This is a genomic window from Psychroserpens algicola, assembly GCF_014526325.1.
In the GTDB taxonomy this organism is placed as follows: Bacteria; Bacteroidota; Bacteroidia; order Flavobacteriales; family Flavobacteriaceae; genus Psychroserpens; species Psychroserpens algicola.
The window spans coordinates 115,344-173,014 of record NZ_JACNMJ010000004.1 but is presented as its reverse complement, the minus strand read 5'-3'; the positions used below and the strand labels follow the sequence as shown (position 1 = coordinate 173,014).

Genomic DNA, 57,671 nt, shown 5'->3' with positions numbered 1-57,671 from the left:
CACACAAGCTTCAAATCCAGAAAGCACCAAAAGAAAGACATCAATAGCCGAACTGTTGATCACCATTGCGGAGTCAGGCATGACAAAATATTATGGGTTCATCATGTCGCATTTAGATAATGATGATGCTTACATTAAAAAGCATGCTATAAAAGCTGCTGGGATTACAGCCAACGAATTATTTATTGATCGTTTGTTTGATTTGCTTTTGGATAAAACATACCGAAAAGCTAGTATAAAATCTCTAAAAAATTATGGTGTTAAGATCATTGATTACATCATCAACTTAGAAAAAACAGATACTTTTAATAATAACATTGCGTCCCAACTTCCTAAAATTATTAGTGCATTTAACACTCAAAAAGCAGTTAATGTCTTACTAAAATTATTAAACAGTAAAGATATCATCATTAGACTAGCTGCATCTAAAGCCTTAACTAAACTAAAAAATGATGAGTCAAAATTACATTTTAACAAACGCTTGCTTCGTAAAAAAATTATTAAAGAGAGCGCCTATTATAAACGAACATTAGATGCCATCGCTTCGCTTCAACATGCAATTAATCTTGAAATGACTCAGACAAATGCTTCTGTAAACTCAAACGAGATTTTAGGAGCTAGACAACAAATTATTCAAGTTCTGGAAGATCAATCGGAAACTAGTTTGCATTGTATTTTTAACTTATTGAGTTTGGTTTATGAAGAATCTGATATCGAAATTACTTACTCTGCCTTATTGAGTGATATTAAAGAAGCGCGAATCAATGCTTTAGAATTTTTAGACAATCTATTACAAAGTCAGCTTAAGCAGTCTGTATTACCTCTTATAGAGCATTATGTGCTTTCTAATAATGAGTCAGATGCTTCAGTACTAGAGTTACAGATAATGAATGAAAAAGTCTGCTTGGCAATGCTTATCAGAAATAGAGGTAAAAAAATAAAACTAGTGGTTATAGAACTAATTAAAGCTTCAAATAATCCTACGTATAAACCGTTATTAAATAAACTTAAAAAGCATCAAAATAAAGATGTTAAATTCTTCGCTATTGATGCCCTTGAAAGTTTAAAGTTATCTGCTATTACTTAATTATCAGATTCCTCGTTGTCATTTTTATACTCTTCTTCTCTTACCTCTTCTTTCATGGTATTATTATCTTTATTTATAATATCATCAATCTTGCTAGCCAAATACATATGATTACCAGCAGAATTCTTGTTTAAAACATTGGTCATCAAGCACACGATATAGTTAACATCATTAGGATGCTCAACAATAATTACAGAGTTCATATAATTAAATACATTGCCTGCATAATCTTTACAATTTGGGTTTTTAACGCGATCACATTTGTAATAGCTCCCAGATTTAAAATATACTGCTGCACTGTCTAATCTACTAGATTTCGCATACCTGATTCTACGATCTGTAGCATACATGATACGTTTCATCTCTAAACTAGATTCCCTATCTACAACTTTACCTTGTTCTAGCTGCACCAAAAATTTCATCAAGCCTTTTGGAGTCCCAATACTACCTCCTTTTCTTCCTACATATTTATCTGCCGATCTGGTAAACATACCGCCCAATCTCCAGTCGTCTTCTGTAATACCTAATTTACGAAGTGGCTCATTTACGACAGTATGTGCCAAATTAGTTAGTGAATCCCTTGGTGTATCTTTAAAATACTGCTCAGCTTTATCTGCAGTAAGATTGACATAATCAGATCCAAAGGCAGCCATTAACATTGCTTCCCTATACATAATACTTGCAGCACCATTGTTACTAACAGAAACCATATGATCAAGCCATTCGTATAATGAAAACTCATCGGTTGCAACTACTTTCCGTTTGATTAATTTGTCTTTTTCAATATCATAAACAGGAATCGTATGATGATCTCCTAAACCCCAATACCTCGATGTTACTTTTATATCCCTTAAATACATCTTTCGTTGTTCCCATGAATCTGGACACACCTTAGCCATTTGATTCATCACAGCCAGTAATACAGCAAGTTTTCCAACACTTCCAGGCTGATACCCTGTGTTTTCTCTAAAAGCAGCATAGCGTAATTTTTCAGGATTTGTCATATCCATAATACTTGCAGAATAACCTGTTCCTGGAAATAATCGTCCCATATCTTTAGTGAAATCTGCATCTAGAGTTAAGAGTTCATCAATACTATCTGATCTAGAGATAAGATTCAATTTGATATCGTCCAGAGTTTTGTAAGCTCCTGATGGAATTCTCTTATAAGGCACGGAATCTATCTGAAATTTTCGCAATTGATACAAGCGCTTAATCCCTGTAGTGTCGTAACCATCAATAGGATAAAATGCCATAAATCCGAAAGCCAACAGAACGATTATAACAATGTTATTTATCTTTTTCATAATTATAATTTAGTTTTTAATAATACCATTTGTTCCGAATCGCTTTGCGAAGATATTGAGGCCAAATACTCTGAACTTTTTGCTTGTTTGTTTTCAACAAATGGACGTATCTGAAATAACCACAACTTGTCATCCTTAAAACCGAATTCTACATCATAAGCTTGTTGGTACGAATCTGAATGGGATTTCATATGTTTTCTGATAGCTGCTGCTAATGCTCTTATATCATCTATGTTTTGTGAATTCAGTATAGGAGACTCAAACGTTGTGGCATGAGATTTAGTACCACCAGACACTGGAAGTCTAATATAGTCTGGCTGTCTTGCAGGTGATAATAACATATTTGAGGAAGACGTTATTAATCGTGTTTCTGCCGATTGACCATCTACTGCTCCACCAGCTCCTCTACTGAAGGCTACAGTTAAATCCTCTTCATTTCCAGAATTTATCCCCTTAGTAATCATAACTCCGGAATAATCTACATCTACACTAGGAATAATTAGTATTGAAGGAAATACATTTTCTGGATTAGACAAAAATTTCTGTCTCCACTTAAAACTACGTTCAGTATAAGCTGATGCCCAAACACGTTTTATACCCTCAATAATCTTATCCTCTTCTTTGATATTAAATAAGGTTAAGTTTAAACCAGCACCAGTAAATTCTTTTAAATCTTCCATATTAGTATCACTTCTCAAAAACACTGGAACATGCCCTATGGGTGAGCCAAAAACTGAATCGAATTGTGTTTTTAAATCTTGAACAAACCTATTATCAAGTTTAATTTTCAACATTGACTTATGTAGTTTATCTAAAGCTTCCAACTGAAAATTTTCTATGTTTTCTTCAGATATACCTGAATCTTTCATCGACTTTGCTTCTGCAAATGTCTGATTTAAGTAATCCCAGTAAGACTGATTTTGATTAGGCATTTGCTGATTCATATGAGACCTGAATATACCAAATGGGATAATCAACCCTTCAACAACTTGTTCTGGAAACATCCTTTTCAACTCTCCTAAATTAGCAGCTTTAGGTCCACATAATTTTCCTGAATCATTAGCATTAACATCTCGCATATTCACAACTTTATCTATGTCTAATCTAATTTGAGACGTTGGAACTTCAACAATATTCTTGCTACGCTCCTGTTTACTAAACAATTCTCTTTCTGCAGGCAACATCTCATTCTCTAACTTCAATATGACGTTACCTTTATTAGATACTGCATAAAACACATTTTTACCGCTAAAAGCTTTTAAATCTTTTAAGTTTTCATAAGACAAAGCAGCATTAGGAATTCCTAAGTTTCTTGCTAACAATTGTACGTGTGAGACCAAATTCCCTTCAGAAACAGTCATGATACCTGCTACTGGTTTTAAATCGGCTGGAGGTTTTTCAAAAATATAGATGTTGTTGGTATTGACCTCTATACCATCAGGATTTCCATCAACAACGATTAGCGTTCCAAATGCATAACCAGGGTTTAAGCCTCTAATCGCAGTTTGCTTTTCAATCGTCATGACTTTATTTTCAATATTTGAAAGCTTTGCTACAAATGCACCTAACTGACTAACAGTATTTCCGAGATTTAAAGCAACACTACTTCTAACCCTATCATCAATAAAGCCATAGGATAAAGGTTCAAATTTTGTATATCTATCAACTGTTTCTTGGTAGTTTGCTTTTGCCATAGATGCACTCCATTCTACGACGCTTCGAGCAGTTCCCAGAATCGTATTTAAATCTGTAATTGAAATTTCTGAAGTAGTAATTTTATCATTAATGACGTGCTCAACAGCATTATACTCCCAATGCTCTATTAAACCTGAACCCATAGAAACACATACCAATGTATTTATTTTATAGAGTGTTTCAGCTAAATTTGAAGTCTCCCAGTTTTGAGACTCAATAAGTAACTTTTGCTCTAATCGATTAGACAAATCCAGTAATTTTAGGCGCGTTTTACTGCCTTTAATTTTATGTATATCTAATCTAATATGATATAATACATTCGTTATATCAGAAACTAACTGTTGTGGAGATGATTCTAATTTTGATGAAGCTATTAATGTGGCAAAACTTTCATCAATGTCTTTTGTTAATGACATCTTATCTAAATTACCTTCTAATACACTGAAATTTAATGGTGCATAAAAGGTTTCCATAGTCTCAATCAATTCTAAAAACGCTTTTTTGTTAGCTTCGGAAATGTTATCCTTTTCAGTATTCATAAATGATTTTACCAATTGAATATCCGATTTTTGTGGCTGTCCATGGATTTTTATTCTGGCATCCATAAATCCAGGAATAGCTTCTGATAGCGTTTTTGACTGACTTCTCATTAGCTGTGCTAAGTTGTCATCTCCATTATGAGGAATATCCTTTAAGGCTTGACGGATTAGATAATAGTTTGAATGGAGTAGATCATCATTTTTTAATATGTCTTCAAAAAATGCTTTTCCCCACGCTTCTTCGTCTTCACTTTGAATTGCTCCTCTATAATACTGCGCTTTCCTTAACACCCAACCATCATCAACACTTGCTAAATATGCATTGATTTGATATTGTTTTAACCTACTGTAATCATTAGACGCATCTAAAAACTCATAGGGTTTATTACTTGCTAATATTTCGCCAAAAAATAAATGATTAGTTTTTCTAAGTTTTAAGGCAGACTCTTTAAAACTAGCATGCTGTATGCCTTCAATATTGTCAGGACATGGGTCTTTAGCATCTCTTACTGTTCCATCTTCACAAAACCATTTGATTCGGTAATATGGTCCTCTCTGATCGTTTTTATAACTTTCAATAAGAGATTGTACTGCAGTAGAAGATTGCTCTTGAGAAGATATTTCATACGAAACAAAAAACAGTAAAATAAGTAGTAGTAGGCTTAATTTTTTCACGAGACACGGAATTCTTAGTTCAATAGTAAAGATAGATTAAATTGAACTAAAAAGAGGCTCTAAAAAATAATTTGTTAACGTTTTTAAGTAAAGAATATCTACTTATTTATCATAAAACTGGCATAACAATTTGAAATATTAATCGGGAAACTGATTTTTATCTAAACCTGGTACAATGCGTAAGGCATTTTTATAGTATACTTTTTTAAGCACTTCATCTGGCAAATCTAAACCATACATAGGCCAGAAGGCATGGTATTTTTTGTGATACGGAAAATACTCATCCGCACTTTCTAAGACTCTAAAATAGGTAGGAAATTCTTCTGGTTTCCAACTGTCTTTTCCGAAGAGAATGCGATCCTGATATTTGATAAAAAACGCTTTAGCAAAACGTGGCTGCCTACCAAGTTCAGCAATAATTGCTCCTATTCCAACATTCATGTTTGGCATCTCGTCTAATAAAGCACCTAATTTTCCGAGATTATTCGCATACCAGCCCATATGAGCATTTATAAAAGTCGTATTGGGATGGGCTTTAAACATATTGTGTTGCTCTTGTATAATTTGTTCCCAAGGCGCAGGATTATCAGCATCGCGTTTACGTCTCGGATGTGTTTTTAATTCTAGCCATCGCTCATTATCGGCATCAAAGTCATCCCAAAATGACTTCGGATCTGCAGCGTGAATCAATACAGGAATACCTAATTCACCACATGTTTTCCAAATAGGATTTAAACGTGCATCATCAATTGCCAAACGTTTTCCGTCAACATCCTTATTCCGTAAACCTAAACTCTTGTAGACTTTAAGTCCGCGAGCCCCATTTTTCACATCTACTTTTAATTGTGCTACCTTCTGCTCTATCCAACCTTCAGCTCCAGCGCCTTCAAAATTAATATTACAAAACACTACAAAACGATTTGGGAAATTTTTGTCAATATTAGCCACCGATTTTATAAGATCATCTCCAGTTCTTCCACTTAAATTGACCATGATTCCCATATTTAAAGTATCCATAGCTGCTATAACTGGAGTTAAATCTTGAGTTGGCATCTGGTATTGATGACCATGTACATCGATAAAAGGAAACTTAGCACGTTTAATAATTTTTCCGGGAACAACCAGAGTTGATGTTGGATTATATTCTTCAAAAGTTAAGTCTTGCGCTACTAATGAAAAAGTCATACAAGTGAGCAATACTAAGAGAATAGGTGATTTAAGTTTCATGGTTTAATTTTTTACTGTTTAAAATTACACATCATCAGCAATTTGATGACATATTTAATAGCGGTTTAACATTTTAGTCAAAATATGCGTCCGTAATAATTCAAATCAACGATTTCACCTTTTGTAGTTCGGTAATCGTTACGAATGGTACCTTCTAATTCAAACTTATTTTTTAAAGCCACATTGATACTTCCAAGATTTTTACTTCCGACCCGACATAATAGTTTTTTAAACTGATAGATTTCGATAAGCGCCTCAATCACCATACTAACAGCCTTAGATGTTATACCTCTTCCTGAATAATTGGTATCAATAAAATAACCCAACTCAGCTTTTGGGACATTCCAATCGATATTTTTAACGTCGACTAGACCTACAAATGTATTGGTTTTTGTATCTGTAATTACATACGGAAAATAGCTTTTAGCTTTAATACGCTCTTGAATTTCTTCACAATACTTTAATGTATCGTCAAGGGTTAGTGTCTTTGCAACGGTTCCTGCAAAAAAATCTTCGAGTCGTACTCTATTCAAATTGATTAAATCATGGAAAGCTTCACCTTCATGAGCTTGCAGCAAGTTGATATTAAAATGATCAAAAGTTATCATGAGCTACACATCTAATAAACGTCTGTGATAATTTATTTGTCCGAGATGATACGCCAAATGCATCGTCAAATGCACCAGAAAGTATTCGGTTGTCATCGTGTCTTCAAAAACGCGACGTTTATATTCTTTTTGCAAATCGGCAGCTGTCAAATTTTTCAATGTAGATTCAACCACTGCAATAGTGTCATCTACCTGCTTAATTAATTCAGCTCTAGGCACATGTTTTTGAGAAAACTCTAAATCTCGCTGTCTTATATAATCGGTATTTCCAATAGTTGCTCCTATAAAATGATTGAGGTTACCTACGAGATGCAGACATAAATTTCCTGCAGAATTGGTTATGGTTCCGGTAGTAATCCAAAGGTGGTCTTCATTTTGATAGGCATTAACTTCTTGTTTTAACTTGTTTAAATCTCTTGTGAATAAAGTGATTAATGTCGTTGTGAGCATATTAATTTTTAGGTTTGGGCGTGATTAGTATTTGGCAAATTAAGTCGTTATAAAGTTAATCAATAATTATCAAGTTAGCATGTCAACTATACTTTGAGCGTCAAAAAACGCATATTAATATTTAAAATTTGAGCAGCGCTCCTGTTTTGCTTTAAAATTTGTATCTTTAATAGCATTAATTTTAATTCAATTAACATGAAAAAATTACTCTTATTAATAGCTATTGCAATGTTTTGTAGTTATGGGTTTTCTCAGACACAAGAACAGATGAAAGCGTGGCAAGACCATATGACTCCTGGAAAACATCACAAATGGCTGGCTACATTTGATGGTGAATGGACAGGTGATGTAAAAATGTGGATGGATGCGTCACAACCACCACAAGCATCAAAAATGAGCACTACAAATACGATGATTATGAATGGGCTGTATCAAAAATCTACACATGAAGGAATAATGATGGGCAGACCTTTTAAAGGTCAGGGACTAATTGGTTATGACAACTCAAAAAAAATGTTCATCAGTACTTGGATAGATAATATGGGAAGTGGCATTATGATTATGGATGGCAATGTAGATAAAGATGGAAAAATTCTAACAACTATTGGAATCATGGATGATCCAATGACAGGCGAGGCCTTAAAAGTAAGACAGGTACTAACTTACATGACAGATGATAAACATCTATTTGAAATGTATATGAATGCCAATGGAGAGGAATTTAAAACGATGGAAATTACCTATACTCGAAAAAAATAAACAATTAGAACCCAGTTAAAAACTTCTGTCTTACAGGAGTTTTTTTTATGCCCTTTTAAGAATACTTTATAACATGTAACCTTATCTATTTCAGGAATCGAATTACCTTTGCCGAATGCAAAATAAACCAACCTTTAAAATTGAATTTGTAGTACTCATGGCATCATTGATGTCTATAGTTGCGCTTTCAATTGATGCATTATTACCAGCTTTACCAGAAATTGGGCAGGATTTAAACGTGCTTAAAGTAAGTGATAACCAAAAACTGATCACTATGATCTTTCTGGGTCTAGGTTTTGGTCAATTGATTTTTGGTCCTTTATCTGATAGCTTCGGAAGAAAACCTATGGTTTACTTCGGATTTACCATTTTTGTCATTGCCAGTATTGTTTGTGTGACTACCGATAACTTTAATGTAATGATTGCAGGACGGATTTTTCAAGGCATCGGACTCTCCTCTCCAAGAACCATAGCGATAGCCATGACACGTGATACCTATAGCGGTGATTTTATGGCGAAGATTCTATCGATTATTGTTATGTTTTTTATTCTGGTACCTATTGTTGCGCCTACTTTTGGGCAATTACTTTTAGATTTTTTTGATTGGAAAGCCATCTTTAATGTCAATTTAATTATAGGACTTTTAATCGTGCTCTGGTTTTGGAAACGGCAACCCGAAACCTTAGAAGCTAAAAACCGTATAAAATTTTCACCTTCCATTTTTATTACAGGAACCGTTGAGTTTTTAAAACACAAAGAAGCGGTTGCCTTTACTCTGGTTTCAGGGTTTATTACTGGATCATTTATGGTCTATTTAAGTACCTCGCAGCAAATCTTTCAGGAGCAATATCAACTAGGTGAACTATTTCCTTATATTTTTGCAAGTACAGCATTTTCGGTAGGGTTTGCAACGTTTACGAATAGCCGACTAGTGATTAGGTTTGGTTCATTTAACATCGCCTATTTTGCAACTATTGCCTATGTTGTAGTTTCTGTGCTGTATGTTGTATTATTTCATACAGGAAACAATCCTAGTGTGCATGTTTTAGTAACATTCTTCTTGTTACAGTTTTTTGCTGTTGGATTTCTCTTCGGAAATTTAAGATCACTAGCCATGGAGCCCTTAGGACATATTGCAGGCATTGGAGCAGCTATTAATGGTTTTGTTTCTACAGTTATGGCTGTACCTATTGCTAACTACATTGGAAGTTTTGTAAAAATTTCGGTATTACCTTTATTTATTGGATTCTCTATTTTTGGAGTGTTGTCTATGGTAGTCTTTTTATGGATGAAACGCAGAAGAAAATTACTAAACGCTTAACACCTATGAACCATTAGTAATTATGATTTGTTCATGAGCAATTTCAATAGTATCTACGGCAATTTCATTTCCGTCAGATTTTAAATCGGTAGACGTAATTTTAGTAGGCCAAGCATTATGAAGCAGCCATTGCATGGTTACCTGACCAGTTTCATCAAGTAATTTGATAATAACCGTACGTCTTTTAATAGTATTCATAGAGACTTGCGCATGCCAATCCCAAAACGTATTATCATTAACAAAAACGCCTCGCTTCATTGTGACATTACCATACTTTGCGAGTCCTGGCATCTTTTCAGTTGAAAATAATTTACTGTTGCTGTTTCTATATTCTATGATTTGAGATTCTACATCCAACCCTGAGACTTCTTGAAATGCCACATTATTGAGTCCATCGCCTAAATCGACTTCAAATCTAAACTTTGGCATAGGCCATACAGCACCTTGAGCACTTCCATCATTAGCCATACTATTTGACTTTATAATTTTTATAAATATCTAAATAAATCAATTACCAGACAATAGGTAAATTTACCTGCTTTTTATTGTAAAACCACTACAAATCAACAAGATTAAGCGTCTTTTGCTTTTTTAATTATTGCCTTTAAACGCTCTTTTCTAGTTTCCTTTTCAGCTTTGATTTTATTCTTTTTTTGAGCTATTAACTTAGAGTGTTTGGCTTTGTTCTTTCCGTTTTTTTGACCTTTTGGTTTTGGCATATTTTCTTTTGAGTCTATAATGCATTATCCATAATATCCTGAACACATTCCGGATTTAAAAGCGTACTAATATCACCTAAATTACTGGTGTCTTTTTCAGCAATTTTACGTAAAATACGTCGCATGATTTTACCACTTCTTGTTTTAGGTAAGCCTTCAGTAAACTGAATCTTATCAAGTTTAGCTATTGGTCCGATTCGATCCGCAATAAGTTGATTGATTTCTTTACGAAGATTGTCATGATTTCTTGTTTCGCCTGCATCTTTTAAAGTTACATATCCATACAAGGCGCTTCCCTTTACATCGTGAGGAAAACCAACAATGGCGCTTTCTGCAATCGCAGGATGCTCATTAATAGCATCTTCAATGGGAGCCGTTCCTAAATTATGTCCTGAGACAATAATAACATCATCCACACGACCAGTAATTCGGTAGTATCCAACTTCATCACGCAAAGCACCATCTCCTGTAAAATACTTGTTCTTATAGGTTGAAAAATAAGTGTCTTTATAACGCTGATGATTACCCCAAATGGTACGCGCAATACTTGGCCAGGGGAATTTAATACATAAACGACCGTTGACCTGATTTCCTTTAAGCTCTTCGCCATCTTCATCCATTAAACAGGGCTGAATTCCAATAAAAGGTAAGGTCGCATAGGTTGGCTTTGTTGGTGTCACATACGGAATAGGTGTTATCATAATACCACCTGTTTCTGTCTGCCACCATGAATCGATAATCGGACTCTTATTTTTTCCAATGTTATCATTATACCAATGCCAGGCTTCTTCATTAATAGGCTCACCTACACTTCCTAAGACTTTAAGCGATGATAAATCGTACTTTTCTACGAGTTCAACACCTTGTTTTGCCAAAGCTCTAATCGCTGTTGGCGCAGTGTAAAACTGATTGACTTTATGTTTTTCTACGATATCCCAAAAGCGTCCAAAATTTGGATAACTCGGTACTCCTTCAAACATCAACGTAGTAGCACCATTCGCTAGCGGTCCGTAAACAATATACGAATGTCCGGTAATCCAGCCTATATCTGCAGTACACCAATAAATATCATCCTCTTTATACTGAAACGCATTTTTGAAGGTATACGCCGAATACACCATATAGCCTGCTGTGGTATGCACCATGCCTTTAGGTTTTCCTGTAGAACCAGAAGTATAGAGTATAAACAGTGGATCTTCAGCATTCATCACTTCGGCTTTGCATTGATCTGAAGCCGCATCTAACAAAGGCTGTAACCAATGATCACGACCTGATTTCATAGCAACTTCAGAGTTAATTCGCTTGGCGACTAAAACGGTTTGTACACCATCACATTGTTCTAAGGCTTCATCAACAATACCCTTTAAATCTATAGTTTTAGCACCACGATAAGAACCATCTGCCGTAATTACGACTTTACAATCACAATCATTAATTCTGGTAGCCAATGCTGTTGAAGAAAAACCTGCAAACACCACAGAATGGATAGCGCCTATTCTCGCACAAGCCAATACAGCGATAGCCAATTCAGGAATCATAGGTACATAAATACAAACACGATCGCCTTTTTTGACACCCTTTGATTTTAATACATTGGCAAACTGGTTGACACGATGGTATAATTGCCTGTAAGAAATATGTTCTGCACCTTCCTTAGGATCATTAGGTTCAAAAAGAATAGCTGTTTTATCACCACGAGTAGCCAAATGTCTATCGATACAGTTTTCAGTGATATTAAGCTGAGCGCCTTCAAACCATTTGATTTCAGGTTTAGAAAAATCCCAGTGTAATATCCGATTCCATTTTTTTCGCCAGAGGAAATGTTCTTCGGCAATTTCTTCCCAGAAATTTTCGGGTTCTCTTACCGATTTTCTATAGACCTGATAGTATTCTTCTAAATGTTTTATATGGTAATTACTCATTATATTCTATTTTTCATTAGCAAGTTAATGCAACTATTTTGAATTAAAAAATGTGTCTTCATCTTTAGTTAACAATCTGGAATGGATTAAAAATCGGAGTCCTAGAGGAATTTCTAACGAAAAACTAGCGCCACGACCTTCAGTAACATCAATCGTTAAATGTGTATGTTTCCAGTAATTGAATTGATCCTGATTCATATAAAAGGGTACACCTTCAACATCGCCAAGATGCACATCACTTTCATCGAGATACATATCGTCTTTTTCAAAAATCATCGGTGCAGAGCCATCGCAGCAACCACCACTTTGATGAAAAATCAATGCACCATGTTTCGTTTTTAATTGCTTAACAATTTTACTCGCTTTTTTAGTTATTTCTACGCGTTTCATATCTACATAATATATTGAAAAGGCTGAACTACTAATAATTCAGCCTTTATCTGCTATTAATTCATGTCCTAAAAGAACCCTAATTTATTTTTATCATAAGAGATTAACATGTTTTTTGTTTGTCGGTAATGACTCATCATCATCACATGATTTTCTCGTCCGAAACCTGATTTTTTATACCCACCAAAAGGCGCATGTGCAGGGTAAGCGTGATAACAATTAACCCATACACGACCTGCTTTAATTGCTCTCGGAATTTGATACAGTTGGTGCGCATCGCGTGTCCATACACCAGCACCTAAACCATAAAGCGTATCGTTTGCTATTTCTAAAGCTTCGGCTTCATCTTTAAATTTGGTCACACAGGCTACAGGACCAAAAATTTCTTCCTGAAACACACGCATTTTATTGTGACCTTCTAATAAGGTAGGTTTGATATAAAATCCGTTGGCTAAATCCCCTTCCAATTTATTGGCTTCACCACCAGTTAGTACTTTCGCACCTTCGTCTTTACCAATTTTGAAATAGGACTGAATTTTTTCATATTGATCGTTTGAAGCCTGAGCACCAACCATCGTATTCACATCGTAAGGATTATCCTGGACGATAGCTTCCGTTCGGGCAATCACACGTTCCATAAATTGGTCGTAAATATCTTCTTGTACCAGGATTCTTGACGGACATGTACAGACTTCACCTTGATTAAAAGCAAAAAGTACTGCACCTTCTATCGCTTTATCTAAAAAGGCATCATCTTCATCCATTACAGAATTAAAGAAAATATTTGGTGATTTTCCGCCTAATTCCATCGTTACCGGATTAAGATTTTTAGACGCATATTGCATAATTAATTGTCCAGTAGTCGTCTCACCAGTAAAGGCAACTTTATCTACTTTTGAAATGGAAGCTAAAGGTTTTCCTGCTTCTGGTCCGAAGCCATGAATAATATTAATCACTCCTGGAGGAAAGACATCAGCAATTTTTTCCATGAGTAATGTGGCTGATGATGGTGTTTGTTCTGCAGGTTTTAACACCACACAATTTCCTGTTGCCAGTGCTGGAGGCAATTTCCAAGAGAGCATGAGTAAGGGGAAATTCCACGGAATGATTTGACCAACCACACCTAATGGCTCCTTAATATTCATAGATAAGGTGTTTTGATCGAGTTCGGTAGCGCTTCCTTCTTCGGCTCTAATACAGGCTGCAAAATAGCGCCAATGATCAACACATAAAGGAATATCAGCGTTAAGAGTTTCACGAATAGGTTTACCGTTGTCACAGGTTTCCACCAAAGCAAATTCTTCCAGATTATCTTCAATAATATCGGCAACTTTATTTAATAAGGTAGCGCGTTGGGTAGCAGATGTGTTTCCCCATGCTTCTTTTGCGGCATTTGCAGCATCAACAGCAGCCTCAACATCTTCTTTTTGAGACCTTGGATACTTGGCAATTAAACTATTGTCGATAGGTGACGTATTTTCAAAATACTGACCTCCAATAGGCGCAACAAATTGTCCGTTAATAAAATTGGAATAGGTCTCTTTAAATTGTGGTTTTGAATAACTCATATGCTAATTATTTTTAATGATTATATTTATATTCACCACGAAATCAAGCATTAGAAGCAAAAATCAGAATCTGTTAAATTCCTATTTTTTTAAGCTTTATTTTGTGGTATAAATAATTTTCATAAAGATATTTTATCAAATTCCAAATCAATTGAACATATTTATCATAATCTTGAACATATCTATTATATCGTATAGTTAGGCTGATTTTTTTGTAATATTGTATATGAGTCATTTATTAAAGCATCATAAAAGTCATAGAAAACTGTCAACTTTAGTTGAGAACAGAACGACTTATAGCGCAGAATATGCTGAACTCAATATCTACGAAACCCATACGTTTGCAGAACAGGTTTCTTTAATATTTGACTTTCCTGTAATAGCCAGTATGCTTACAGGAAAAAAGGTGATGCATATTGATGGCATTCCTTCGTTTGAATTCTTTCCAGGTGAATCGGTAGTAATGCCTACTCAAAAAGAAATGGTTATCGATTTTCCTTTAGCTACCGAAAATGCTCCCACACAATGTTTAGCATTGGGTATTGATACCAATAAAATTGATGAAGTAGTAGAAAAATTTAATCATCAGGTTGCTATTGAACGTGAAAACAATACTTGGAAGCTCGATGAAACAGCATCCCATCTAATTAATAATGAAGCTGTAAATCATCTTGTCGAACGCTTAACTTACACGTTTACTACTAATGAAAATACGTCTAAAGATGTTTTGTTGGATCTAATGATACAAGAGCTGGTTGTAAGATTATTACAAACTAAAGCAAAGTCGTTAATATTAACCGATCAAGATCAGATTTTTAATGATACCAGAATAGGAACAGTTATAAAGTTTATTAAAGACAACCTTACCAATAAAGACATTACAGTAGATCAATTAGCAAAAAAGGCGTATATGAGTACCTCTCATTTTCATAAGCAGTTTAAAAACACCTTAGGTATCTCTCCTATTGATTATATCAATTCTGAAAAAATCAAATTTTCAAAAAAGCTTATAAAAGAGTCTAAAGATTTCAGGATGTCTGAAATTGCTTTCAAATCGGGTTTTAATAATACCAGTTATTTTAATCGTCAGTTTAAAAAAATGGAACTGATGACACCACAACAGTTTAAAAACTCCATCACTAAAGTTTAGGCTCACATTAAGTTAAATATCTTTAAAGCACTTGACTTCTGGTTTAGGAAGGTATCAATGTAATACGTAAAAAAATTAATGATTTATAGCCTCTCCAGCACCCGATGGAATTCTAATATTTTCAACAATCGCTTGTACCTCTTCAGGTGGTGCTTTAGTAAATTTCGTCACAACTATTGACACACAAAAGTTAAGTAACATGGCAATACTACCAAAGCCTTCAGGTGAAATTCCAAACCACCATTCACTTTTATCTGGTAAAGCATCGTCAAACCATCCCAATTTATATTTCATCATATACAGTAACATCGCAATGATACCAACTAACATTCCTGCAATCGCACCTTCTTTATTCATGCGTTTATAAAAGATACCTAAAATAATTGCTGGAAAAAAAGAGGCTGCAGCCAGTCCGAATGCCAAGGCAACTACTGCTGCTACAAAGCCAGGAGGGTTGATTCCAAAATACCCAGCAATACAAACCGCAGCTACTGCAGATAATCTTGCAGCTGTAAGTTCTCCTTTTTCTGATATTTTAGGATTGATTACTTTTTTAATTAAGTCATGAGATACTGATGATGAAATCACTAATAATAACCCAGCTGCTGTTGATAATGCTGCTGCAAGTCCTCCAGCTGCCACTAAGGCTATTACCCAGTTTGGTAGATTAGCTATTTCCGGATTTGCAAGAACCATAATATCATTGTCCACATATAATTCATTTGCTGTTTCGACGTTTGGTTTTGAAAAGTCAAACTTACCATCTTCTCCCTTTAAAAAAGCGTCTCCAGCGACATACTGTATAATACCATCGGAATTTTTATCGTAAAAACCGATTAAATTTGTGTCTTCCCATTTCTTAAACCATTTCGGAACTTCAGCATAAGGTTGGTTTGAAACAGTTTCTATCATATTCGTTCTAGCAAATACAGCAACGGCAGGAGCTGTACTATATAAAATCACAATTAACAATAAGGCAATTCCTGCAGATTTACGTGCATCTTTCACCTTTTTCACTGTAAAAAACCGTACAATAACATGAGGTAGTCCTGCTGTACCGACCATTAGCGCTAGTGTAATTGCAAACACATCAATGGTGGGTTTACTACCTTCGGTATATTCTGAAAATCCAAGTTCTTTACTCAATCCGTCAAGTTTATCCAGTAAATAAGTTCCTGAACCATCATTGAGTTCTCCGCCAAATCCTAATTGCGGAATGGAATTACCCGTCATTTGAATAGATATAAAAATCGCAGGAACCATAAAGGCAAAAATAAGCACACAATATTGAGCGACCTGTGTATATGTAATGCCCTTCATTCCACCTAAAACAGCATAGAATAACACAATGAGCATTCCGATAATAACACCGGTATTAATATCAACTTCTAAAAATCTTGAAAACACAATTCCCACGCCACGCATTTGTCCAGCAACATATGTAAATGACACAAGTAATGCGCAAAGCACAGCAACGATTCTAGCCGAATTCGAGTAATAACGATCCCCAATAAAATCTGGAACTGTGAACTTCCCAAATTTTCTTAGATAAGGTGCTAACAGCAATGCTAACAACACATAACCTCCTGTCCAGCCCATAAGGTATACAGCACCATCATATCCTGCAAAAGAAATAATCCCAGCCATTGAAATAAAAGAAGCAGCACTCATCCAATCTGCTGCAGTTGCCATACCATTAGCCAAAGGAGAAACGCCGCCTCCTGCTACATAAAATTCTTTAGTAGAGCCTGCTCTTGACCAAATTGCAATACCGATGTAAATCGCAAAAGTTATTCCAACTAAAATATAAGTCCAATTTTGAACATCAATAGCTAATAAAAGAGATAAACTATTCATCATAACCATATTTTTTATCAAGCTTATTCATAATTCGAACATAGACAAATATGAGTATTACAAATACATACATAGATCCCTGTTGCGCAAACCAAAAGCCTACTTTAAAACCTCCTAATCTAAATTCATTGAGTTCTTCTTTAAACACAATTCCAGCACCATAAGACACTAAAGCCCAGATAGCCAAAAGTATACTTAGATATTTAATATTCTCTTTCCAATAAGCCTTGGCGTTATCTTTTTGGAGATGTTCATTTTTGTTAGCCATTTCTTTTATTTGATTTTAAACGTTGAATATATAAACTTAATTCTTTTAAGACTTTAGGTGCTAAAAGAATGGTTGCTAACATTGTTGGAATTGCCATAAACGCAAAAATACCGTCAATAAAGTTAATCATGGTACTAAAGGGTGTCGTCGCTGCAAGAATAATACTTAAAATGTAAAGGTAGTTATAATAGTGTTTTCGTTTGGCTCCAATAAGAAACGACATACATTTTGTGCCGTAATAAGCATACGAAAACAACGACGAAATACTAAAAATGAACACACATATCATCAATAGGTATTGTCCAAATCCTGGCATAGCATCTTGAAACGCTGAAGCCGTTAAGGTCACACCATTATTTGATGTAGTTTCCCAAACACCAGTCACTAAAATAGCCAAAGCTGTTAGGGTACAAACGATTAATGTATCAATCACAGGTCCCAACATAGCGACCAGACCTTCACGAACAGGCTCATCGGTTTTTGCTGCACCATGAGCCATTGGCGCGGTTCCAATTCCGGCTTCGTTTGAAAAAGCACCTCGCTTAATACCTAGTAAAATTAAAGCGCCTAACATGCCACCAAAAACAGCATCACCTTCGATAAAGTTAGCTTTGAAAGCATCGGTAAAAATCAGGGCTATATATTTAGGAACTTCAGCATAATTAATACCGAGAATAATAAGCACCAACACAAAATACAAAATCACCATCGAAGGCACCATTTTAGACGCAATGGTACTAATTCGTTTGAGTCCGCCAAGAATCACCACAGTCGTTAAAATCACTAAAACAGCAGCAATAATCAGGTTTGTACTAAGACTCACTTCAATGCCGTTGGGTATTAAAATAATATCATTTACGGCTTGTTTTAACTGATTGACATTTACAACTGGCAAAGCACCCAACATCCCAAATACCGAAAACATAACTGCCAAAAATTTCCAGTTTTTACCAAGTCCTTCAGTGATAAAATACATCGGTCCGCCCTGTAAGTCGCCATTCGTATCTTTTCCACGGTACATGATTGCTAAGGTCGAGGTAAAAAATTTGGTACTCATACCTACAATAGCACTTATCCACATCCAAAACATGGCACCAGGACCACCAACCGAAATTGCCAAAGCAACTCCTGCAATATTTCCCATACCAATGGTTGATGACAAGGCCGTTGTTAAGGCTTTAAAATGGCTAATTTCCCCTGGATCGTTTGGATCATCATATTTCCCTCGAAGCACTTGTATCGCATGACCAAAAAGTCGAAATGGCAAAAACCTGGAGGCTATAAGTAAATAAAGTCCGCCACCAATAAGCAAAACCAGTAATGGAATTCCCCACGCTAGTGAAGAAAATTTTTCAGATATTGCATTAAGTTGTTCCATTAATACTTTTGAATTTGACTTCTAAGATATTACTTTCGATTTAGTACACCTTAAAAATTAAAGTTATCTTTAAATTTTAAAGTATTCTTTTTGAAAACCAACCGACTCTTTTTTATTGATGCAGTGCGTGCTTTTGCTATATTGATGATGCTTCAAGGGCATTTTATTGACACACTCCTCGACCCTATTTACAGAGACAAATCTAATATGGCTTATCAAATCTGGTCATATTTTAGAGGGATTACAGCACCGACTTTTTTTACCATTTCAGGTTTAGTATTTCTATACTTACTATTGAGAGCAAAAGCAAAAGGTGACGATAACCCACGTATTAAAAAAGGATTATACAGAGGTTTACTTTTAATTGGTATTGGCTATGCGTTACGCATGAACATTTTTGGTGTATTAAAAGGTAATTTTCATACCTATTTTTATATTGTTGATGTCCTGCAATGCATTGGTTTATCAATCATCATACTCATATTATGCTATGTTTTACTTCGGAAACATCTACACATATTATCTATTCTTTTGTTGCTGTTAGGTTGTGTCTGTTTTTTAACTGAACCGTTCATGAAAACTATAGACTTTAATCATATCCCGAAATTTTTTGCCAATTATCTAACCAAAGCAAATGGTTCGGTGTTTACTATTTTACCATGGTTTGGCTTTGCTGCTTTTGGCGGATTTCTCGCTACGGTGTTCTTTACACACATACATAGAAACCGGTTTCGTTTAATTACGGTTTTATCTTTTTTTATCAGTGGTTTTCTATTGATTGAATGTTCGTCATGGTTTTTAATGCGATTGTATTACTGGACCGATATTGACATGTTTAAATCTTCGGCTTATTACAATTATCTCTTTACACGCTTCGGAAATGTGCTGTTGCTATTTGGAGTGTTTTATGCAGCTGAACCCTATTTAAAAGGATCACTTATTGGAAAAATCGGACAAAAAACATTGTCGATTTACGTGATTCATTTCATCATTATTTTTGGGAGTTTTACAGGACTCGGGCTCAAACATTTCTTTTTAAAATCTTTAAATCCGACTCAAGCCATTTTGGGCGCCATTGCTTTTATAATTGTGGTTTGCTTAATATCATTTTACTATGTAAAAACCAATGCGTTTATTTATAAAAATGTGCGAAAATTAATCCGGAAAATCAAAAACTAATATGAATTTAGAAGACTATAAAACTAAGGCCATTGCATTTTATAAACTGGCGTATGAAGGGAACCCAAAGAAAGCTGTTGAAATGTACGTTGGTGATGAATACATACAGCACAATCCTGATGTAGCTGACGGCACAGAAGGATTTATTGCCTATTTTGAACGCATGCAAATGGAATATCCTGATAAATCCATTGAATTTGTACGTTGTATCGCTGAAGGCGATTTAGTCGCTTTACATACACATCAAATTTGGCCAGGAAACGACCAGTATATCACAATGGATTTTTTTAGGTTCGATAACAACGGAAAAATTTGTGAGCATTGGGATAGCATCCAGCAAATTCCTAAAAACGCTAAGAACCCCAATACAATGTATTAATAGCTTATTGGTTTAAATAAGCTAAAACATTCTTTTCAATTCTATGTTGAATATTTGACACATCAGCCTTTACAAAAGACTCGCCCATAATATTCTCGTAAAGCTCGATATATCGCTCACTTACCGTTTCGATATAGGCATCACTCATTTCGGGTACAGTTTGCCCTTCAAGACCTTGAAAGTTATTAGAAATGAGCCATTGGCGCACAAATTCTTTAGATAATTGCTTTTGTGGTTCATCGTTATCCTGACGTTCCTGATAGCCATCTGCATAGAAGTATCGTGATGAATCTGGTGTATGAATTTCATCAATCAGGACAATTTTACCGTCTTTAGTTTTTCCAAATTCGTATTTCGTATCCACTAAAATCAAACCTCTTGACGCTGCAATCTCAGTACCACGTTGAAAGAGTTTACGTGTATAATCTTCGAGAATAACATAATCATCTTCAGAAACAATACTGCGTTTTAAGATGTCCTCCCGAGAGATATCTTCGTCGTGGTCGCCCATTTCAGCTTTGGTCGCTGGTGTGATTATCGGTTCTGGGAATTTATCATTTTCTTTCATTCCTTCTGGCATAGCGGCTCCGCAAAGTAAGCGACGTCCCGCTTTATACTCACGTGCTGCATGCCCAGACATATAGCCACGAATGACCATTTCAACTTTAAACGGTTCGCAAAGATGACCAACAGCTACATTAGGATCTGGTGTTGCTGTTAACCAGTTAGGCACCAAATCTTCGGTAGCCTTCATCATACTGGTTGCAATTTGATTAAGTATCTGACCCTTGTATGGAATTCCTTTTGGCATCACAACATCAAACGCAGATAAACGATCGGTTGCAATCATGACCAGTTCTTCGTCATTGATATTATAGACTTCTCTCACTTTTCCTTTATAGACGCTTTTTTGCTTCGGAAAATTAAAATTGGATTGCGTAATGGTATGGTTCTGATTTGCCACGAATAAATAATTTGTTGTGTTGTTATTTAAATTCTAGCCCAGATCACTTCAGTTCACATTTACATCTATAGGTCTTCAGTGAATGCTTCGCATTTGAGGCATTTGTTGAAGTTCCTCAAAGAGAGGGACTGCCGAAAGCTGGAATAGCTTCTGAAAAAAATTAATCTCTGTTTTCTATACTCTTGTACGCTTCGATGACTTTCTTTACCAATTTATGGCGAATCACATCTTTGTCGTCTAAATAAATCATGCCAATGCCTTCAACATTTTTAAGGACGAGTAAAGCCTCTTTTAATCCCGAAATGGTACGACGCGGTAAATCAACCTGTCCAGGATCACCTGTAAGCAAAAATTTAGCATTTTTACCCATACGTGTCAGGAACATTTTCATTTGCGCATGAGTTGTATTTTGACCTTCATCTAAAATCACAAAGGCATTGTCGAGAGTTCGTCCACGCATAAAAGCCAGAGGCGCAATTTGAATGGTTCCGTTTTCTATAAAATGTGCCAGTTTTTCGGCAGGAATCATATCGCGTAGCGCATCGTAAAGCGGCTGCATATACGGATCGAGTTTTTCTTTTAAATCACCTGGAAGAAATCCTAAATTTTCACCAGCTTCAACAGCAGGACGAGTTAAAATGATACGCTTAACCTCTTTAGCTTTTAAGGCTCTAACAGCCAACGCAACACCTGTATAAGTTTTACCTGTTCCTGCAGGACCAATAGCAAATACCATATCATTTTTACGCATGCTTTCTACCAGTTTGCGCTGATTAACAGTTTGGGCTTTAATTATTTTACCATTAACGCCATGTACAATAGTTTCACCACTTTGGTCTGAGGTTGTGTAATCATCACTACTCTGACTGGTTAAAACACGTTCAATAACATTTTCGTCAATTTTATTATACTTTCCAAAATGCTCCATGAGCATGTTCATGCGACGATCAAATTCTTCTAATAAGTCTTCATCGCCATAGGCTTTTATTTTATTTCCTCTGGCAACAATTTTTAGTTTAGGAAAGTACTTTTTGAGTAGGACAATGTTGGCATTTTGAGCTCCGAAAAATTCTTTGGGAGTAATTTCTTCTAGTTCTAAAATAAGTTCATTCAAAAGCGACTGGAATTATAAATTAATCTGTTTTGTTTTATTAGTTTTGTGATGAGACAAATTGACGCTCACTTAAACCAAAAATAATTAAACTATTTTATACTTAAGGTTTCCCTTAGGTTAAAATATGATTAGTTTTTAACAGTTTTATATAAAGTTCAATACAGGTAACAAATCAACTTTAAAATTCTTTAGTTTAACCTATGGCAATCATCACATTAACAACCGATTTTGGCGAAAAAGACCACTTTGCTGGCGCCATAAAAGGAGCTATTTATAGTGAGTTGCCTGAAGTGAGAATTGTTGATATCTCTCATTCGGTAGCGCCATTCAATGTGCCTGAAGCAGCTTATATTATACAAAATGCTTACAGTAGTTTTCCTAAAGGAACAATTCATGTCATTGGTATTGATTCGGAACTCAATCCTGAAAACAAACACATTGCAGTGAAGCTTGATGATCATTATTTTATTTGTGCTAACAACGGAATTATGAGTATGATTTGCTCTGAAATTGCACCACAGAAAATTGTTGAAATCAATATTCACGATCGTGTAGCTACAAGTTTTCCTGTGTTAGATGTTTTTGTCAATGTGGCTTGTCATATTGCGCGTGGTGGCACATTAGAAATCATAGGGAAAGTCATAAATACAATTAAACCGATTAAAAATTTGATTCCGTTTGTAAACGACGAAAAAAATCAGATTATTGGTAGTGTGATTTACGTGGATAACTACGGAAATGTGATTACCAATATTAAGCGGAAATTTTTTGAAAGTGTACAAAAAACACGAGCTTACGAAATTTCGGCACGAAGCTATAAGTTTAAACATATTTATGATAAGTATAGTGATGCCATAAATTTTGATATTCCTGAAGACAAACGCTATGATGAAGGCAAAGGCCTCGTCGTTTTTAATTCGTCAGGATATCTTGAAATCGCTGTCTATAAAAGTGATAATGCCACTGTTGGAAGTGCTTCTTCTCTCATGGGATTAAAGGTTATGGATACTGTAACTGTTAACTTTGCTAAACTCTAAATCATGTTTGTTAGAATCGTAAAAATGAGTTTTGAACCCTCAAAAATTGATCAATTTCTACAAAACTTTGAACTTCAAAAAGAAAAAATAAGAGGCTTTAAGGGTTGTGAGTTTCTAGAACTCTATCGTGACAAACACAATACAAGTGTTTTTTTTACGTATAGTTATTGGCAAACCGAAACAGATTTAGAGCATTACAGACATTCTGAGCTTTTTAAAGGCATCTGGGCAAAAACAAAACCCATGTTTAATGCTAAGCCTGAGGCCTGGAGTGTTGATAAACTAGTAACGATGGCTTAATGGTACCGTTGTATGTTCATGTAAAAACATGCGTTAAGTTGTGTCTAAAAGATTTATAATTTTAACTTTGACTGTTGAACCTTTAATGAAATAAATGCTAGCAATTTTAAAAAAAGAAATCAATTCCTTCTTCGCGTCTCCAATTGGCTATTTGGTGATTGCTGTTTTTTTATTGCTTAACGGCTTGTTTCTATGGTTATTTAAAGGTGATTTTAATGTCCTCGATAATGGGTTTGCTGATTTATCAACTTTCTTTTTATTAGCGCCATGGATTCTAATTTTCTTAGTGCCTGCAGTGACAATGCGAAGTTTTGCTGATGAAAAAAAACAAGGCACTTTAGAATTATTACTCACAAAACCAGTGAGTCATTTACATATTGTTCTGGGAAAATATTTAGGCGCTTTAGTCTTGATTATTATGGCTTTAATTCCTACCCTATTATACGTCTTTACAATTTCTAAACTTGGAAATCCTGAAGGTAATCTAGATACAGGTAGCATCCTGGGATCGTATTTTGGACTCCTTTTTCTTGTTGCAGCATATACATCAATTGGTGTTTTTGCCTCAAGTCTTTCAGATAATCAAATTGTTGCTTTTATCATCGCCGTATTTATATGCTTCTTTTTCTATTTTGGTTTCGAAGGCTTATCTAATTACAATCCTTTTGGTGACACATTATATTTAGAAAAGCTTGGTATGGAATCTCATTTTAAAAGCATGAGTCGTGGTGTTCTAGACACAAGGGACATGATCTATTTTTTAAGCGTTACGGCATTATTTATTGTATTAACAACCCTAAATATTAAACGTGCTAACCAATGATTATAAGTGCTCCTTTAGTCATTTTTATGTGCATTACATTTGTACTTGTTTTTCTGTTTGTTAAAACCATAGACCGACGAAAATGGTTAACCTTTTTAGTGAGCTTAGTCATTACGCCGTTTATTTATTTTTATGCTGTATATCCTATAATTAATATTTTTAGTGATTACCATCATCAAAAATATTTTTCAGCAAAGCTTTGGAAAGAGAAACCTGCATTGCGTTACGAACTATCTGATGACATGATAGCTTCGGAAATTTTAATAGGCATGACAAAACAAGATGTTGAAGTCCAACTAGGACCTTACGAATGGTTGTCCTGGGATTTTGGTACTGAAACACATGATAACAACCGTTGGAATTATGGTTTAGGTATTGAGCCTGGAGCATTTAATACCGAAAAAGAATGTATAGAAATCGTTTTTAACAATGATAAAGTTATTGATACAAGAGTATATAAAGAAGCTATAAAATTTGATGCTAAAGACTAAAAAACATATTATCGCCATTGCAATGACGTTAATAGCAATCATTGTTATTAACCTAATTTCAAGCAAGTTATACCAGCGTTTTGATTTAACTAAAGACAAACGCTACACCTTATCTGATGCAGCATTACAAACGATAGACGGTGTAGATTCTCCATTGGTTATTGATGTATTTTTAGAAGGAGATTTTCCTTCAGAGTTTAGACGGCTACGCAATGAAACGCAGCAGCTTCTGGAAGAGTTTTCGGTAAATAATTCTAATGTAAAATTTGATTTCATCAATCCTTTAGCCGATGAGGCCACGAGAAATCAAAACTTACAACAACTCTCACAAAGAGGATTGCAACCCTTTCAGATTAGCATTAAAAACAATGGCAAAACGACTCAAGAAGTCATTATTCCGTGGGCTTTGGCAAGTTATAATGAACAAACTGTTATCATTCCGCTTATAAAAAATAAAATCGGTGCTACAGATCAGGAACTGGTTAATAGCTCTATTCAAAACTTAGAGTATGCCTTTGCTGAAGGATTTAAAAAGCTTGTGAATCCGAAGCAAAAGAAGATTGCAGTATTGCGTGGTAACGGACAATTAAGTGATGTCTATGTTGCCGATTTTTTGAAAAAATTAGGAGAACATTACTATTTAGCGCCATTTACTTTAGATAGCGTGGCGAGCAATCCGCAAAGGACTTTACAGGATATTACAAATTATGATTTAATTATCTCAGCAAAACCAAGCATTCCATTTTCCGAAGAAGAAAAATATGTTTTAGATCAATTTACGATGCGTGGAGGCAAAAGTTTGTGGCTTACCGAGAGTATTGTTATGGATAGAGATAGCCTTAATAATAGTTCTGGTACTGCTGTTGCCATAATGAAGGATCTAAATCTCAATGATTTTTTCTTTAAGTATGGCGTTCGTATCAATCCGGTTATTGTTAATGATTTGTACTCTGCTCCTATTCCTCTGGCTATTGGAGAAGGTAATAATGCACAGTTTCAACCTGTGCAATGGTCGTATTCGCCTTTAGCTGCAAGTAATCCGAATCATCCAATTACAACCAATTTAGATCCAGTGAAATTTGATTTTGCGAGTCAGATAGACACTTTAAAAAATGGTATTGACAAAACACTATTATTACGCAGTTCTCAGCTTACTAAATTAGAAGGCGTGCCAAGAGAAATCAGTTTAGATGTCGTGACACAAGAGCCTGATCCAGAATCATATAAAGAACCTAACCAAACCTTAGCTGTGCTGCTTGAAGGTGAATTTACCTCTGTGTATGACAAACGCGTTAAGCCCTTTAAAATTTCGGATGATGTGACCAAAAGTGCGCCAACTAAGATGATTGTTATTGCTGATGGCGACGTGATTAAAAATGAAGTGATTCGCAATCAACCACAAGAGTTGGGATTTGAGTTTTTAACGAAGCGTAAATTTGGAAATAAAGAGTTTCTTGAAAATGCTGTAAACTACCTTCTCAATGATGACGGACTTATAAACATTCGGGCAAAAGAGGTGAAATTAGCATTTTTAGATTTTCAAAAAATAGAGAATCAAAAATCAAAATGGCAAATTATCAATATCGCTCTACCTTTAGTTATATTAGGACTTTTTGGAATTGTCTTTAATTATTTCAGAAGAAAACGTTACACAAAATAACACAAAAAAAGCTTTAGATATACGTATAATTTAAACCCTATTTTGTTAATAAGTTTGTTTTATAAAACAAACCCTTTAAGATATATTTGTAGGACGCAATTTGGTGCGTCTCAATTATAAAAACCAATCAGAATAAAATGAAATTTATAGTATCAAGTACATATTTACTCAAACAATTACAAGTTTTAGGTGGTGTTATTAATAGTTCAAATACGCTACCAATTTTAGACAATTTTTTATTTGAGTTGAAAGACTCAAAATTAACTGTTTCTGCAAGTGATTTAGAAACGACAATGTCATCAACTTTAGATGTAGAGAGTGATAATGATGGAAGTATTGCACTACCTGCTCGCTTGCTATTAGATACTTTAAAAACTTTTCCTGAGCAACCATTGACGTTTGTCGTTGAAGATAATAACACTGTTGAAATAAGCTCTAATCATGGTAAATATGCCTTAGCTTATGCAGATGGTAATGAATTCCCTAAGGCTGTCGAATTAGACAATCCGAGTACAACAACGATTTCAGGAGATATATTGGCAACAGCGATTAGCAAAACTATTTTTGCTGCTGGTAACGATGATTTACGTCCGGTAATGAGTGGTGTCTTTTTTCAGTTTTCTACGGAAGGTCTGACATTTGTCGCGACTGACGCTCATAAACTTGTAAAGTACACGCGTGCCGATGTAAAAGCGAATCAGGTTGCTGAATTTATAATGCCAAAAAAGCCTTTGAATCTTTTAAAAGGCATTTTAGCTGCAAATGATGAGACAGTAACTATCGAATATAACGACTCTAATGCAAAGTTTACTTTTGAAAATTCTGTGTTGATTTGTCGCTTAATCGATGGAAAGTATCCAAACTACGAAGCAGTTATTCCTAAGGAAAATCCGAATAAATTAAATATTGACAGAACGCAATTCTTAAATTCTGTTCGTCGTGTGAGTATCTTTTCTAACAAAACCACACATCAGATTCGTTTAAAGATTGCTGGTGCCGAATTAAATATCTCTGCAGAAGACATCGATTACTCTAACAAAGCCGAAGAGCGATTAACCTGTGATTATCAAGGAGACGATATGCAAATTGGATTTAACTCGCGTTTCTTAACTGAAATGTTAAATAACCTCAATGCCGATCAGGTACAGCTTGAAATGAGTTTACCAAATAGAGCTGGTATTTTAACTCCTATTGATGGCTTAGATGACGGAGAACACGTTACGATGTTAGTGATGCCTGTGATGTTGAATAATTAATAATACCATATTTTATATAACTAAAAAACGCGCACTTAAAAAGTGCGCGTTTTCATTTACCTCTATATAAAATAACTAACTAATAAAATTAAGAGATAAAGGATATTTTGGTGATTCACCATGGCTTGCTCTTATGGCATTTAGGATCGGAAAAACAAATGACAGTAACCCTAATAATATTAATCCGAAAACACCTATTAGAACAAATACCAATGGAATACAAATGATACTATAAATTAGTATACTCAACTGAAAGTTGACTATATTTTTACCTTCACTATCCATTCTATACACATTCTCTTTTTGTGTTATCCATATGATTAAAGGAACAATTAAGCCTCCAAATCCGGTAACAAATGTGAGTAACTGACTTAAATGTGTTAAAACGATAAGCTGATTATCTTGTCGCATGATATATGATGTTGTTTTGATTGAACACCTATAGGACGTTAAAACAAAATAAATGTTACACTACATCTCACATTTTTTTACAGCATAGCATTTTATCTACTTTTACAAGTGGTTTAAAACCAAATGTGTATCGAAAAATTCTATTTGGTTTTCTTCCTATCACTACTGGTCATAAATTTCACTAAAATGCCTATTAACACCATACAAACAACCCCAAAAACGACAACCATAATTACTGTGGTATTCGAATTATATAAACTGATAGTCCCAAACATAATTTGTCTTTTTAAATCAACTATACAAACTTACTGCACAAATTCATCCCAAAACATGATAAATATCAACGTTTGAAATTAAAATATCCGTTTTAAATATAGAATCTGCTAGTGTTTAGGCTTCTCTAAAATGACAAACAATTCTTTATCTTGTCTACTGACATGAGAATTATAACAAGGCGCCATGGTAATAATACGGAGGGCAGTTTGAAAATACTGAAGATATTCAGATGTTGAACCTCCAAAAGGTGGATGATCCTTAAATAGTGGCACATTAAATAAAACTCCAACAAGTATTCCACTTTCAACAAGGAGTTCATTCATTTTAGTGACATACTGTGGCCTTAATTTAGGCTGTAAAGCACAAAAAAATGTTTGTTCAAAAATCAAATCAAACGACATTTCCAAATCAAAAAAATCGTGAAGCAATAAGTGAGAGTCTGGGAAATCTGGGACTCTAGACTTTATATTATCTAAAGCTGTTTTTGAAACATCAACGACATACACATTTTTAAAGCCCTTATTAAAAAGGTATTCGGCTTCATACGAATTGCCTCCACCAGGAATAAGAATTCGAATGGTTTTATCAATCATTTGATCAATATAGGCCTTTAGCGGCGGAGACACTTCTCCTAAATCCCAACCAATATCATTGTTCTTGTAGCGGTTATCCCAATAGGCTGCACTAAGTTGTTCCATAATGTCTAAGTCTTAGATTACTATTATAAGTTTTTATGCTTGATACTCACAATAACCTCAAAATTAAGTATTATTTCCTCTTTATTTACACCATAATGTATGAGCTTATGTTAGAAATGTATTGTATTAGAATTCAAAAAATGAACTTTCTGTAAACGCATAGTGTTTGGTTTCTGAATCGGATTCTGAAACATTTAATCCTGTAAACAGGCTGAATGCAGGTAATATCAAGTAGGATTTACTTACCTGAAAACAAGGTAATTTAATGCGTGGCTGTCCCTTAAGTTGTATTGAGATACCTGGATGAAGATGACCTGAAATTAAAAACGCATCTGATTCTGAATGAGGCTCATGAACAAATCGGAAAGGATCAATTAATAAGTCTTTTTTACAGCAAGTAATGTTGAAGTTCTGGTAAATTTCAGGTTTTAGCCTATCGTGATTTCCTTTGATTAATATAATCTCTACGTCTGCATGAGCTAAACGCCATTGGTTGAATTCGTGCATATCTAAGTTCATCTCAGCGTGAAATAAATCACCAACAACAAGTAATTGTCTGATTCTATAATGAGAAATTAGAAACGATAAGCGCTTTAAATCACTGGTTTGAACGTTGGACGTTATTTGAATGCCGTGTTTTCGAAAATGACCTGACTTTCCTATATGCAAATCTGAAATGATTAATGCATCGTGTTTTTTCCAGTACAACCCTCTGAGGCTGTTAAATATTAAATCTTCAGATTGTAAGTTGATGTGTTGCTCTACAAAATTCATGACTTATTAATCCTATATACGTCGTTTTGAATGCGTTTAATGCGTTTAATGCGTTTGTCTAAATTTTCACTTGTTAGTGTTTGTCTCAAACTATCTATTTTAATCGGGAAACTCAACGGCGTAAAAGTATTTGAATTTTTTATAATAAGTTTGCTTTTTGCTATTCGATCAAAAGCCATTTTTAAGCGTACCTCTTCAAGCTGTTGGTTAAACACTTCAGTATAAGCTTGTCGCACAAGCAAATTATTAGGCTCATTTTCTTCTAGAACTCTAAAAATTAATCCGGAAGAGGATTGCAGACTCTTATTATTTCTATTTGATCCAGGCATAGTCTGTACCACCAAACCTGAAATTACAGCAATATCCCTAAACTTACGAGATGCCATTTCAGCAGCATTTATACTACTAATTACATCATCCATGAGGTTGTCTTTGCTTAGGATTTGATTTATAGTATTATTATCAATTGGTATCTCCTGATCGCTTAATAGTTCAAACCCATAATCATTCATAGCAATTGTAAATGTCAATGGTTTGATTTTACTTATTCTATAAGCTATCAATGCTGAAATGACTTCGTGAACCAATCGGCCTTCAAAAGGATACATAAATAAATGAAATCCATCTTTGGTATGTATCACTTCTACTAAAAATTCATCTTCCTTCGGAATATGGGAAAAGGTACTTTGTGTAGAAATTAATGGATGCAAAAATTTCAATTCACGCTCTCTAATTCCCGGATGTAAGGCATCACTTAACTTCTTTCGCAAAAAGTGGCTCATATATGATGTTAATGGCAAACGACCTCCCATCCAACTTGGTGTTATGGCTTTCTTAGATTTACTGAGTTTTACAAAAGCAGTCATATCTTTAATATGAAGTAGTTCTAACACGCGTCCCGCCAAAATAAAACTATCATTCGGTTTTAATTTGGTAATGAAGTATTCTTCAATCATCCCAATATATCCTCCTGAAATAAACTTCACCAGTAACATAGCATCGCTTACTATCGCTCCAATATTCATACGGTGTAACATACTAATACGCCGACTTGTAACTTTGTAAACACCGAGGTCGTCCTTCACAACTTTATGAAATTCTTCATAAGACTTTAATGTATTTCCTCCCTGAGTAATAAATTGAATCGCCCACGCAAACTCTTCATTTGTCAACATGGAAAATGCATGAGTTGCTTTTAACAACTCCAGGACGTCATCATCGCGAAATCCTTCACCTACAGCTAAGGTTACTAAGAATTGTACCATAACATCGTAAGTAAGTACCATAGGTTCTCTGGCTTCAACACGATGCTCCTTAACTGCTTCTTTAAGTGCTGCGGCTTCCACTAATTCTAACGAATGTGTTGGAACGAGATAAATTTTTGATACTTCATAAGGCGAATGACCACTTCTTCCAGCACGTTGCATAAATCGTGCTATCCCTTTAGCAGATCCAATTTGTATAACACAATCTACAGGTTTAAAATCGACACCAAGATCTAAAGAAGAAGTACAAACCACAGCTTTCAGGTTTCCTTCAGAAACATTGTCCTCAATCCAATTCCTTAATGTTCTATCAATAGATCCATGATGAATAGCTAATAATCCCGCGAGATCAGGATCAGCTTCAAGAATAATTTGGTACCATAGTTCTGATTGCCCTCGTGTGTTGGTAAAAATTAGTGTGGTTTTATTCTCATGTATAATAGGAATGATTTTGGACACCATGCTTTTACCCAAATGACCAGCCCAAGGCAAAACTTCAACAGTATCTGGTAACAGAGAAATCACTTTAATCTTCTTTTTCTCTTTGGCTTTAATCATTACTGTTTTTAATGCCTCATAAGGCAACAGTACTTTTGTAGCTTCATCAAGATTACCAATTGTTGCTGTAATGCCCCAAATTTTCAAGCGTTTTGAAAGTTTAATTAATCGAGATATGGCAAGTTCAACTAAAACACCACGCTTGTTTCCTATAAGTTCATGCCACTCATCAACAGCAACACAATTAAGGGTTTTGAACCATCTGGAATTTTTCTTTTGTGAAAATAATAAGTGTAATGTCTCAGGAGTTGTTATTAAAATATCTGGCATTAGTCGTTCTTGTTTACGACGGATATTAGCTGGAGTGTCTCCATTTCTAACAGCAACTTCCCAATCTAATCCTATTTCGTATACTGCCTTTGACATGGCTTTGGCTAAATCTTTAGCTAGTGAACGCAACGGACTTACCCAAAGCAACTTAAGTCCTTTTTTATAATGTTCAGGATGATTTAGGTAATCAATCACTACGGCGAGAAACACAGAAAATGTTTTTCCAAATCCTGTTGGAGCAACCACCATCCCACTGTAGCCATTATGATATTTAATCCAGGTTTGATTTTGAAATTTAAATGGCGTGTTTCCTTTGGCAGCCATCCATTGTTCAATAATTTTATAACCTTCAGATTTGTGAAATGTTGTATTCAATTTGGGGAATGTATCAATTGTTTAACATTTTCAATAGTATCGATTTCATCTACAGGCTTATCTTTTCGCCATCTTGAAATTCTGGGAAATCTCAGGGCAACACCAGATTTATGACGGTTACTTAGAGCAATGCCTTCAAAAGCAATTTCAAAAACTAACTCTGGTTTAACGGTACGGACTGGTCCAAATTTTTCGATTGAATTTTTTTTAACAAACCTACTCACTTCAATAATTTCTTCATTTGTTAACCCAGAATAGGCTTTTGCAACTGTCACTAAGCCATCATCTTTTTTTACTGCAAATGTATAGTCAGTATAGTGAGCACTTCGTCTACCACTACCCTTTTGAGCATAAATCATCACAGCATCAATTGTTAAAGGATCGACTTTCCATTTCCACCAATCCCCTTTTTTTCGACCAGTATGATAGGGAGAATTCTTTTGCTTTAACATTAGGCCTTCGCTGTCTCTTGATCGAGCTTCGGCTCGTATCGGTATCAAATCCTGCCAATTTTTGACAGATATAGTTTCAGAAAGAAACAGGGTTTTATTATCTGTCGATTTCGAACTCAATAATTGTTCTAAAAGCTCTCGTCTCTCATATAAGGGCGTATGACGAATATCATTCCCCATCCATTCCATCATATCATATGCATAAAAACCAATAGGGACTTCTTCCATTAATTTTTTAGTCACGTGCTTTCTGTTTAAGCGCTTTTGTAAATCATTAAATAGTAAAATAGCATTATCTTTTAGTGCCAAAATTTCTCCGTCAATGACAAAATCACCATTAAGTTGCTCTATAGCTTCTACAAGTTCTGGAAATTGTTGAGTCACTAATTCTTCTCCTCTTGACCAAATAAAAATTTCATCATTACGTTTTACGATTTGTCCGCGAATCCCATCCCATTTATATTCTACCTGCCAATCGCTAAGATTACCAAGATCATGAAGTTCTTTCTCTAAGGCATATGCTAAACAAAAAGGATAGGGTTTAGAATTATCATAATTGATATGTTTACCCTGAATAAGATCATCAAAAGAAATGGTATTAGCATCCCAATTCCCTATAATACTATGCATCAACTGGTTGGCTTCTACTCCTGAATATTTAGATAAAGCATTGACTAAGGTTTTTTTAGAAACACCTACTCGAAAACTCCCTCCTATGAGTTTGTTAAAAATAAGACGCTCTTGTACTTCAAAACCTGACCAAATATGTCTTATGTATGCTTCTTTTTCATCATCTGACTTTGATTTTAAATCAACAATTTCGTTCATCAAATCACTAAATTTTTTTTCAATATGATGTGTAGGAGTTGGCAATAGCAACGCCATTGTTTCCCCTAAATCTCCAACAGTACTATAACTTTCTAAAAATAACCATTCAGGAATTTTTGTAATCTCCATACACCATTGTTTCATGAGTGAGGTTTTTACGGGTCTTTTAGGTCGTTTGCCTGTAAAAATAGCTATGAGCCATAGTTTATCTTTATCTGGTGCATTATTGAAATATCTGACAAAAGCATCAATCTTATCATTGGTTTTATTAGTGATTTCAATATCACTTATCAATTTTGAAACGTACTTCATGACGCGTTCAGATTAGTAACTGTTTCAACATTTTCATCTTCATTGGTACCATATTCTGTGATTACTTCTTCAGAATTAATTCCAATCTCGTTTAAGTATTTTGAAAACGTTGCTTGAGAGCCATGGGTCACATAAACTTTTTCTGCTTCTGTAGCTTTTACAGCAGAAATTAAACCATTCCAGTCTGCATGATCACTGATGGGGAATCCTGCATCAACAGATTGCCAACGGCGATTACCACGAATTTGCATCCAACCAGAACAAATAGCTGTAGCTGCATTGGGAATACGTTTAATCATATTTGAACCCAACAATGCAGGAGGAACAATTACAATTTGATTTTGAAGTGATGTTTTGTCTGTATCTGCAGTCCATAGTTTTGTTTGAGGCAATATAATTCCAGAACTTTTAATAGCTTCATTAATATTATGAATTGCACTATGAACATATATATCGCTCAAACCATCTAGTAATTTCATAATACGTTGTGCCTTCCCCAATGAATAACCAACACAAATACTTGTACGGTTTATTGACTGGTTATGAAGTACCCAATCGTGCATTTGTTGTTGCAGTACTGTTTCTTCCGACCAATTATAAATCGGTAATCCGAAAGTGCTTTCGGTTATAAACTCATGGCATTTCACAGGCTCAAAAGGCGCTGTAAGATGATCATTTTTGACTTTATAATCACCTGAAAATACGACTATAAAACCTTTGTATTCTAATCGTATTTGTGCAGAACCTATGATATGTCCTGCTGGAAAAAAACTCACCTTGACCCCGTTAATCGTTCGTTCTATGTGATATGGCAAACTTTCAATTGAAATATCTTTACCTATGCGATGTTGAAGTATGGCTTTAGAATCGTCATGACATAAATAATGTTTCATTCCCCATTTAGCGTGATCAGCATGTCCGTGAGAAATAATTGCATAATCCACCGGAAACCAAGGGTCGAGATAGAATTTCCCAGGAATACAATAGATGCCTTTTTTTGTGAATTTAATTAATTTCAATGGGTGTCGCTTTTTTATAAATATAACCCATTTTGAAACCTTATATCGCAAAGATATCGGATTGCAATACAATTTTTATCGATATCATTAATATTTGGTGAAAAACCGAATGCTTATTTCGTTGTGCCACGTAATTGCAGCTTTGCCTTAATGGTTTTGGTAACTAAATCTGTAGACGATTTATCATTCAAACGATTAATTAATAACTCGACTGATGCTTTACCAATATCTAAAGTGTGCTGAGAAATTGTTGATAATTTTGGATCGGTAAATTGAAGTACATTTTCATCAGAAAATCCTATAATAGACATATCGTCTGGAATACTATAATTATGCTTTAATGCCTTTTGTAGCGCCACTACTCCAGAAGTGTTGTCGATAGCTATGATACCGTCAATAGTTTGGTGAGTTTTAAAAAGTTGGTCTATATGCTCTTCAATAGAACCTTCTCTTTTAATAGCCACTATTACTGGATCTTGAGTATGGTTTTCAGACTCTTTTAAAGCCTCAAGATAGCCACTAGTTCTTAACTTCCCTACACTCAATTCATCAATATTACTAATCAGTACGATATGTTGTCTCCCTTCGGAAATGAGATGATTTGTAGCTTGATAAGCTGCATCAAAATCATCAATTATAACTTTATCTGTTTCTAAATTATCTGAAACTCTATCAAACAAAACAATAGGAACTTCCTGTTTTAATATATTGCTGATATGATCTGTTTTACTGATGATTTGAGTTTCTTCTGCTATAGACATAATAAACCCATCAACACTACCATTTGACAATAATTGAAGGCTGTCTTCTTCTTTAGATTGCAGCTCATTAGATAAACAGGTGATGATATTATAACCTTGTTTTGTCGCTTCTTGCTCAATAGCAAAAAGTGCTTTAGCAAAAAAATGATTTAATATATTAGGAATGATAACTCCAATTGTATTCGTTTTGCTATTTTTTAAGCTTACAGCCAGCTTGTTAGGTTTATAATTTAAAAATTTAGCCAAAGCTTTAACGCGCTCAATTGTATCCGGACTAATTTCTTCACTGTCATGCAATGCTTTTGAAACTGTAGATACTGAAACATTTAACTGCTCTGCTAATTGTTTTAATGTGACCATAATTATGAAAATAAAAAGGATGTACTGCAATATAAAAATACACTCTTTTATTATGACTAGAAAATATACCCTTACTTTTTAATCAATTTTATAACCTGACTGCGCTGTGCTAAATTAATTTTAGCAAAATATATACCCTTTTGCCATCCAGAGGCATCAATTGATGCTGTATTAGTATGAGGATTTAAGGTCTTAATTTGTTTACCCAAGGTATCATAAATAATAATTGATTCTACTGGTTGAGCAGCTTTTATAACCCAATTGTTATGTGTTGGATTAGGAAATACAGTAAGGGTCATTGTTTCTACATCCTGAACACTTAAACTTGTTCCTGGGTTTACTGAAAAATAAAGATTATCAACATAGGCAATCCCTGTATCTAAATCGGATAAAGTACCTACTTTAAATTGAAAAAATTTATCCAAATCAAATCCTTGGCTTGTAAAAAAAGTCAATGGAATATCAACACTTGTCCATTCATTATAGTTAAGCATTTCCTGAGTTGGTAGTTCATAAAAATATTCTTGCACACTACCATCTTCTTCAATTAAAATCATTCTAATTTGTGTGGCATCAGACGTCCAATAATCAAAATGAAAATAATTATATGCAGATACATCAGTAACAATTCCAGAATTTGTTCCTTCGCCATAACCTGCAACCGAAAAGTCTAATTTTAAAGTATTGTTTATTGCATTTGTAGGGTCAGTATCTACAACAGTAGCTTCACCAAAAAAATAATCACTTGTCCATATATTCGTAAAACCTCCTGTATCTCCATAAACACTTAGCACTTCATTATCAGGAGTTGTCGGTGTAGGCGATGGAATTTCTAATTCTTGAACATTAGTTCCTCCGGCAAAATCATCGACCAGATAAGTTCCAACTTGATTATTATTAAAGTCGGGAAAAAACACCAGTAAGTCATAATTACCCAAATTTGGTCCATAATTCAAACTAATCATTTGCCAATCGGTTCCAGTGGTTGTAAATGAGAGTTCTGTATCAGGACCTGTGCCACCTTCAAACTTTAAAAGATGTGTTCTGGTGCCATATTCGGCAATGGGTTTAATTCTGAATGTGATGGTATTATTATCATCGTCTGATAAATCTAAATTTTGAGCTAAATTTAATTGTGCCGTGTCAAAAGCTAAACCGCCTCCCGAAATTGAACCTACATCATCACCATTATCAGTAGTAACAGTAAAGGTGCAATCAAAGCAATTCATAACATCTTCGGGTTCAGAAAAATCTATAGGAAAGGTTTGACCATATGTAAAAGTAATTGATAATAAACTTAGTAATTGTAATAGTAATCTCATGACTTATAGATTTTAAATTAAAAAAAAGAGCCGCATTGCAACAAGCAAATGCGGCTCTTAAACTTGCGTTAGTTTTGACTATCTCTTTATTAACTTCATTGTTTTACTGCCTTTATCTGAACTAATCTTAGCTACATATAAACCAGAAACCAAATTAGACGTATCAATAGTAGCTTCATTAGTATTTGGATTCATTGCAATGACTTGCTTTCCAAGAACATCATAAACTTCAATAGACTTAATTTGCTGAGTAGAATTTACATTCCACACATTGGCTGTAGGATTTGGAAAAACTGAAAACTCATTACGATCTGCTGTAGTTACAGATAGTGTAGTATTTTCTCCAACAGTGATTCCTCCAATAGCGTCATATTGTGCGTCAAAAGACATATCAATATTGACATTAGGACCTGTCATATTAAATCCGTATTGAATATGATCTCCTACTGCAGACTGTGCTGCATCTAACGTAATTGTAAAATTACCTTCGCTTAAATCATAAGTGTATGATGTAAAAGAGCTGTAATCTGGTGCAAAAACTTTAATAAATGCTTCGTAAGTAATTGGATAATCTAAACTAGAATCATCTAATGTATTACTGATAACTTCAGCATTAAATGTAAATGAAGTTCCAGCTAATGAATCATCCTCTAAATAATAAGTAGCATCCATTATTTTATTTCCAGTAAGGTTCCCAGTTTGCCAGAACCCATCTGTATCATTTACTCTATTAGGCTTCAACGTTACTGTACCATCCATATTATCGACAACAATAAGATCTGCTGTTCCCCATCCTGAACCAAAAACAAAACCACCTCCATTTGCTGGTGTTTCAAAAACATTCATATATCCAATCCATCCAGTACCTTCTGTACTAGCCGGATCAAAATTAATATCCGTTTGTGCTGTTGCTGGCAATAATGCCAAAATCATTAATGCTGTTAAGATGTAATTTTTTTTCATATTGTTATTTATTTAGTTATTAATTTTAATTATTCTTAGTTTTTAATATTTTATATTTTAATATTCGTAAATGTAACAGTCAAAACGAGAAATCACAAAAAATCCACCACTACAAAAAGCATACAAGTCGAAAATTTTTACTTTTCATAATAACAGCTAAAAAATCTCGAAACTCTTACTATTACTAGGATTGAAACACATTTCACTTTAGTATTTCTAAAATTTCAAGTCTTCATCCTTATTCCAAAGTCCCCAATATGCACCTACATCGCCTTCGGCTCCAACTTTCCAAGATTCATCAAACGATGAAAAGTAAAACATTTCAATTTGGTCTTCCTCAGACCATTTTTGAGCATTGATAAAATACTTTATAGCATTATCAAACGACGGATGAGCGCCTTCAAAACTAGTTCCCATATTTGGCCAACCTGTTTCGGTTACAATAACTTTCTTTCCGTTGGCCGCAAGTTTTGCCTGTGCAAACATTTCTTTCATATATAAAAGCGAATACTCTAGAGGACAACCTTCCCAAAACGGATAGCAATTTGCTAATATGATATCACAAGCTTCAGTTATTTTAGGTCTTTCAGTAAACTCATAATACGCATCTACATATCCCATTGGGATTTCTGGAATTTCCTTCTTAACCTGATACATAAAGTTTAACAACTCGTCTTCAGTTAAATCACCTCGATACATCACTTCGTTCCCAACTGCAGCTATATCTACAAAACCTTCTTTAGCTAATTGGATAAGACCTGCTATTTCACGTGTATTAATTTCGGGATCATCACCTAACCAAGCACCAACTAATGTTTTTATGCCGTACTCGTGAGCTATTTTGGGAATAATTTCATTTCCGTCGGTACACGAAAACGTACGGATCCATTTTGTATAGGGTTTAATAATCTCCATACGTCGACGTATTTGTGCTTCTGAAATTTGATCGCCTGCCGACTGTCCTTCTTCATACGGACTAAAGCACAACCCATGCATGCCGTTATTTAATATTGTTTTAAACGAAGATTGTAAATCTTCTTTCGACTTATTAGCAAGGTCTACTCCTGCTAATGCCATTACTTTACCAGCTCTAACCGACATTATATTCTGTTGTATTTGATGTTTTTTCTAATTCAATATTTTCATGTGAATTGGAAACGGTATCCTTCACTTTAATAGCTTTACGTTTATCTAATTCGACACGGATATCACCAGCAGTTTTTTCAGTAATACCATAATTTCTCATAATAAACATGGCTACAAGCGTTCCTAACATTGGAAAGAAACAGAAGAAAGCATGCAATCCATCTACAGCAGGTTGTTGGTCTGTAGTGGCTAAATCTGGGTTAAACCCTACAATGCCTATAATAACACCGCTAAGTGCTCCCGCGATAGCAAAACCAACTTTTACCATCCACCAGTAAATAGCTCCAAAAATGCCTTCTCTGCGTTTACCTGTATAAAATTCATCAACATCTATAATATCTGCAGTCATAGACATCATAATTGTAAATAAACTTCCAATGCCAAACGAAAAGAATGGAAGTGCTATAATATACATCCATGGCTTCCCAGGAACAAACAAAAACCATAGCATAAAATAGCCTACAATTGAAATACCTTGCGCTATCAAAAATGCTTTTTTCTTTCCAAAAATCTTAGACATCCAAGTCACAACAGGTATGACTATAAAGGTTGTTCCTATAGCGCCTAAGCAACCAAACATGGAGACCCAGATACCGCTGGCTTCAGCATCACCATTAAATAATTTATATACAATTACAAAAAATGTGAGTGCAGCAACTGTATTAAATGCATTAAAAATTAAAAACGTAGCGGCACATATTTTTCTAAACTCTTTAATCTTAAAGGCTTCTACAAAACTGTAATAGATTTTCATTAGACTATTTCCAATATTTGAGGTGTTTAGAGGCTCATAGTCTTTATGAAGTGTTGACTCGCTTTTTATAAATAATGCAGGAACTATAGCGCAAATCGCACATGGAATAGCAACCCAGATAGACAATTGTCTTACGGCTACCTCAGCTGAAGAAAACCAGCTAGGATCATACATGATAATCCAAAATAAAGGCGCTATTACCCAAGCCCATTGGCCTATAAATTGTGCCACTGCCATGATATGAGTTCGTTCGTGAAAGTCATCACTCATTTCATAACCCATAGCTACATAAGGCACACTAAATAAAGTGAGTCCGAGATAAAATAAAATAGACCATAAAAAGAAATACCAAAAATTAAATTGCAATGAGTTTTCTTTAAACAATTGCCACATAAAAATATAGGAAACTCCCATTATAATTCCGCCAATCAAAACATACTGTCGTCGTCGTCCCCATTTAGATTTGGTATTATCTGAAATAAAGCCCATGATTGGGTCTGTAATAGAATCGAATATCCTTGGAGCAAAGAAAATCACGCCCCACATCCAACCAGGAAATCCTAAATCCTGAACCAGAACCACCATAAAAATCCCCATAATTGCTGGGAACATTTGATTGGCAAACATACCAACACCGAATGCCACTTTTTGGCCGAATGGGACTTTATTGATGACTTTAGACATAATTATTGAGTTTTAGATGGTATGACTATGGTTTGAATGGCCTGCTCACTAACTACGATGTTAGTTGTTAGTCCATTCAGATTTAAAATAAAATTTTGTGCAGTAGTTCCTTCGTTAAATACAACAACTGCAATTGATCCATCAGGATTTTTAGCAGCAGTAACCATTAAGGCATCGTTAGTATTTTGAACGTCTATGATCATTGCATTTGGCCTGATGTATTTACTGAAATGTGACATGGTATAATAAATCGGTGTAAAATAAACCTCATCATTATCAGGATCAACAATTACTGGAGCAACACACCAGTTTTCAAACCAGTTTGGTCCACCTTGCTTGTCTAAAACCATGTTCCAGTCAATCCAGCCATCGACCCAATTATTGAGACAGCCAATGATATCTCTCGCATATCGATTTACAGGCGCATATTTTGGATGTAAATGTTTTTGTTCATCAGGCGCCCAGTCCCATCCCCAATCTGTAGCTTCTTTAGACCAATACCAAGCATCGTCTTTCCATTTTGGAATTTCAGAATCAACACAACCTTCAGTTTCTATGAGATATTTATCAGGCGCTTTATGATGTGCATATTGTAAGTCTTCTGGAAAATAATCATAAGTGCTTTCATACCAGTGAATCGCTGTTCCTGCAAAATATTTTGATGAGGCTTCATCTTTAAACATTTCATCGACCCATTCTTTTATACCCGCTCTATTCTGGTCATATCCAAGAATATTGACGTCTCCAAATCCATCAGACTCTAACTTCGGACCTAAGTAATTTTGAACAAAATTAGTTTCTTCATTTGGAGAAAAGTGCATGCTTTCCCAGTTATTCCCATTTCCGTGAGGCTCATTAACAGGAGTTAATCCCCAGATATCAATACCTTCAGCTTTGTAAGCTTTTAAATATTTTGAAAAATAGGTTGCAAAAGCTTCGTAATATTCTGGTAGTAATTTTCCGCCGACATAGGCCTTATTATCTTTCATCCAAGGTGGAGCTGTCCAAGGTGACGCCACAATACCAAATCCGTCTTTCGATATCGCCATAGCCTCTTTAATCATAGGAATCAAATCATCACGATCTTCCTCAATAGAAAAGTTATTGATTTCAACATCACCTTCAACAGGTGCATAGGTATAATTAGTTAATGAGAAATCGCAAGACGCTATATGTGTTCTGGTTAAAGAATAGCGAGCACCAGATTCGCCAAAATAAGCTTCAAGTACTTTTTCTCTATTAGCTTTACTCAGTTTATTCAACAAATAAGCTGAGGATTCGGTAAACGAACCTCCTATTCCAGTGATTTTCTGAAATGTTTTCTCAGGAACTAATGTTATCGTATCGCCTTTTGCTTCGGAAGGAAACTCAGTGATTTTTGTCAGTTGATTTCCATTGGCAGACGTTTCATAAACTTCAACCACTAAAGCGGTTTCTTTTTTAGTACAACTCATTATCGTAAACAATAAAAGCATGTATAAATTAGGTTTGATAAATTTCATATGCTTTGGTTTTAGTTTTTATTTAAGCTCTGGTACTTTTCCTTGAGTACGTTAAAGACTTGCTTTTTGTTTCTATCAATATCTACAATGCCCCAATATTCTTCGTTAGGCGCTCCATCGTAAGGGATTCCTGTACTATTAGGCGCATAACCACCAATATCTTGTGTATCGTTATTTCCAGCTTTCCACCAGCCATCAGTAAATGAAAACAAAGTCACTCCCGAACAGATATCAGTATTCTCAAACACCTTGTTTAAGATGTGTTTTGCAGCATCTGCCTGAGCTTTCTGGTTTTCACCTTGTTTATAACCTGCTTTTTCAATAGACATATAGCTGTCTCCACCAGTTTCAGATAAGTACATCGGTTTAGAACTCACCGCTTTCCATAGCTTGAAAATTGGCTCAGGATTATCCCATCTATAGACATTCATTCCCCAGACATCAATATTCGGACTCATTTCTAATGCCAATGCATCAGGTAAATCACCATGAGCGGTTGTTGTTGGATGATTAGGGTCATTGGCATGAATTACATCTGCAGCATCATTCATGGCTTTGTACCAGTTTTTAATATCGTCTCCAAACCATTCAGGATGGTAATTGTATTCGTTTCCTAATTCCCACATCAGGATGGCACTATGATTTTTGTAGGTGTTGACGTAATCGATAAAGGTTTCAGATTCGATATCATAGTGACCGCCTTGATTGTAGCCAAAGCCCATTATGACTTTTATTCCCGCTTGGTGAATTTCATCTAAAACCTTAACATCATCAATTGGCGCATAGACTCTAATGGTATTGATACCAGCTTCGGTCATTAAGGCTAAATCTTGAGTGAGCGTTTTAAAACTTCTGTTATTACCACTGCCTTTTGGAACCGGATGATAACAAATACCCTTAATCGTGTACAAGGAGTCGTTGACATAAATATGACTATCCTTAACTGAAACAGTCATGTTTTGCGATGTGCTTTTACAAGACATTACAGTAAATGAGAGGACTAACAATGTAATATATGTTCTCATTTTGATTGTGGTTTTAATTCAGGAATCATGACCTCTTTCATCAGTTCATCTATGTTTCCGTTGTATGTTTTAGTAATCGGATTTCCATTTCTGGTCAATCCCTTAAAAAGACCTTTATCAACCAAATCCCAAAGCGCATATTTAGCTTTTCCATCGATAGTGAATAAACCAAAATGATTTTCAGAGCCTTTAGGATTTTCAGCATCTTTCCAGTGTTCATCAAATGCTTCAAAATAAAAGCAAGACATCCCAGCTTTATTGGTCCATTCTCTCATATGCTGATAGTAAAGTGCTTCTTTATATTCGTCGGTTGCTTTAGATCCATTGTTTCCGTATAGACCTCCAGAATAACTAGCCCAACCTGTTTCTCCGATATGAATAGGTTTATCAACACCTAAACTTTTCATATAAGTTTTTACGGCTTCATATTGAGACATCGCATACACTTTCGCTCTCAACATTACCGAATCAATTTTAACTTTTTTAGAGGTGTTTGTTTCAGTTTCTGAAATTCCCCAAAATACTGGATGATAATGTGTATCGTGCATCGGATAGGTATGCATTGAAATATAATCGACAGCATGTATTAGCTTTTCCAAATCTTCAACATGATACTCTGAATCTCCTCCACCCCAAGACGCAAAGTTATCAGAACTGGTAATCCATAAATCTTTAGGTAATTCACCAGATTTTTTTAGGGCTTGCAAATGATTCACCCATTTTAAAATTACGCCAGGTTGTACATAATAAGCCGTAGCCCATTTCACCATGGCTTCATTTCCGACGGCAAGAATTTTGACAATTTCAGGATATTTTTTTGCAAGTGTTACCGCAGTTTGAACTTCAACAGGGTTACGTTCACTTTCCTGGTTATGATCTGGTTTGACGTTATCCCAGTTAAAGGCGTTTTTACAATCAATCCAAATACCGAGCATCACATACATTTCGAAGTTTGCGTTTTCATCTTTTAATTGACGAATAGCCTCTAACACATTAGCAGCCTGGTCTAAATGAACATTGTATGTCCGCAAGATTTTAACTCCCATAGCATTAAGAATCAACATATCCTCCTTAAGATCATTGATGCTAGGCTGATCATCTCTGGATGTCGTTCGATAGCCACCATAAGAGATGGCTAAATATTCTGGATGTCCTAAAATGTCTTTCGCGTTCAAATTGGGTTGGTTTTTATTGGCTACTGAATTATTATCTTTATTTATACTAGTTTGACATGACAACACAAGGAGTATAGCAAACATGCTTACTGTTATTTGTATACGCTTTATTTTGTGCTTGTTACACTTCATTTTTTCAGTTCTACAACTATCTGATGGATTTCACCTGTTCTATTAAATAGTTTTGTACTTGTTTCAATATCTGTTTTTAAGCCATCAAACTCTGTAACAATCTGATTATTAAAACTTACAGTAATATGATTCTTGTCTGAAATTTTATAAATAACAGGCACTTGACAATAGGTAAAACAAAGCGAGTCTTTTTCTAATTGAATCGTTTTAACCTCATTATTTACATTAGAATATGAGAACGTTTTAGCTTCAGAAATAAATTCATCAGATCGCAATAATCTCGGATTAAATATTAAAACTCCATGTCTAACAAACACACCTAATTCCCCAAATCGGCACAACACATCCTCTTTTACCTGTCCGGTCATTCCTGGTTGTTGCGCTCCTTTACCTGCAGGAGTATGTGAGTGAGGGTCGGTTGGAAACGCACCATATAATTCTGGTGACTTGTGTACTCCAATGCCTTCATTGATTTCGTAATAGTGTTCGAGTAATCTTCCAATCACTTCTTCGCTTTCATTTTGAGCTACAGCTAACAAACAATTTTCCTGAACCGCTAAAAGCAACTTAGATACCATGTGCCAGTAAATGGAACCTAATCCTTCATAACCGAAAAATGTCCCAGAGCGACCTGTAAACGATTTATGATCGAAAATGTCTTCAAACATGTCGAGCACTAATTGTTTGTCGCTAGTAATTAAAGATTTGTATTGTGCTTCAGGTAACTGATTAATAGCAGTTTTCAAACTTTCGGCATTATTAAAATTGCCATTAAAATGATACTGTCCTAAAACATCTTTTTCTATAATTTGCGTATTACCATCAGCAATAAGTTGCTGTAATAGTTTTGATGATTCAACTGATATCTCAGGAATATTATTTTTATCGACAAAGCGTGGTAATTCTTTATTTGGATATAAAATATAACTGTATTGGTCTTCTCTAAACAAGGCGCTTGCCTTCAAACCGTCTAAAACACTGAGAGCTTCTTTAGGCTTTAAATATCCCGAACTTAAGACAGCCACTTGGCCTTCTAACATTTCTGACAAATAAGAGATTGAAACCTCAGCATCACTTTCTACTGTCATCAAATTATAAGCATGGTATAGATTATCGGTTCTTTTATTTGCTTTAATTGTATGATCTAAATACGTTTTAAGGACTGTAAAAAACTCAAGTAAATCTGATTTAGAAATCTGGTCTTTATCGCTTGAAAATCCTGATTCATAAATCTTTAATCTGTAGACACTTCCTGCTTTACCAAGACCGTCTAAAATTGTTTTTCTTTCAGTATCAGAAACTTTACCTGACAATACATTAGCGTTATCAACTAAAGTTGACACTACAGATTTGAAAAATATTTTAAGTTCAATGGAAAGGCTATAGTTATCTTGATCAGATTGCTCAACTATGTTTTCAAAGAAATTGATAAATCGCCTTAGGTAGTACAAGGTCACCATAGATACGCCGTTACCAACTAAAGCATTATTGGCGTCGTTCCATTCAGGTCGTTGAGTATTTAACCAAATTCCGCCTTCAGGAATAAAATTAGACACTTTTGCTAAAACGGTAGCTAATAATTTTTCAATTAAATTGACCTTATGAATGAAGAAATTTTCGTCTCTAAGTAAAGCGCCATCAGCTCCTAATCGCTCTTTTTCATCATTAATTTTATCGTGTAGTTTGTAATCGAAGTCGATGGTATCCTTAGGATTATTTAGAATCTCTTGATAGCTCTTTATCTTATAAGGCACATTAGCATAAACAAACACATCGTTTGTAAAACTGTTAGATAATTTATTAGGATAGTGGTTCTCTACAAACTCCAGAAATTTGAGCAAGTAAATGATTTGGTGATCGCCCCAATAACCAATATAAGACCATGGATCATCTTCCTCTATTGCTTCCCAATCGAAGCCATCTTTTGTGACTCGGTATGGATTATAACCTTCAAAGGTTGTTGCATTAAAGAATTTATGAATCATGCCTTCAATAAATGCAGGATATGAATGCGCTAATGTTTCCCAATTCTGAAAAATATCTCTCCAGTTACCTTCGTAATCTAATATTTTAGAACCATCAACTTCACTACGAGTATTTATAGAAAACTTGTTCCAAGGCCTGCTAGGATCGCCATGTCTTCGGCTGAATTTTAATGGTAAATATTCATAACATAGTCTTTTGAAGTTTTTATCCTCATCTTGATCGGCAAGCGTTTTTATAAAGTCTAGATTAAATTGCTTAGGTAAACCATTTAAAATATCTTCTTTTTTCTTAGATACCTTTTTGTTGGCCTTAGCCATATATTTCACAAAATCACCTTTTTCTATTTGGTAGTTATTATCGAAAATACCGCCTCTCATAATGTTGAAAAGTGTATTTGCAAAATGTCGTGTATCTCTTAACTTATCATCTGTTAGTTGAATGCCATCAGATGCGCCAACAAGTTCTAAAAGGTGTTTTGTACCAGCATCAATATCATGTTGTACAAGTGCTTCCAGGTTAGCATTGCTTTTAATTTTTTGAGACACATAATTAATAGCACTTATGGTTTGATTTACATTTGCGACAAACATCCAACTCTTTTCAGACTGAGGTTCGAGGCTTAACTCTTTTGAAATAAAATAAGCACCTTTCTCGGCTCTAATATCATTTTCCTGATGGATTTCTTTGCCTTTCCTGAAGTTATCCAATTGTAGAGAGGATAATAAATGGGTTGGATTGTCGAGACCTGAAAACCAAACGGTATTTGACTTTAAAGCTTCGCTAGGTTCTGCTTTATCAACGATTATAGCGCTTAAAGCAAAAATGCCTATTCCAGTATCTTCTTCTAATTCACTTTTTTTATAAGCATCGACTAAGTTACTTGCAGAGTTTTGAAAATCTGATGCCAAACCATAAGGAAGAATATTTTGAAGTCCGTCCAAAATTTTCACATCCATCTTTTGGTTAGATATATTTATAATTTTGGCCTTTCTTACAAACCCAAACTGATTACTAGAATTCCATTGGTATCTAAAAGTGATATCCAGATCACGATTAACTTCTTCAAATATGACTTTATTACCTGATGTATTTTTATACAAATTTCTTTGAACCTTATAAGCACCTTGGTATCTGGCAGAAAATGGTTCCCACAAATAGGTTCTATCATCTTTGTGAACTTGAAAAATAGTTTTACTACCTGTAATTTCTGAAGATTCAGTTATTTTATCATCTGTATAATATGGAAATAGTGCATTATTTGCATCCTTTCGACCAGCAGTTAAAGCACCATTACTTGAAATAAATAACCAATGATTTGAATTACTTACTATACTCATAAAAAACGGTCTCATTTGATCGCTATTAGAGATTTTATAATAAGTTTCGTTTTCTATAGTTAACAATTCTCCTGTAACTTCTGCATTGTTAAATGAAGCTTCCTTATGCCCTATATATATTGGATTTTGAGTCATTATAGATTCTACCATCAATGATTAATACTTATATTTTGGGGTTAAATTTGTTCTGAAATAGTCAAGGTGATTCAAAAGTAATTTCATTTGAAACTGTAGTGCGTTATATAAGTCTACTCTGTTTCAAGTACATATAGATTTGTCTCACTTTAAATCGTCTAAGGATAAGGCCGAGTGTAATGCTCGACCTTATACTCGAGACTAACTAAATAATTAAATTATACTATTATTGATATACTCTCACATAATCAATTTCCATACTATCTTCTGTAAAAGCCGGATCAATATCTCCTCCTAAAGTTCCTCCCATAGCAATATTTAGAATTAAGAAGAAATCACTTTCAAAAGGTAAATCCAGTGAATTAGCAACAGTGTGGTATACTGTATCATCTACTAAAAAAGTAATGGTATCTGGTGTCCATTCTACAGTATAGTTATGGAATTCAGTAGTAGACGTGGTTAGTATTGTATCAGATCCGTCACCAGCTCCTGGTGAAACCGCAGGATGGTGAACGGTAGCTAAAACTCTATTTTTATCTTGACCTGTTTGTTCCATGATATCAATTTCACCACAAGCAGGCCATGTGTTTGTATCGTAGTCTGCTCCAAGCATCCATATAGCTGGCCAGGTTCCGATAGAAGCAGGTAGCTTTGCTCTAACTTCTACCCTACCATAAGTAAATTCGAATAAGTTTTCAGATTTCAAACGCGCTGAAGTGTATCCACTGCCATCTGCTTTTGCAGTAATTTTTAAAAATCCGTCTTCAACGATAACATTTTCAGCAGTATTGGTATAGGTTTGCACTTCTCCATTTCCCCAGCCTCCTGCACCAAGATCGTAAGTCCAGTTTGCAGCATCTGGCGCACCATTAGTATCAAAATCGTCAGACCAAATTAAAGTATTGTAAATAGAATTAAATTCTTCATTTGGAGGTGTTGTTGTAAATCGGTGGTACCAATACAGAACAGGATTTAAGGCGTCAACTGTTCTCACATACAATGTCGTATTTGTCACTGAAATAATATCATAAGACGATGATCCTACATAATATCCCATGAATTTATCATCGGAAAAATTCATTGTAGTCGCTCTTGCATTAAAATCTGGATCTGGTACTAATGACCAATCGAATGAAGAAGGCGCCAGAGATACGAGACTCACACCAGACGTATCAAAGTCAAAGCAAGCATCTTCACCAGCATTTTCACCAATTACTCCCTGATGACTAGCATTAAAAAATGTTTGTCCGTTGTTATTCAACTCAAACGTAAGTTGCTCACTAGCATCGAGACTAAAGATGAATTCGTCTGTACACAAGCAATCTGAAATTGGGATTCCACATTTTTCAAAAGGCTGAGCAGCATAAAATGAAGGAAACCAAAATGCATCGGCAGCAATATCAACATTACCGCCAACACCTAAGTGTCCTAGTGAAGCTGCATCTAAATACCATGTCTTTGAAGATCCGATACCTCCACTTAACAATTCTTTTGCTTCAATATCATCAAAAGAACTAAAAACTTCAACCTCTATTGTTCCAGTAGTAGAAACGCCTCCAGTACCAACTGCGCTAACCACTACAGTATAAGTATTTAATCCAACCAAACTATAACGGTGTGTATTTACACCAGATGGTACAACAGCTTCTAGACCATCACCAAATTGAAAATTATAGCTCAATGCATTATCAGCACTAGCCGTTAGTTTTACAAAACCACTTCCGTCACCATTAGGATTATCGGCATCAACACCAATTACCTCGGCAGTTATTGTCAAGTTAGTTGGAGCAATTAAATCACCGACTGTAGCGTCATCATCTTCACAATTGACAAAGCATGCCATTGTAAGCATCAATACTGTTATTTTAATAAGATTTTTCATATCAATTTTTCTTTATTGTTTTACAAGTTTATATTGCCAGAACACTCCTGCTCCGGACTCTACATAAACATTTATTGTATTAGCGTCTATAAACGTCACATTATATGTAATTGAACTTGGAACAGCTACATTTGGTAACTCCCCTTGGTTATTCGCTTTAGCTAAACCGATGTAGGCACCAACACCATCAATAGTTACTGTACCTGAAGCATCATCGTAAGTATAAGTTGCAGCATTAGACCCATCATGAGGTGCAACTGGAGTTCCACAAGAGTCTCCTCCACCTTGCCAGCCTTCGATCCAACTTTCAGCACCTAAGTTATTTGAGAAGCTACCATCAGATCCAAAGACGTAAGTATCATCAAAATAACAATCTCTTAAGGTCACACAATCGGCATCACATGCAAACCAACTCGTATCACCAACTGCAGGTCCAACGCCTAAAGATCCAGCTTCAGGAGCCATAACCCAAGTACCCTCTAACGGGTTAGAATCTACAGCATCTCTTACCATTTTATATTGCCAGAATACACCAGCTCCAGATTCAATATAGACATCTATAGAATTGGCTCCAGTAAATGTCACATTATAAGTGATTGAACTCGGTACAGCTACATTTGGTAACTCCCCTTGATTATTTGCTTTAGCAAGTCCTAAGAAAGCTCCTGTACCATTTAACGTTACTGTACCTGATACATCGTCATACGTATAGGTTGCAGAATTTGACCCATCATGAGGTGCCACAGGAGTTCCACAAGAATCTCCTCCACCTTGCCAGCCTTCAATCCAACTTTCGGCACCTAAATCGTTAGTAAACGATCCGTCAGAACCAAATATATAAGCATCATCAAAATAGCAATCTCTTAAGGTCACACAATCGGCATCACATGAAAACCAGCTAATATCACCAACAGCCGGACCAACGCCTAAAGAACCCGCTTCAGGAGCCATTCTCCAAGTACCTTCTAAACCTTCAGCAGTTGTTGTTGGCGCTCTGTAGAAATACACATTATCGATAAAGAAATCAAAAGTTCCTACAGGAATTCCTGAGAATATTAACTGTTGAATAGAGTTAATTGAAGTCATACCTGCATCGGTAAAATCACTCATAGGAATATCTATAGACACCCATTCATTTTGAGGAAGATCTTCGAAAACAATTTCCGCTTCGGTTGCAGTTCCTCCTAAATCCACTAGTTTTATTCTAAATGTTGTTGCATTTACACTCCAGAAATCCAGGTGAAATGCATCCATTTGACTGGCATCTACTGCAGCGTCACCATAAAATTCTACTCCAACGAAATCTGCATCGGCATAAAACTTTGTATCATCACCTGCAATTTGCAAATCGGTTAATGTACTTGTACTCCAATCTGATCGCCACGAACTAACATTAACATCTAATTCATAAGCATTGCTAAACATCGAAATAACGTCAGAATCTTGTCGATTTGGAGGTGTTGGAGCAGCTGCTAATGGCTGTAAAATTTCGGTCACCACAAACTCTTCAGTATAAGATGTCGTTTCAATTGCGGCACTAAACGCCGTTACTGTTACTGTGTACGTTCCAGCAGCTTCATATTGAAACGATACTGTATCATCTATGTTAGCCATAATTGGACTTGACCCAACTTCACCAAAATCAACTTCATAAGATATTGCAAAATCAGCCGAAGCTGTTACATTAACTTGTCTTGAAATTGCTGTATCATTTTCTATAGTCACCATTAAATTCTCAGGAGCTTGAAATGAAACTACAATTTGCTGAACAATCGTCGTGGTTAATCCGTTCAATCCTGTAGCAGTTACAGTGGCTTCATAAGTCCCTTCTTCATAGGTATGACTTACACTATTTCCAGGTTGAATATTATCTACTGGATCTGATTGATCTCCAAAACCAATTCTAAAGATCGTTACACCTTCTCCTAATGGTGTAATTGTAACTAATCCTGTATTATCTTGTGTCACTACAACATTTGCCGACACATTTGTTGGCGCAGCAATATCATCTACAAAATTTGAATTATCATCGTCTTTAGAGCAACCATAAATTGCGAGTGCTAAAAGACATAAACTAAATGCGTATTTTACTATTTTCATAACTATTATTTTTAATATCCTGCGTTTTGTTCCCAACGATTACCTGCTAATTCAATTTCTATTCTAGGAATAGGAAACAGCACATTTTTCGGTGAAAAATTTGGTATAGAATTCGTTTGCCCTGTTCTCACCTGGTCGAAAAACCGATGACCTTCACCAGCTAATTCTAATCGTCTTTCACTATATATATCTTGAGTTAAATTAGCGCCAGATGTTTGAATCTCATCTAGTCCAGCTCTAACTCTTACCAGATTAACATAATTTCTTGCTTTAATATCATTAATTCCTCCTCTATTGAATGCTTCGGCTGCCATTAATAACACGTCTGAATATCTTATCGCTCGGTAATTATTACTATGCGTAAGATTGACATCACCTGAATTAGCTTCAGCATATGGAATGTATTTTTTGTTATAGTATCCTGTATAATCTATAGTATTCCCCAAATTAAATGTGACGTCTGGTCTTTCAGCTACAAATTCGTCCATATTTAATATGGTAGCATCGCGTCTTTCATCATTCGTAGCATAGGCATTATATAGCTCTTCAGTTGGAGGGTTAAAACTAAAACCAGATGTAAATGGTGAAAAGTTTCCACCTGTAAATCTAGGTCCCATGAATCCAACGGCTATGTTCCCTTCAACACATTGGAAACAATCGAAACCTCCACCTTCTCCTCCGAAATATTGTATTTCGAAAACAGATTCTATATTGTTTTCATTAGAATTTAAAAAGATAGTTCCGAAGTCTTCAACCAACTGATACTGTCCAGAATTGATTACTTGATCAAGCGTTATGGCTGCTTCCTCAAACTTATCCTGGTATAAATAAATTTTTCCTAACAATGCCAATGCAGCTCCTTTGGTTGCTCTTCCACTCTGACCTTGTTGCCATGGAAGATTATCAATAGCAGTTTGCAAGTCTGCTTCAAGCTGAGCATAAACCTCTGCTTTAGGTGTTCTATCAATTGATTGTGATCCTTCTATACTAATTCTACTTTCAGTATAAAGCGGTACATCTCCAAAAAACTTCACCAATTCGAAGTAATAGTAAGATCTTAAAAATAAGTTTTCAGCAAGAATCTGGTCTTTGCCTTCAAAATCGGTCTTATCTTGAAATTCTACTATATAATTAGCACGACTAATTCCGGCATACATAAATTGAAAAACACTACGCAACGCACCATTATCAGGAGTGTGCGTCATATCATCAATTTGCTGCCAATCTAGAACGTCTGTTGGAGATTCTCCACCACATAAACTGTTATCAGATGCGATTTCTCCCAATAAATTATGAAGATAGGTTGTTGATAATAAATCATAAACACCTACAAGTGCGTCTTCATAATCTGACTGTGAATTGAAATAATTCTCAGTATTTTCCTGGCCTTCCGGCAATATCTCTAAATAATCTTCGCATGACATGCAAGCCAAGATTAATACGAAAGCTGTTATTTTTTTAATACTCATGTGTCTTAAATTAAAATGAAACATTGATACCTGTTGTAAAAGTTCTTGTTTGAGGATATTGTCCAAGATCAACACCTGCTCCTAACGGACTGGCGTTTGATACATCTGGATTGTATCCTCTATATTTTGTAAATGTGTATAGGTTATTTACAGCGACATAAATTCTAAATTTATCTAGGTTTAATTTTTCTGATATCGCTTGAGGTAGCGAGTAGCCTAACTGAACATTTTGAATTCTTAAATACGAACCATCTTCAACGAAGAATGATGAAAACAAATAGTTATTAGATGCCGTATTTGATGCACGAGGTACCGTATTTGAAGTCCCTTCACCTGTCCATCTATCTAAATAAAAGTTTGGCTTATTACTATAAGTTAAAAATCGTTCATAACTACGTGCAATGTCGTTACCTATTGAAGCATATAATGATGTTCCGAAATCAATACTTTTATAATTGATATTTAAATTAAAGCCCATCGTATAATCTGGAATAGGATTACCAATAACTGTCTGGTCATCACTACTTCCGTATTCAATAACGCCATCACCATCTACATCAACATATCGTATATCTCCAGGACTTGCATTCGCCTGAAAAGGTGCATCCAATCCATCAATAACACCATCGTTATTTGTATCTGTGTTAAGCGCATCAATCTCTGCCTGATTCTGGTAGATGCCATCCATCTTAAGTCCGTAGAACACACCAATTGGCAATCCCGTCTGGAATCGTGATGTCGTTTGATTTAATCCGAAAAGACCTCCAGGAATAAATCCTGCAGCATTATTAACTTTAAGCGCTTTATTTTTAATACTTGTAAGAGTATAACCCACACTAATATTAAAATCCTCATTAAAATCGTGACTGTAATTGATACTAAGATCAATACCTTTATTTTCGATAGTACCAGCATTTACAAAAGGTGCTGAACTACCACCAGCTGTCGATCCTAAGATTCCTGAAACCTCAGGAACTAATAATAAATCTTCTGTTGTTTTCTTATAATAATCAACCGTTAAGTTTAACTTATTATCAAATAGACCTAAGTCAACACCAATATTTGTTTGCGTATTGGTTTCCCATTTTAAATCTGGGTTAGCTAAAGCACCAACAGCGTTTCCAAAAGATAATAAATCATCAAAAGGATAAGTAGCTTCGCCTGAAGTTCCTTGTAAAAGACCTAACCATCTAAAGTTACCTATTTTATCGTTACCAGTGATTCCCCAGCTTCCTCTAACTTTAAGTTTATTAATAAAATTTACATCAAAAAACTCTTCGTTAGACACTAGCCAACCTGCTGAAATCGATGGAAAGTTACCAACTCTGTTATTAGGTCCGAATTTAGTAGAAGCATCACGTCTAACCATTGCTGATAATATATATTTTCCTTCGTAATCATACTGAATACGTCCGAAGAAAGAATACCATCTGTTTTCATTTCTACCATCGGCAGCAGTAACTAAACTTGACGTAACCTCGTCATCAACAACCTGAATGATAGAGTTTGTATTTCCTAAATAAGCGTTTGACCACGTATCTGGTCCGCTATTTAAAGGTCCCGAACCAAAAAATCCTTTATAAATTTCGCTTCTAATAGATGTTCCTAATAAGACGTTGAAATTATGTTTGTCATTAAACGTTTTGCTGTAATCAACAAAATTTTCCCAAGTATAATCGAAAGCATGTTGTGAGTTTTCTGCCACAGTACTATACAAGTCTCTGATACCATCATCATTTCTATCGAGATCAAATGCTTCAGGGTTGTTAGCATCCAACTGTACATTATTTACCACTTTTCCTAATCCGTAGTATTGTAGAGGAAAATACGATCGTCCACCAAAGTCTGAATAATTAAAATTAAACCTTGATGTTGCTTTTAAGTTATCAATAATATCATATTCTAACTCTACTTTACCAGTAAAACGATCTGCATAACCTTCGTTATACGTGTTATTAATAAGTGCTAGTGGATTGATAATTTCATTTCCTTGCTCTTGTCCGATAAAAGCATAACCTCCTGAAATATTAGCAGGAGTAGAATCATCAAATACAGGAGTTAATGGAGATGCGTTTAAAGCATAATATAGCGCTGAACCTCTTCCGCCTTCAGGAATTGCTTTACTTCTAATATTGGTATACAGTAAAAATGTATTCAACCTTAATTTTTCAGTAACATCTACACCCAAGTTGTTTTTAATCGTCCATCGCTTATAATTAGATTTATCACTAGCGATAACACCATCCTGAGCAAAATAACTTGCGCTAAAACCGTAGGATGTCGTTTCAGATCCACCAGTAATACTCAGATTGTGATTAAACATTGGCGCACGTTCGAATAATTCGTCTTGCCAATCGGTATTGTTTTCTATATTCTGAAGGTTAGGATATGGTATTGGATTACCATCTGCCGCTTCGGTTTCATTTACATATACTGCGTATTCGTAATTATTAAGCAAATCAATTTGATTGTCGGCTTCCTGAATTGTATAATACGAATTGTATGAGAATTTCGTTTTTCGGTTTTTCTTACCCGATTTTGTAGTAATCAGAATAACACCATTTGCACCTTGTACACCATAAATTGCCGAACTTGCATCTTTAATGATATCCATTTTTTCGATATCATTAGGGTCAATAATACTTAAATCGTTTCCGATATTTACACCATCTACAATTACTAGCGGTGAATTGTCACCATTGGTAGTAATACCTCTAATTCGAATGTTAAGAGCTGCACCAGGAGAACCAGAATTTGCATTAACCTGAACACCAGCAGCGCTTCCTTTTAATGCTTCTTCAATTCTGGTAGGATTAGTTTCAACGATACTTTCTGCATCAATACTTGAATACGCTCCAGTGACTAATTCTTTTCGTTGCGATCCATATCCAATAATAACGACCTCGTCTAATGACTCTGAATCTTGTATTAATCTAACGGAAAGTGGTTCATCATTTTTAACAATGACTTCCTGGTCTTTAAATCCTACATAGGTAAAAACTAAAACTGAATTTACTTGGATATTTTTAATTTCAAAATTACCATCAAAATCTGTGTAAGCTCCAATAGAAGTTCCTTTGACAAGAATGTTTACACCTGGCAAGGGTTCGCCAGAGACTTGATCTGTTACTGTTCCTCTAACATCAACTTCCTGACTAAATGCAAAAGAAGTAAATACTAAAAAGATTAAGGAAAAAATTTTTGTTGTCATATTGATTTGTTTGTTATAGTGTAAACTTATTACATCTATTTACGAAATCAATAAAAAATACCCATACAAAAAATATACATCGCAATAAATTGCACTAAATTATATAAAATTAACAAAAAAGGACTGTTTTTTAAAGGGATTCAAGCCTATATCAAATATCAATTTACATCGTTGTAGTATGTCGTATAGTACAAATGTAGTGGTAATGTATAGGCAAAATTGTTAAATGTATAGTTGCTAAATTTCAAGAATATAATTTGTTAAGCTAGATTCATGCGGTAAGTTCATTTTTTTTCTCAATCGATAACGTTTAACCTCTACACTTTTAGGTGAAATATTAAGCAAAGGTGCTATTTCTTTTGACGA

Annotated in this window: 47 protein-coding genes (2 of these 47 cut by a window edge); 12 read left to right on the top strand and 35 right to left on the bottom strand. The window is 35.0% G+C overall.

All coding sequences use genetic code 11. The features are described 5' to 3' along the window. Positions 1-1,087, top strand: partial view of an Npt1/Npt2 family nucleotide transporter gene (locus tag H7350_RS10490; RefSeq protein ID WP_204345863.1) — the final stretch only. The gene continues 1,748 nt to the left of window position 1, outside the view; only the last 1,087 of its 2,835 coding nucleotides appear in the window; its start codon lies off the left edge, out of view; it ends in the stop codon at positions 1,085-1,087. On the opposite strand, the gene H7350_RS10485 is transcribed toward H7350_RS10490, so the two are convergent. The 5 genes from H7350_RS10485 to H7350_RS10465 all read right to left on the bottom strand — a co-directional run bounded on the left by H7350_RS10485 (position 1,084) and on the right by H7350_RS10465 (position 7,588). Then, positions 1,084-2,394, bottom strand: coding sequence for a serine hydrolase (locus tag H7350_RS10485; RefSeq protein ID WP_204345862.1), 1,311 nt, complete (start codon positions 2,392-2,394; stop codon positions 1,084-1,086). The two genes, H7350_RS10490 and H7350_RS10485, sit on opposite strands and share 4 nt — an antisense overlap. A gap of 2 nt (positions 2,395-2,396) precedes the next feature. After that, positions 2,397-5,303, bottom strand: coding sequence for a PEP/pyruvate-binding domain-containing protein (locus H7350_RS10480; protein WP_204345861.1), 2,907 nt, complete (start codon positions 5,301-5,303; stop codon positions 2,397-2,399). Positions 5,304-5,441: 138 nt separating this feature from the next. Next, positions 5,442-6,530 carry an amidohydrolase family protein gene (locus H7350_RS10475; protein WP_204345860.1) on the bottom strand — a complete coding sequence of 363 codons (1,089 nt, stop codon included), beginning with the start codon at positions 6,528-6,530 and terminating at the stop codon, positions 5,442-5,444. A 77-nt stretch (positions 6,531-6,607) separates the two neighbouring features. Then, positions 6,608-7,138, bottom strand: coding sequence for a GNAT family N-acetyltransferase (locus H7350_RS10470; protein WP_235989329.1), 531 nt, complete (start codon positions 7,136-7,138; stop codon positions 6,608-6,610). A 3-nt stretch (positions 7,139-7,141) separates the two neighbouring features. Further along, positions 7,142-7,588, bottom strand: coding sequence for a DinB family protein (locus tag H7350_RS10465; RefSeq protein ID WP_204345859.1), 447 nt, complete (start codon positions 7,586-7,588; stop codon positions 7,142-7,144). A 195-nt stretch (positions 7,589-7,783) separates the two neighbouring features. Here H7350_RS10465 and H7350_RS10460 point away from each other — a divergent pair, with 195 nt between their 5' ends. Then, the gene (locus H7350_RS10460) at positions 7,784-8,347 is read left to right on the top strand and encodes a DUF1579 domain-containing protein (protein WP_204345858.1); all 564 of its coding nucleotides are present in this window, start codon (positions 7,784-7,786) and stop codon (positions 8,345-8,347) included. 115 nt (positions 8,348-8,462) lie between these two features. After that, positions 8,463-9,668 carry a multidrug effflux MFS transporter gene (locus H7350_RS10455; RefSeq protein WP_204345857.1) on the top strand — a complete coding sequence of 402 codons (1,206 nt, stop codon included), beginning with the start codon at positions 8,463-8,465 and terminating at the stop codon, positions 9,666-9,668. A gap of 3 nt (positions 9,669-9,671) precedes the next feature. On the opposite strand, the gene H7350_RS10450 is transcribed toward H7350_RS10455, so the two are convergent. From H7350_RS10450 to H7350_RS10430, 5 genes are all read right to left on the bottom strand, one after another. Then, positions 9,672-10,136, bottom strand: coding sequence for a phage tail protein (locus H7350_RS10450; RefSeq protein WP_204345856.1), 465 nt, complete (start codon positions 10,134-10,136; stop codon positions 9,672-9,674). A gap of 104 nt (positions 10,137-10,240) precedes the next feature. Continuing rightward, a complete protein-coding gene (locus H7350_RS10445; RefSeq protein ID WP_204345855.1) occupies positions 10,241-10,387 on the bottom strand; it encodes a hypothetical protein in 147 nt (48 codons plus the stop codon). Between the two features lie 14 nt (positions 10,388-10,401). After that, positions 10,402-12,309, bottom strand: a complete 1,908-nt coding sequence (acs, locus tag H7350_RS10440) for an acetate--CoA ligase (RefSeq protein ID WP_204345854.1) — start codon at positions 12,307-12,309, stop codon at positions 10,402-10,404. 33 nt (positions 12,310-12,342) lie between these two features. Next, positions 12,343-12,699 (bottom strand): DUF779 domain-containing protein, encoded by a 357-nt coding sequence (locus H7350_RS10435; RefSeq protein WP_204345853.1) that lies wholly within the window; start codon positions 12,697-12,699, stop codon positions 12,343-12,345. 68 nt (positions 12,700-12,767) lie between these two features. Continuing rightward, positions 12,768-14,267, bottom strand: a complete 1,500-nt coding sequence (locus tag H7350_RS10430) for an aldehyde dehydrogenase family protein (RefSeq protein ID WP_204345852.1) — start codon at positions 14,265-14,267, stop codon at positions 12,768-12,770. 226 nt (positions 14,268-14,493) lie between these two features. Between H7350_RS10430 and H7350_RS10425 the strand changes: the two genes are divergently transcribed. Then, positions 14,494-15,417, top strand: a complete 924-nt coding sequence (locus H7350_RS10425) for an AraC family transcriptional regulator (protein WP_204345851.1) — start codon at positions 14,494-14,496, stop codon at positions 15,415-15,417. Positions 15,418-15,492: 75 nt separating this feature from the next. Here H7350_RS10425 and H7350_RS10420 read toward each other — a convergent pair whose 3' ends face one another. The 3 genes from H7350_RS10420 to H7350_RS10410 are packed head-to-tail and all read right to left on the bottom strand — an operon-like array spanning position 15,493 to position 18,920. Further along, positions 15,493-17,247, bottom strand: coding sequence for a VC_2705 family sodium/solute symporter (locus H7350_RS10420; RefSeq protein WP_204345948.1), 1,755 nt, complete (start codon positions 17,245-17,247; stop codon positions 15,493-15,495). A gap of 19 nt (positions 17,248-17,266) precedes the next feature. Further along, positions 17,267-17,542 carry a DUF4212 domain-containing protein gene (locus H7350_RS10415; protein ID WP_204345850.1) on the bottom strand — a complete coding sequence of 92 codons (276 nt, stop codon included), beginning with the start codon at positions 17,540-17,542 and terminating at the stop codon, positions 17,267-17,269. Next, entirely contained in the window at positions 17,535-18,920 is a 1,386-nt protein-coding gene (locus tag H7350_RS10410; RefSeq protein ID WP_204345849.1) for an alanine/glycine:cation symporter family protein, read from the bottom strand. Before H7350_RS10410 ends, H7350_RS10415 begins: the two co-directional genes overlap by 8 nt. Before the next feature lie 90 nt (positions 18,921-19,010). On the opposite strand from H7350_RS10410, the gene H7350_RS10405 reads away from it, so the two are divergent. Together H7350_RS10405 and H7350_RS10400 are read left to right on the top strand one after the other, a co-directional pair. Next, a complete protein-coding gene (locus H7350_RS10405; protein ID WP_204345848.1) occupies positions 19,011-20,099 on the top strand; it encodes a heparan-alpha-glucosaminide N-acetyltransferase domain-containing protein in 1,089 nt (362 codons plus the stop codon). Position 20,100: 1 nt separating this feature from the next. After that, positions 20,101-20,478 carry a nuclear transport factor 2 family protein gene (locus H7350_RS10400; RefSeq protein ID WP_204345847.1) on the top strand — a complete coding sequence of 126 codons (378 nt, stop codon included), beginning with the start codon at positions 20,101-20,103 and terminating at the stop codon, positions 20,476-20,478. Positions 20,479-20,482: 4 nt separating this feature from the next. Here H7350_RS10400 and H7350_RS10395 read toward each other — a convergent pair whose 3' ends face one another. Then, on the bottom strand, positions 20,483-21,442 hold the full coding sequence (locus H7350_RS10395) for a phosphoribosylaminoimidazolesuccinocarboxamide synthase (RefSeq protein ID WP_204345846.1): 960 nt from the start codon (positions 21,440-21,442) through the stop codon (positions 20,483-20,485). Positions 21,443-21,602: 160 nt separating this feature from the next. After that, a complete protein-coding gene (locus H7350_RS10390; RefSeq protein ID WP_204345845.1) occupies positions 21,603-22,556 on the bottom strand; it encodes a PhoH family protein in 954 nt (317 codons plus the stop codon). A gap of 200 nt (positions 22,557-22,756) precedes the next feature. Between H7350_RS10390 and H7350_RS10385 the strand changes: the two genes are divergently transcribed. The 6 genes from H7350_RS10385 to dnaN all read left to right on the top strand — a co-directional run bounded on the left by H7350_RS10385 (position 22,757) and on the right by dnaN (position 28,123). After that, on the top strand, positions 22,757-23,593 hold the full coding sequence (locus tag H7350_RS10385; RefSeq protein WP_204345844.1) for an SAM hydrolase/SAM-dependent halogenase family protein: 837 nt from the start codon (positions 22,757-22,759) through the stop codon (positions 23,591-23,593). A 3-nt stretch (positions 23,594-23,596) separates the two neighbouring features. Next, positions 23,597-23,893 (top strand): putative quinol monooxygenase, encoded by a 297-nt coding sequence (locus tag H7350_RS10380; RefSeq protein WP_204345843.1) that lies wholly within the window; start codon positions 23,597-23,599, stop codon positions 23,891-23,893. Positions 23,894-23,987: 94 nt separating this feature from the next. Continuing rightward, positions 23,988-24,716 (top strand): gliding motility-associated ABC transporter permease subunit GldF, encoded by a 729-nt coding sequence (gene gldF, locus H7350_RS10375; protein ID WP_204345842.1) that lies wholly within the window; start codon positions 23,988-23,990, stop codon positions 24,714-24,716. Next, entirely contained in the window at positions 24,713-25,207 is a 495-nt protein-coding gene (locus tag H7350_RS10370; protein WP_204345841.1) for a hypothetical protein, read from the top strand. Before gldF ends, H7350_RS10370 begins: the two co-directional genes overlap by 4 nt. Further along, positions 25,194-26,867, top strand: a complete 1,674-nt coding sequence (gene gldG / locus H7350_RS10365) for a gliding motility-associated ABC transporter substrate-binding protein GldG (RefSeq protein ID WP_204345840.1) — start codon at positions 25,194-25,196, stop codon at positions 26,865-26,867. Before H7350_RS10370 ends, gldG begins: the two co-directional genes overlap by 14 nt. 137 nt (positions 26,868-27,004) lie before the next feature. Continuing rightward, on the top strand, positions 27,005-28,123 hold the full coding sequence (gene dnaN / locus H7350_RS10360; RefSeq protein ID WP_204345839.1) for a DNA polymerase III subunit beta: 1,119 nt from the start codon (positions 27,005-27,007) through the stop codon (positions 28,121-28,123). 75 nt (positions 28,124-28,198) lie between these two features. Here dnaN and H7350_RS10355 read toward each other — a convergent pair whose 3' ends face one another. From H7350_RS10355 to H7350_RS10260, 20 genes are all read right to left on the bottom strand, one after another. Beyond that, positions 28,199-28,534, bottom strand: a complete 336-nt coding sequence (locus tag H7350_RS10355) for a DUF4870 domain-containing protein (protein ID WP_204345838.1) — start codon at positions 28,532-28,534, stop codon at positions 28,199-28,201. A gap of 383 nt (positions 28,535-28,917) precedes the next feature. Further along, complete coding sequence (locus tag H7350_RS10350) at positions 28,918-29,508, bottom strand: methyltransferase domain-containing protein (RefSeq protein ID WP_204345837.1); 591 nt, start codon at positions 29,506-29,508, stop codon at positions 28,918-28,920. Between the two features lie 126 nt (positions 29,509-29,634). Continuing rightward, complete coding sequence (pdeM, locus tag H7350_RS10345; protein ID WP_204345836.1) at positions 29,635-30,282, bottom strand: ligase-associated DNA damage response endonuclease PdeM; 648 nt, start codon at positions 30,280-30,282, stop codon at positions 29,635-29,637. Further along, a complete protein-coding gene (locus H7350_RS10340) occupies positions 30,279-32,750 on the bottom strand; it encodes a ligase-associated DNA damage response DEXH box helicase (RefSeq protein WP_262891167.1) in 2,472 nt (823 codons plus the stop codon). Before H7350_RS10340 ends, pdeM begins: the two co-directional genes overlap by 4 nt. Continuing rightward, positions 32,747-34,342 carry an ATP-dependent DNA ligase gene (locus H7350_RS10335; RefSeq protein WP_204345835.1) on the bottom strand — a complete coding sequence of 532 codons (1,596 nt, stop codon included), beginning with the start codon at positions 34,340-34,342 and terminating at the stop codon, positions 32,747-32,749. The genes H7350_RS10340 and H7350_RS10335 overlap by 4 nt, the downstream gene beginning before the upstream one ends. Beyond that, positions 34,339-35,361 carry a ligase-associated DNA damage response exonuclease gene (locus H7350_RS10330; protein ID WP_204345834.1) on the bottom strand — a complete coding sequence of 341 codons (1,023 nt, stop codon included), beginning with the start codon at positions 35,359-35,361 and terminating at the stop codon, positions 34,339-34,341. The genes H7350_RS10335 and H7350_RS10330 overlap by 4 nt, the downstream gene beginning before the upstream one ends. 113 nt (positions 35,362-35,474) lie before the next feature. Then, on the bottom strand, positions 35,475-36,482 hold the full coding sequence (locus tag H7350_RS10325) for a LacI family DNA-binding transcriptional regulator (protein WP_204345833.1): 1,008 nt from the start codon (positions 36,480-36,482) through the stop codon (positions 35,475-35,477). 71 nt (positions 36,483-36,553) lie between these two features. Further along, positions 36,554-37,804 carry a T9SS type A sorting domain-containing protein gene (locus tag H7350_RS10320; RefSeq protein ID WP_204345832.1) on the bottom strand — a complete coding sequence of 417 codons (1,251 nt, stop codon included), beginning with the start codon at positions 37,802-37,804 and terminating at the stop codon, positions 36,554-36,556. Positions 37,805-37,882: 78 nt separating this feature from the next. Beyond that, positions 37,883-38,767, bottom strand: coding sequence for a T9SS type A sorting domain-containing protein (locus H7350_RS10315; protein ID WP_204345831.1), 885 nt, complete (start codon positions 38,765-38,767; stop codon positions 37,883-37,885). Positions 38,768-38,983: 216 nt separating this feature from the next. Next, positions 38,984-39,868 (bottom strand): glycoside hydrolase family 17 protein, encoded by an 885-nt coding sequence (locus tag H7350_RS10310; RefSeq protein ID WP_204345830.1) that lies wholly within the window; start codon positions 39,866-39,868, stop codon positions 38,984-38,986. After that, entirely contained in the window at positions 39,858-41,351 is a 1,494-nt protein-coding gene (locus H7350_RS10305; protein ID WP_204345829.1) for an MFS transporter, read from the bottom strand. The genes H7350_RS10310 and H7350_RS10305 overlap by 11 nt, the downstream gene beginning before the upstream one ends. Positions 41,352-41,353: 2 nt before the next feature. After that, positions 41,354-42,853 carry a glycoside hydrolase family 30 protein gene (locus H7350_RS10300; protein WP_204345828.1) on the bottom strand — a complete coding sequence of 500 codons (1,500 nt, stop codon included), beginning with the start codon at positions 42,851-42,853 and terminating at the stop codon, positions 41,354-41,356. A gap of 11 nt (positions 42,854-42,864) precedes the next feature. Beyond that, on the bottom strand, positions 42,865-43,878 hold the full coding sequence (locus H7350_RS10295; protein ID WP_204345827.1) for a glycoside hydrolase family 2 TIM barrel-domain containing protein: 1,014 nt from the start codon (positions 43,876-43,878) through the stop codon (positions 42,865-42,867). Next, positions 43,875-45,137, bottom strand: coding sequence for a glycosyl hydrolase family 17 protein (locus H7350_RS10290; protein WP_235989327.1), 1,263 nt, complete (start codon positions 45,135-45,137; stop codon positions 43,875-43,877). The genes H7350_RS10295 and H7350_RS10290 overlap by 4 nt, the downstream gene beginning before the upstream one ends. A gap of 44 nt (positions 45,138-45,181) precedes the next feature. Beyond that, complete coding sequence (locus tag H7350_RS10285; protein WP_204345946.1) at positions 45,182-48,643, bottom strand: hypothetical protein; 3,462 nt, start codon at positions 48,641-48,643, stop codon at positions 45,182-45,184. Between the two features lie 226 nt (positions 48,644-48,869). Further along, positions 48,870-50,525 carry a glycoside hydrolase family 16 protein gene (locus tag H7350_RS10280; RefSeq protein WP_204345825.1) on the bottom strand — a complete coding sequence of 552 codons (1,656 nt, stop codon included), beginning with the start codon at positions 50,523-50,525 and terminating at the stop codon, positions 48,870-48,872. Between the two features lie 12 nt (positions 50,526-50,537). Beyond that, a complete protein-coding gene (locus tag H7350_RS10275; protein WP_204345824.1) occupies positions 50,538-52,625 on the bottom strand; it encodes a PKD domain-containing protein in 2,088 nt (695 codons plus the stop codon). Positions 52,626-52,636: 11 nt separating this feature from the next. Next, on the bottom strand, positions 52,637-54,094 hold the full coding sequence (locus tag H7350_RS10270; RefSeq protein ID WP_235989326.1) for a RagB/SusD family nutrient uptake outer membrane protein: 1,458 nt from the start codon (positions 54,092-54,094) through the stop codon (positions 52,637-52,639). Between the two features lie 10 nt (positions 54,095-54,104). Further along, on the bottom strand, positions 54,105-57,305 hold the full coding sequence (locus H7350_RS10265) for a SusC/RagA family TonB-linked outer membrane protein (RefSeq protein ID WP_204345822.1): 3,201 nt from the start codon (positions 57,303-57,305) through the stop codon (positions 54,105-54,107). 237 nt (positions 57,306-57,542) lie between these two features. Beyond that, positions 57,543-57,671, bottom strand: the 3' end of a protein-coding gene (locus H7350_RS10260) for a triple tyrosine motif-containing protein (RefSeq protein WP_204345821.1). The gene runs 2,676 nt beyond the window's last position; 129 of the gene's 2,805 nt are visible here — the last part of the coding sequence; the start codon falls outside the window, past its right edge; it ends in the stop codon at positions 57,543-57,545.

What these genes read in the sequence shown, in the direction of transcription:
- H7350_RS10485 (WP_204345862.1), bottom strand. Translation starts at nt 2,394, where the DNA reads ATGAAAAAGATAAATAACATTGTTATAATCGTTCTGTTGGCTTTCGGA.
- H7350_RS10475 (WP_204345860.1), bottom strand. Translation starts at nt 6,530, where the DNA reads ATGAAACTTAAATCACCTATTCTCTTAGTATTGCTCACTTGTATGACT.
- H7350_RS10470 (WP_235989329.1), bottom strand. Translation starts at nt 7,138, where the DNA reads ATGATAACTTTTGATCATTTTAATATCAACTTGCTGCAAGCTCATGAA.
- H7350_RS10465 (WP_204345859.1), bottom strand. Translation starts at nt 7,588, where the DNA reads ATGCTCACAACGACATTAATCACTTTATTCACAAGAGATTTAAACAAG.
- H7350_RS10460 (WP_204345858.1), top strand. Translation starts at nt 7,784, where the DNA reads ATGAAAAAATTACTCTTATTAATAGCTATTGCAATGTTTTGTAGTTAT.
- H7350_RS10455 (WP_204345857.1), top strand. Translation starts at nt 8,463, where the DNA reads ATGCAAAATAAACCAACCTTTAAAATTGAATTTGTAGTACTCATGGCA.
- H7350_RS10450 (WP_204345856.1), bottom strand. Translation starts at nt 10,136, where the DNA reads ATGGCTAATGATGGAAGTGCTCAAGGTGCTGTATGGCCTATGCCAAAG.
- H7350_RS10445 (WP_204345855.1), bottom strand. Translation starts at nt 10,387, where the DNA reads ATGCCAAAACCAAAAGGTCAAAAAAACGGAAAGAACAAAGCCAAACAC.
- acs (WP_204345854.1), bottom strand. Translation starts at nt 12,309, where the DNA reads ATGAGTAATTACCATATAAAACATTTAGAAGAATACTATCAGGTCTAT.
- H7350_RS10435 (WP_204345853.1), bottom strand. Translation starts at nt 12,699, where the DNA reads ATGAAACGCGTAGAAATAACTAAAAAAGCGAGTAAAATTGTTAAGCAA.
- H7350_RS10430 (WP_204345852.1), bottom strand. Translation starts at nt 14,267, where the DNA reads ATGAGTTATTCAAAACCACAATTTAAAGAGACCTATTCCAATTTTATT.
- H7350_RS10425 (WP_204345851.1), top strand. Translation starts at nt 14,494, where the DNA reads ATGAGTCATTTATTAAAGCATCATAAAAGTCATAGAAAACTGTCAACT.
- H7350_RS10415 (WP_204345850.1), bottom strand. Translation starts at nt 17,542, where the DNA reads ATGGCTAACAAAAATGAACATCTCCAAAAAGATAACGCCAAGGCTTAT.
- H7350_RS10410 (WP_204345849.1), bottom strand. Translation starts at nt 18,920, where the DNA reads ATGGAACAACTTAATGCAATATCTGAAAAATTTTCTTCACTAGCGTGG.
- H7350_RS10400 (WP_204345847.1), top strand. Translation starts at nt 20,101, where the DNA reads ATGAATTTAGAAGACTATAAAACTAAGGCCATTGCATTTTATAAACTG.
- H7350_RS10385 (WP_204345844.1), top strand. Translation starts at nt 22,757, where the DNA reads ATGGCAATCATCACATTAACAACCGATTTTGGCGAAAAAGACCACTTT.
- H7350_RS10380 (WP_204345843.1), top strand. Translation starts at nt 23,597, where the DNA reads ATGTTTGTTAGAATCGTAAAAATGAGTTTTGAACCCTCAAAAATTGAT.
- gldF (WP_204345842.1), top strand. Translation starts at nt 23,988, where the DNA reads ATGCTAGCAATTTTAAAAAAAGAAATCAATTCCTTCTTCGCGTCTCCA.
- H7350_RS10370 (WP_204345841.1), top strand. Translation starts at nt 24,713, where the DNA reads ATGATTATAAGTGCTCCTTTAGTCATTTTTATGTGCATTACATTTGTA.
- gldG (WP_204345840.1), top strand. Translation starts at nt 25,194, where the DNA reads ATGCTAAAGACTAAAAAACATATTATCGCCATTGCAATGACGTTAATA.
- dnaN (WP_204345839.1), top strand. Translation starts at nt 27,005, where the DNA reads ATGAAATTTATAGTATCAAGTACATATTTACTCAAACAATTACAAGTT.
- H7350_RS10355 (WP_204345838.1), bottom strand. Translation starts at nt 28,534, where the DNA reads ATGCGACAAGATAATCAGCTTATCGTTTTAACACATTTAAGTCAGTTA.
- H7350_RS10350 (WP_204345837.1), bottom strand. Translation starts at nt 29,508, where the DNA reads ATGGAACAACTTAGTGCAGCCTATTGGGATAACCGCTACAAGAACAAT.
- pdeM (WP_204345836.1), bottom strand. Translation starts at nt 30,282, where the DNA reads ATGAATTTTGTAGAGCAACACATCAACTTACAATCTGAAGATTTAATA.
- H7350_RS10335 (WP_204345835.1), bottom strand. Translation starts at nt 34,342, where the DNA reads ATGAAGTACGTTTCAAAATTGATAAGTGATATTGAAATCACTAATAAA.
- H7350_RS10325 (WP_204345833.1), bottom strand. Translation starts at nt 36,482, where the DNA reads ATGGTCACATTAAAACAATTAGCAGAGCAGTTAAATGTTTCAGTATCT.
- H7350_RS10320 (WP_204345832.1), bottom strand. Translation starts at nt 37,804, where the DNA reads ATGAGATTACTATTACAATTACTAAGTTTATTATCAATTACTTTTACA.
- H7350_RS10315 (WP_204345831.1), bottom strand. Translation starts at nt 38,767, where the DNA reads ATGAAAAAAAATTACATCTTAACAGCATTAATGATTTTGGCATTATTG.
- H7350_RS10310 (WP_204345830.1), bottom strand. Translation starts at nt 39,868, where the DNA reads ATGTCGGTTAGAGCTGGTAAAGTAATGGCATTAGCAGGAGTAGACCTT.
- H7350_RS10305 (WP_204345829.1), bottom strand. Translation starts at nt 41,351, where the DNA reads ATGTCTAAAGTCATCAATAAAGTCCCATTCGGCCAAAAAGTGGCATTC.
- H7350_RS10300 (WP_204345828.1), bottom strand. Translation starts at nt 42,853, where the DNA reads ATGAAATTTATCAAACCTAATTTATACATGCTTTTATTGTTTACGATA.
- H7350_RS10295 (WP_204345827.1), bottom strand. Translation starts at nt 43,878, where the DNA reads ATGAGAACATATATTACATTGTTAGTCCTCTCATTTACTGTAATGTCT.
- H7350_RS10290 (WP_235989327.1), bottom strand. Translation starts at nt 45,137, where the DNA reads ATGTTTGCTATACTCCTTGTGTTGTCATGTCAAACTAGTATAAATAAA.
- H7350_RS10285 (WP_204345946.1), bottom strand. Translation starts at nt 48,643, where the DNA reads ATGACTCAAAATCCAATATATATAGGGCATAAGGAAGCTTCATTTAAC.
- H7350_RS10280 (WP_204345825.1), bottom strand. Translation starts at nt 50,525, where the DNA reads ATGAAAAATCTTATTAAAATAACAGTATTGATGCTTACAATGGCATGC.
- H7350_RS10275 (WP_204345824.1), bottom strand. Translation starts at nt 52,625, where the DNA reads ATGAAAATAGTAAAATACGCATTTAGTTTATGTCTTTTAGCACTCGCA.
- H7350_RS10270 (WP_235989326.1), bottom strand. Translation starts at nt 54,094, where the DNA reads ATGAGTATTAAAAAAATAACAGCTTTCGTATTAATCTTGGCTTGCATG.
- H7350_RS10265 (WP_204345822.1), bottom strand. Translation starts at nt 57,305, where the DNA reads ATGACAACAAAAATTTTTTCCTTAATCTTTTTAGTATTTACTTCTTTT.